At 61.3% G+C, this 45,264-nt stretch carries 33 protein-coding genes and 1 other annotated feature; of the genes, 4 read left to right on the top strand and 29 right to left on the bottom strand.

Annotation, left to right across the window (positions count from 1 at the left end; translation table 11 throughout):
• Positions 1–190: 190 nt before the first annotated feature.
• The 16 genes from KJQ12_RS02740 to KJQ12_RS02665 form a co-directional block, all read right to left on the bottom strand.
• Positions 191–1,294 (bottom strand): ABC transporter permease, encoded by a 1,104-nt coding sequence (locus KJQ12_RS02740; protein ID WP_213483383.1) that lies wholly within the window; start codon positions 1,292–1,294, stop codon positions 191–193.
• Positions 1,294–2,220, bottom strand: coding sequence for an ABC transporter ATP-binding protein (locus KJQ12_RS02735; protein WP_213483382.1), 927 nt, complete (start codon positions 2,218–2,220; stop codon positions 1,294–1,296). Before KJQ12_RS02735 ends, KJQ12_RS02740 begins: the two co-directional genes overlap by 1 nt.
• 146 nt (positions 2,221–2,366) lie before the next feature.
• Complete coding sequence (locus KJQ12_RS02730) at positions 2,367–3,470, bottom strand: SGNH/GDSL hydrolase family protein (RefSeq protein WP_213483381.1); 1,104 nt, start codon at positions 3,468–3,470, stop codon at positions 2,367–2,369.
• 25 nt (positions 3,471–3,495) lie between these two features.
• Positions 3,496–4,554, bottom strand: a complete 1,059-nt coding sequence (locus tag KJQ12_RS02725; protein WP_213483380.1) for a glycosyl hydrolase — start codon at positions 4,552–4,554, stop codon at positions 3,496–3,498.
• A gap of 96 nt (positions 4,555–4,650) precedes the next feature.
• The gene (locus tag KJQ12_RS02720; protein ID WP_213483379.1) at positions 4,651–5,646 is read right to left on the bottom strand and encodes a carbohydrate ABC transporter permease; all 996 of its coding nucleotides are present in this window, start codon (positions 5,644–5,646) and stop codon (positions 4,651–4,653) included.
• A gap of 23 nt (positions 5,647–5,669) precedes the next feature.
• Positions 5,670–6,569 (bottom strand): carbohydrate ABC transporter permease, encoded by a 900-nt coding sequence (locus KJQ12_RS02715; protein WP_425315952.1) that lies wholly within the window; start codon positions 6,567–6,569, stop codon positions 5,670–5,672.
• Positions 6,569–9,145: a DUF5696 domain-containing protein gene (locus KJQ12_RS02710; RefSeq protein WP_213483377.1), complete on the bottom strand. Its 2,577-nt coding sequence runs from the start codon at positions 9,143–9,145 to the stop codon at positions 6,569–6,571. Before KJQ12_RS02710 ends, KJQ12_RS02715 begins: the two co-directional genes overlap by 1 nt.
• Before the next feature lie 15 nt (positions 9,146–9,160).
• A complete protein-coding gene (locus tag KJQ12_RS02705; RefSeq protein WP_213483376.1) occupies positions 9,161–9,778 on the bottom strand; it encodes a Yip1 family protein in 618 nt (205 codons plus the stop codon).
• Positions 9,768–11,228: an NHL repeat-containing protein gene (locus KJQ12_RS02700; RefSeq protein WP_213483375.1), complete on the bottom strand. Its 1,461-nt coding sequence runs from the start codon at positions 11,226–11,228 to the stop codon at positions 9,768–9,770. The genes KJQ12_RS02705 and KJQ12_RS02700 overlap by 11 nt, the downstream gene beginning before the upstream one ends.
• Positions 11,229–11,243: 15 nt before the next feature.
• On the bottom strand, positions 11,244–12,113 hold the full coding sequence (locus tag KJQ12_RS02695; protein ID WP_213483374.1) for a carbohydrate ABC transporter permease: 870 nt from the start codon (positions 12,111–12,113) through the stop codon (positions 11,244–11,246).
• A 4-nt stretch (positions 12,114–12,117) separates the two neighbouring features.
• The gene (locus KJQ12_RS02690) at positions 12,118–12,990 is read right to left on the bottom strand and encodes a carbohydrate ABC transporter permease (protein WP_244860384.1); all 873 of its coding nucleotides are present in this window, start codon (positions 12,988–12,990) and stop codon (positions 12,118–12,120) included.
• 105 nt (positions 12,991–13,095) lie between these two features.
• Positions 13,096–16,032, bottom strand: coding sequence for an extracellular solute-binding protein (locus tag KJQ12_RS02685; RefSeq protein WP_213483372.1), 2,937 nt, complete (start codon positions 16,030–16,032; stop codon positions 13,096–13,098).
• 156 nt (positions 16,033–16,188) lie between these two features.
• Positions 16,189–17,577 (bottom strand): ABC transporter substrate-binding protein, encoded by a 1,389-nt coding sequence (locus KJQ12_RS02680; RefSeq protein WP_213483371.1) that lies wholly within the window; start codon positions 17,575–17,577, stop codon positions 16,189–16,191.
• 402 nt (positions 17,578–17,979) lie between these two features.
• Complete coding sequence (locus tag KJQ12_RS02675; protein ID WP_213483370.1) at positions 17,980–19,020, bottom strand: LacI family DNA-binding transcriptional regulator; 1,041 nt, start codon at positions 19,018–19,020, stop codon at positions 17,980–17,982.
• A 356-nt stretch (positions 19,021–19,376) separates the two neighbouring features.
• Entirely contained in the window at positions 19,377–20,348 is a 972-nt protein-coding gene (locus KJQ12_RS02670; protein WP_213483369.1) for a LacI family DNA-binding transcriptional regulator, read from the bottom strand.
• A gap of 35 nt (positions 20,349–20,383) precedes the next feature.
• On the bottom strand, positions 20,384–23,698 hold the full coding sequence (locus tag KJQ12_RS02665; RefSeq protein ID WP_213483368.1) for a GH36-type glycosyl hydrolase domain-containing protein: 3,315 nt from the start codon (positions 23,696–23,698) through the stop codon (positions 20,384–20,386).
• A gap of 354 nt (positions 23,699–24,052) precedes the next feature.
• On the opposite strand from KJQ12_RS02665, the gene KJQ12_RS02660 reads away from it, so the two are divergent.
• The 3 genes from KJQ12_RS02660 (at position 24,053) to KJQ12_RS02650 (ending at position 27,126) form a co-directional block, all read left to right on the top strand.
• Positions 24,053–25,324, top strand: a complete 1,272-nt coding sequence (locus KJQ12_RS02660; RefSeq protein WP_213483367.1) for a sugar ABC transporter substrate-binding protein — start codon at positions 24,053–24,055, stop codon at positions 25,322–25,324.
• A 79-nt stretch (positions 25,325–25,403) separates the two neighbouring features.
• Positions 25,404–26,285, top strand: coding sequence for a carbohydrate ABC transporter permease (locus KJQ12_RS02655; protein WP_213483366.1), 882 nt, complete (start codon positions 25,404–25,406; stop codon positions 26,283–26,285).
• A gap of 10 nt (positions 26,286–26,295) precedes the next feature.
• Positions 26,296–27,126, top strand: a complete 831-nt coding sequence (locus KJQ12_RS02650; RefSeq protein WP_425315951.1) for a carbohydrate ABC transporter permease — start codon at positions 26,296–26,298, stop codon at positions 27,124–27,126.
• A 107-nt stretch (positions 27,127–27,233) separates the two neighbouring features.
• Here KJQ12_RS02650 and pyrE read toward each other — a convergent pair whose 3' ends face one another.
• From pyrE to lspA, 10 genes are all read right to left on the bottom strand, one after another.
• A complete protein-coding gene (pyrE, locus tag KJQ12_RS02645) occupies positions 27,234–27,896 on the bottom strand; it encodes an orotate phosphoribosyltransferase (protein ID WP_280529243.1) in 663 nt (220 codons plus the stop codon).
• Positions 27,893–28,621: an orotidine-5'-phosphate decarboxylase gene (pyrF, locus tag KJQ12_RS02640; protein ID WP_280529242.1), complete on the bottom strand. Its 729-nt coding sequence runs from the start codon at positions 28,619–28,621 to the stop codon at positions 27,893–27,895. The genes pyrE and pyrF overlap by 4 nt, the downstream gene beginning before the upstream one ends.
• A 25-nt stretch (positions 28,622–28,646) precedes the next feature.
• A complete protein-coding gene (carB, locus tag KJQ12_RS02635) occupies positions 28,647–31,868 on the bottom strand; it encodes a carbamoyl-phosphate synthase large subunit (RefSeq protein ID WP_213483364.1) in 3,222 nt (1,073 codons plus the stop codon).
• The gene (locus tag KJQ12_RS02630; RefSeq protein WP_213483363.1) at positions 31,855–33,000 is read right to left on the bottom strand and encodes a carbamoyl phosphate synthase small subunit; all 1,146 of its coding nucleotides are present in this window, start codon (positions 32,998–33,000) and stop codon (positions 31,855–31,857) included. Before KJQ12_RS02630 ends, carB begins: the two co-directional genes overlap by 14 nt.
• Positions 33,001–33,048: 48 nt before the next feature.
• Positions 33,049–34,332: a dihydroorotase gene (locus tag KJQ12_RS02625; RefSeq protein ID WP_213483362.1), complete on the bottom strand. Its 1,284-nt coding sequence runs from the start codon at positions 34,330–34,332 to the stop codon at positions 33,049–33,051.
• A 94-nt stretch (positions 34,333–34,426) separates the two neighbouring features.
• Positions 34,427–35,332: an aspartate carbamoyltransferase catalytic subunit gene (locus KJQ12_RS02620; RefSeq protein ID WP_213483361.1), complete on the bottom strand. Its 906-nt coding sequence runs from the start codon at positions 35,330–35,332 to the stop codon at positions 34,427–34,429.
• On the bottom strand, positions 35,329–35,886 hold the full coding sequence (pyrR, locus tag KJQ12_RS02615; RefSeq protein ID WP_041853887.1) for a bifunctional pyr operon transcriptional regulator/uracil phosphoribosyltransferase PyrR: 558 nt from the start codon (positions 35,884–35,886) through the stop codon (positions 35,329–35,331). Before pyrR ends, KJQ12_RS02620 begins: the two co-directional genes overlap by 4 nt.
• Before the next feature lie 295 nt (positions 35,887–36,181).
• Entirely contained in the window at positions 36,182–37,417 is a 1,236-nt protein-coding gene (locus KJQ12_RS02610) for an LL-diaminopimelate aminotransferase (RefSeq protein WP_213483360.1), read from the bottom strand.
• A gap of 152 nt (positions 37,418–37,569) precedes the next feature.
• On the bottom strand, positions 37,570–38,523 hold the full coding sequence (locus KJQ12_RS02605; RefSeq protein WP_213483359.1) for an RluA family pseudouridine synthase: 954 nt from the start codon (positions 38,521–38,523) through the stop codon (positions 37,570–37,572).
• Positions 38,480–39,025 carry a signal peptidase II gene (gene lspA, locus KJQ12_RS02600; protein ID WP_244860383.1) on the bottom strand — a complete coding sequence of 182 codons (546 nt, stop codon included), beginning with the start codon at positions 39,023–39,025 and terminating at the stop codon, positions 38,480–38,482. The genes KJQ12_RS02605 and lspA overlap by 44 nt, the downstream gene beginning before the upstream one ends.
• 230 nt (positions 39,026–39,255) lie before the next feature.
• Here lspA and KJQ12_RS02595 point away from each other — a divergent pair, with 230 nt between their 5' ends.
• Complete coding sequence (locus tag KJQ12_RS02595; RefSeq protein WP_213483357.1) at positions 39,256–39,999, top strand: TraR/DksA C4-type zinc finger protein; 744 nt, start codon at positions 39,256–39,258, stop codon at positions 39,997–39,999.
• Positions 40,000–40,010: 11 nt separating this feature from the next.
• Here KJQ12_RS02595 and KJQ12_RS02590 read toward each other — a convergent pair whose 3' ends face one another.
• From KJQ12_RS02590 to ileS, 3 genes are all read right to left on the bottom strand, one after another.
• Complete coding sequence (locus tag KJQ12_RS02590; RefSeq protein WP_213483356.1) at positions 40,011–41,075, bottom strand: hypothetical protein; 1,065 nt, start codon at positions 41,073–41,075, stop codon at positions 40,011–40,013.
• 65 nt (positions 41,076–41,140) lie between these two features.
• On the bottom strand, positions 41,141–41,425 hold the full coding sequence (locus tag KJQ12_RS19495) for a DUF5665 domain-containing protein (RefSeq protein WP_086010552.1): 285 nt from the start codon (positions 41,423–41,425) through the stop codon (positions 41,141–41,143).
• A gap of 285 nt (positions 41,426–41,710) precedes the next feature.
• Positions 41,711–44,806 (bottom strand): isoleucine--tRNA ligase, encoded by a 3,096-nt coding sequence (ileS, locus tag KJQ12_RS02580; protein WP_213483355.1) that lies wholly within the window; start codon positions 44,804–44,806, stop codon positions 41,711–41,713.
• Positions 44,807–44,857: 51 nt separating this feature from the next.
• Positions 44,858–45,132: a binding site (T-box leader), on the bottom strand.
• Positions 45,133–45,264 lie beyond the last annotated feature (132 nt).

Raw genomic sequence — 45,264 nt, 5'->3', positions numbered from 1 at the left:
CTAAGCCCGCTCCACAATTGGTTTTACATTGATTTTCTAGGTGCGAAAGTTGAGTTAATCAAAAGAATTGTTCGCGTCATTTTCCGTTTCACCTTTTCCGTTTTGTGACAAAAAAAACCGTCTCCTGTTTATACGCACCAGGAGACGGCTGGTTGTGTTTTACGACACGAGTCGGCGTATCTCTTTCTTTTTACAAAGAAGCCGATCGGCGGCGGAACAGCAGGGTGGCCAGGATGAACGACACACCCCCCCACGCGGCAAGTACGGCAAGATTCAGCCACATGTCCGCGTTCATCCCGCTGCCGTAGATCATGCCGCCGCGGATGCCGTCCACGAAGTACGTCAGCGGCATCACATGCGACACCGGCTTGAGATAGCCCGGCAGCACATTGACATCAATGAAGATGCCGCTCAGGAACATCATGATGAAGCTGACGAGATTCGAGATGCCCATGTAACTTTCAAGCGTCTTGCTGGCGGCAGAAATCAGGTAGCCGAGCCCGGAGAAAGCGAGCGTCCCGACGATGAAAATGAGCAGGAACGTCAGCGGCGAGAAGTCAACGTTTGCCCGGAAAGCCACTACGCCGATGAGCGTCAGCAGGATAACCTGCACGATGCTGAGCGCGAATCTGGCGCCCACATTGGCAACCCCGAACAGACGCATGTTCACGGGCGTCATCTTGAGCCGTTTCAGCAATCCTTTGCGGCGGATTTCGACGAGCCCCACCATGCCGAACAGTCCCGATTGCGCAATGGACAGCGCGATCACGCCTGAGAGCAGAAAATCCGAAACTTTCAGGCGGTTGTTGCTTGCCGATACATATTCCGTCTTCAGATCGAACGCGGGAGCAGTGCCGGTTGCGGCCTGATTGGCTGCTGCCGTGAGCTGCCCCGCAATGCTGCCCAGCGCCTGGGACGTCGAGCTGGTTTGCCCTTCGGCGTTGAGCAGCAGCCCGAAATCACCGGTTTCGCTGCTGTCAGGCAGGACGAAGACGGCGTCGAGGCGCTTGTCTTTCAGCCGCTTCTCCGCTTCCTGAAGATCGAGGTCCTGCTCGATCTTCAGCACGCCGGTCGCTTCCGCCGATTGAACGAACGCTTCCGCCGCCGCGCCGGATTTGTCTCCGACGATTGCAACTTTGGCAGAGAAGTCGCTGTTGCCGCCGAATATGATCATGAAGATGACAAGCAGCAGGACGGGAAACATGATCGACCAGAACCAGACTTGCCGCTCACGAAACGTCTCTTTGATCTGCGCGTCGAACAACATGCGAAGCTGCTTCATGTTCTTCGCCATCAGTCTCTCCACTCCTTGCCGGTGAAGGCGATGAATACGTCCTCGAGGCTCATCTCGCGAATCGAAATCTGCTCGACGGTCTGCCCGCTCTCCGACGCGAAGCCGAGCAGATGGTACAGCGTCGCTTCCGGCTTCCCGGACCGGATCCGGAGTTGCGCGCCCTTGCGCTCGACCCGCGTCACGTTCGGCTCCGTCCGGGCGGCGCCTTCCGCAGCGGCGGCCGCGGCTTCGTCCGCAAGCTTCAAATGGATTTCGCGTTCCTGCGTCAGCCTGCCGATGAGTGCCTTGGGCGTATCCATCGCGATGATACGGCCCTGGTCGATGATGCACACCCGGTCGCTGAGCTGCTCGGCTTCCTCCATATAATGGGTCGTGAGCACCGTCGTCTTGCCGATCGCCCGCAGCTTGAGCACGATGTCCCAGATGTTGCGGCGCGCCTGCGGATCAAGGCCCGTGGTCGGCTCATCGAGAAAAATGATTTCCGGATCGTTGATCAGACCGATTCCGATCGCAAGGCGCTGCTTCTGGCCGCCCGACAGCGTCTTGACCATTTTCCGCCGATGATCCGTCAGATTGATCAGCTCCATGATCTCCGGCACCGGCCGGTGCCGGTCGTAGAACGAAGCGAACAGCGCCAGATTCTCTTCGACGGTCAGCAGATCGAACAGCGCGCTGGATTGCGGCTGAACGCCGATCCGCATTTTGATGTTCTCCGCATCCTTGTCCCACGTCATGCCGAGCACCGAGATCGCGCCGCTGTCGGGACGCTGCAGCCCTTCGATCATCTCGAGCGTCGTCGTCTTGCCGGCGCCGTTCGGGCCGATGATCGTGAACACTTCGCCTCTGTTCGCGGCGAAACTGACTTCCTGAACCGCTCGCACGCTGCCGAAAGACTTCGACACCCGCGATACCTCCAACACATGCATAGAGCGTCCCCTCCTGACGCGCAATTCACAGCCGCGTTCGTCTGCCGCTGCACGACCCCACTATACCTCCGCCCCGGCAGCTTCCGCCACGGTCCGGAAACGGAAAACCGGCTCGGTCTGAAGACCGAGCCGGTGAACCGCTGCAATTATCGGATCGCGGCGGCGAGCGCCAGCCGGAAATTCGTCCCCGTGCAATCCGGGCGGCTGCCGTGAATCACTTCCAATTCAAGACGGTGCGGACCGGGCGGGAGCGACTCCGTCAGCACGGAGAGCCTGAACCAGCCGTCCGGCCCGACCCAGTCCGGCCGTTCGCGCGTTTCCGCCCGCCATTCGCCGCCGTCGATCCGCCATCGGAACTCGGCGGACGTCTTGCCGAAATCGAAGGCGAGCGCAACGCCGCGCCCTTCGAAATCGAGCTCGAACCCGGCGCCGACGGCGGCCGTCTCCAGCACCTGATCGATCCATGCGTGATACAGCCAGCGCCGGATCGTCCACGGCCCGCGGGTCCGGATCGCTTCAAGCGGCAGCAGCTCGGCGTTCCCCCAGTGGTCCGGGTGCAGCGGCTGCGCCAGCGCCTTCGCCCGCGCCGCATCCCACGCCGCGTCGCCGGGCTGCCGCTCCAGCTCATCCTCGAGATAGCGGATGACCGCTTCCGCGTAAGCGTAGCTGCCGCGGCTTGTCGGATGGAGGCCGTCCGGCAGCCATTCCTCCCAGCGCATCAAGCCGCGGCGCACCTGACGAAGCGCGTGCAGCCCGACCCAGACCGATCCGGCGCCGTAGTAATCCGCAAGCTGCTCGAACTCCGCGATCGACGCCGGCATCCGGCCGTCCATCATCGCCTCGTACATGTCGTGGCAGAACGTATAGACGAAGACGAGATCCCGGCCGCCGCCTTCCAGCAGCTTGCGGATGAGCCCTTCCCGCGTCCGCATCCGCCGGTCGGTCGGCGTGTCGTTGTCGTTGACGGCAAATTCGATGAATACGATGTCGCAGCCGCGGTCGATCAGATCGCGTTGCGCCCTGAGCACCGCAAGATCGCTTCCCGTCGCGCCGATGGCCGCATTCTCGATGACGAACCGCGCGAACGGATAGCGGTCGACGAGCCAGGCGGCGACCGGTTCGGGCCAATTGTGCCGCGGCCGGCCGTCGGTGATGGAGCCGCCGACAAATCCGATCACGGCCCGTCCGCCTTCGATCGCCGCTTTCAGCCGCTTCAACCCGGCGCGATGCTTGATCACTTCGAGTGTCATGCGCTGTCCTCCTTCAGCCGTTGGCTTACGCTTTTTTCCCGATCTCCCGTTCCTCCGGCAGCGGGTAGCGCGTCAGATCCGGCAGCTCGTCCCGCGTCACCGTGAACGGGTGATCGTAAAATTTGTTCAACATCCATCGTTCGGTGTACTGTTCGCCGACATCCCACGTCCCGTCTTCCCGCTTCTCGCAGACGAACGAACCGTACCAGGTGCAGTTCCACGCCCACGGCGCGCCGTCGGCGATCATCCGGTCCGGATCGGGCAGCGGTCCGTTCTCCGTCAGCGCAATGATTTTATTCTTCGACGTATAGCCCAGCACCTGCCTGAAGCGGTCGATGTGCGAGACGTACGTCCGTTCCGGCGGATAAATATCTTCGCCGATGATGTCCACGAAGGCGTCGCCCGGATACCAGTCCCTGTGCTGGCCGTTCCATACCCAGATCAGATTGTCAAGCACATGCTTCCGCGTCAGCCGATCGAACAGGATGCGCCACAGCTTGATGTACGGTTCCGGCCCCTTCGCTCCCCACCAGAACCAGCCGCCGGAAGCCTCGTGAAGCGGCCGCCAAAGGACGGGGATGCCCTCGTCCCGCAATTGCTTGAGCCGGACGGCGATCGCATCGATGTCGCGCATGAGGAGGCCGAAGGCCTCGCACGTGTCGTCGCGCAGCGCCGCCTCGATGTCGAAGGTCGTCGCTTCCGTATAGAACCCGCGGTGCCAGCCCCGGTCCGGCGGCTCGTCGATCAGACCGGCCGGTGCGTTCCAATGCCAGCAGAACGTCACGATGCCGCCCTGCCTCCACCAGTCGATCGCGCGTTCGGTATCCATGCCGACCGTTCCGCGCTCCACGCGGGACGGCGAATCGTTCATGAAATCGAACCCGCCCACGGCCGGATATTTGCCCGTCGCGCGGAAAATGACGTCCACCTCCGGCGTCTCGTCAATGCCGTATTGCTGTCCCGTCAGCATCCGCCGGCCGTACAGATCGCACAGATACGCCATCAGGCGTCTGGCGTTCTCCGACGCACGGGGACTGACCAGCTTCGGTTCGACGTTCAGCCGGCCTTGCAGATGCATATTCATCCTGCGGTTCCTCCTTGACATTCTCAAAAAAAGCGCTCCGGGCGCGGCTTCATCCGCGCCCGGAACCGACAGTCCGCAGCGGCGTCCTCCGGCCGGTCAGCCGACGACGCCGGTGCGCTCGACGCTCTCCACGAAGTAGCGCTGCACGAACAAATACATGATGATGAGCGGCGCGATCGCCATCAGGATGCCGGTATCCACGATCATCGCCACATGGTTCGGATCCGCCCTCGCCTCCGTTCCGACCAGACCGAGCAGCTCCGGCAGGAACTTGCCCACGTTTGCCGGCAGGGCCGCGACCGCGTTCGCCATCAGATCGCTGTTGGACATGAACAACGAAGCGTAGAACGTATCGTTGTACTGCCAGACGAAAGCGAACAGCAGCACGGTGATGATCGGCGGAATCGCGTTCGGAAGCATGATCGTCAGAAACGTGCGGATGCCGCCCGCTCCGTCGATCAGCGCCGCTTCCTCGATCTCCTTCGGCAGCCCGCGGAAAAACTGCCGGAATATATAAATGTAGAGACCCGATTTCAGGCCGACGCCCAGGGCCGATGTGATGAGGGAAGGCCAATAGGTGTTCAGCAGATTGACGCCTTCCTTGCCGGTGAACAGCGTGACGAGATTCAGCACGTCGAAATTCCGGAAATGCAGATACATCGGCACCATGAGCGTGCTCGACGGGATCAGGATCGTCAGCACGACGAGCATGAACAGCAGATGGCTTCCCGGAAATTTGAACCGCGCGAACCCGTAGCCGGCCAGCGCGCAGGAAGCCGTCGACATCAGCGTCGTCGAGATGACGAACAGCAGCGTATTCCGGAGAAGCGGCCAGTAATCGAGAATGTCCATCGCATATTTCACGTTCTCCAGCGTGAAATGGACGGGGACCAGGTAGATCGTCGGATTGTAGATGTCTTCCGGGCTTTTGAACGCCACCGAGATCTGGTGCAGGATCGGCCGCACGATGATGAAGCCGATGCCGATGATGAGGACGAGCCGGAAAATCGACCAGAGCCACGACATCGACCTGTTCCTGGCCCGCTGGTACCTGAGCACGATCGCCTCGTTCTCCAGCAGTTTCGCAGCCATGTGCGCTTGCCCCCTTTCGTCCGTCAGTTGTGGTAGAACACTCTTCGCGAGATCAGGTAGCCGATGATGATGAGCAGCAGGCTGACGGCGATCGTATAGAGCCATGCCATGGCCGCGCTTAGCCCGAAATTCTGCGCCTGGAACGCCGTCTGATAGATCCGCTCCGTCACCGGACTGTCGCCGAACGAGTCGATGATCGTATAGATGACGTTCGTCAGAACAAGCGGGCTGACCATCGGAAACGTGATCTTCCAGAACGATTCATAGGCCGTCGCGCCGTCAATCTTCGCCACTTCGTACATCGAAGCCGGCACCGATTGCAATGCGGCAAGGAAGATCAGGATCTGCACGCCGGAGCTGCTGATGATCTCATAAATCCGGGTGATCGCTTCCGCGATATACTCGACGAACCAGAGCGGAATGCCGGCGTTGCCCAGCATCCGGATGACGATCATCGGATCGAATCCCATCTGCTGCTGGGCCAGCTCCTGCGCCGCCTCGGAGCTGCCGGTCAGCTGGATCAGGCCGGATTGCTGCGCCGCTTCGACGGCACCGGACGCCAGAATGACCGGCAGGAAGAAGACAGCCCTGGCAACCGACCGGCCCCGAAACTTCTGATTGAGCAGCGCCGCCGTGAACAGGCTGAAGAAGAGGATCATCGGCACGTCATACACCATCTCCAGCACGGACTGCGTCAGCACCCGGTTGAAGTCGGGGTCGACCGCGAGCGCCGCCCTGAAGTTCTCGATGCCGATGAATTCGAGCGTGAACCCGTTCGGCGCCACTTTCAGCTCGCTGAAGCTGAAGCGGATCGACTCGAGAAGCGGCGTCAGGAACAGGAATACGAATCCGATCAGCCACGGCAGGATGAAGAAGATCCCGAGGAGCGATCGCTTCTGCGTGAGTGTCAGTCTTCTCTTGATCACCTGGAATCACCGCCCACCGTGAAATTTTGCGCCTCGATCCTGACGCCGTTCACCGTCACCGGTTTGTCGGTATAGTTGACGAAGATGGACGTGCCGTCCGAGTAGCGGACTTCGACGACGCCGTCCCGGTGGCGGATATGCTCCTCGATCGTTTCCGTCCGGAGGCCCGCCAGCGCGTCATTCAGCCTGGCATACAGATCGGCCGCCTCGTCGATCCAATCGGTGTATTGCGTCGAGAACATGTAGTCGTAACGCGTGAATTTCAGTTCCGATGACGATTCATGCGACCACAGGAAATGCGGCGCGGCGCCGTACTCGGCCAGACGGAGCAGGTGTTGCCGCGTATCCTGCTCATCGTGCAGGTTGATCGGCGAGCCGCCGTACTCGATGGAGCCGTGCAGGACCATCTGATAGAACGGCACCGTTTCGTCCACGATGTTGAAATGGCTCGTCTCCATCGGCACGTTCACGATCTGATCCGCATAGGGCAGCGCGTACGCGTTGCCGCCGGTGATCAGCACGTCACCGTATCGCCCGCTCAGCTTCGCGAGCTGCTCGGCGGCGATGTTCTTGGCGTTCTCGCGGAAGACGACCCGTCTTACCCGATAGTCCGCGTGAACGAGATCGCCGAGATCCCGCAGCGATACCGCGTCGATGCCGTACTTGTCGTATCCTTTCATAAACTTGTCGACGAAGTGCGGCAGCTTGGCCGGCGACAGCAGCCAGTAGGTACCGAGATTGGCGTTCATCCTGTTCAGGGCGCGGTCGTAAGGATAGCGCCACGCCTGTTCCCGTGTCACGAAGCGCGCCGCGTCCGACGCAGGCTTGAACGTGAAGTTGTCGCGCAGCACATGCTGCAGGGCAGCGTCCGGATAGAGCCCGCCGCCCATCGATTCAAGGCGCTCCGCGAGCTGCCGCAGGCTCTTCTTGCTGCCGAGCTTGCCCACCATGTTCACCTTGGACGGCAGCGTATGGCTTAACCCCCCGTTGAACCAGCCGAGATACCGCATCCGCACGTTGCGGATGCCGCGGGCTTCCAGCGCGTCCGCAATCTCGCCGGCTTCCTCGACCGTCGTCATCGCCACGATCCCTTTGTACGGCACGCCGAGGAACGATTTCCGCTTGTCGACGGCGCCGAGCACGTCGACGTAGAACGGCAGATCGCCTTCCGCTTCCAGCGGCTTCAGCTTGCCGGCCGCCCGTAGGCGCTCGCGGTACAGCTTCGCCATGCCGGAGTAGGTGGCATCATTGCCGGACAGGAAGCTGAACCGGATCTGCAGATCCCCGGTATAGCGGTCGTCCGTCAGAAGCTGGATCTCCTCCACGCCCCGCGATCCTTTGTACAGCTCGAGCTCGTCTTCGCCGCGGAGCATGAAACTCGCGTAGATGTTGTTGTAGCTGTTCTGCCGGCCGCCGATATCCGCCGTGATGCTCGCGTTCGCTTCGCCGAGCTCGATCTCCGCAAGCCACGCGTGGTCCCCGGATTTGAGGCCGAACACCGGCAGCCGCACGGATTCCGCGATCTGCTTTCGTCTGCCGGTGTTGTCGTTCAGATCGTCGCCGTACACGCGCTGGCTGTACACCTCGGCGTTCTTCTTGCCGTTGTTCAGATAGATCAGGCCGCCCGATCCGTCCGGCACGAACATGTAACCCTGCGCTTCCGGGCCGGCCGCGCCGAAAAATTCGAGCAGCTCGATGTTTCGGATCTTGTAGCCTTCCGCTTCTTCGATCCGGCCGGCCGGCACACAGACGACCAGCGAGTCGCCCTCGAGCCGGTATTCGATGACGACCGTGAAGCTCGGCTTCTCGGCCAAGCCGCCACCGATGCCGTTCTCCTCATTGTCGAACGCGAGATCTTCCCCGGTATATCCCGCCTGCTCGAACGCGGCCAGCACGCGGGCGAGGACGAGCGGACGCTCGACGTATGTGTCGAGCCGCTCCAGCACTTCGGGGTCGGACTTCGTCGGGGCGTACGCCCGTCGGAGCGCCGCCTTCGCCTGATCGTCCACTTTGCTCAAGATCTTCTCTTCGAACCGGGCCTTGCTGATTTTCTTCGGCAGCGCATCAATGCCGGCTTCGGCGTTGCCGAGGACGTAGGTGATTCGGATCCCGTTCTCGATGCTCTCCGTCTTGAACTGCCCGTTCGCGACGCTCATCGCGTAGCTCGTGAACGTGCCGAGCGTCCCGATGTCATCCCGGTAGTTCACCGTCACCTGCGAGGCGAGCGCTTCTTTCTCATAGGGCGAAGCGATCGGATCGCTGTCCAGGTCCTCCGGGCTGCTCCGCCACACTTTGCCGCTTCGTTTGTCCAGCACGGCGATCGCGGTCGTCTCTTCATCGTAATAGAGCGCCAGGGCATCCGTCTCCGCGACCGGCTTCATGCCGGGAACGGCATTCCGGCTGTCCGGCAGGAAGCTTAATTCGGATGCCTGCAGCCACTCCGCGGAGGCCTCCGTGTAACGGGCGACGTCAACCGCCGGAGCGCCTTTCGTTGCAAGGCAATACGTCGCGGCTGCGATGCCGGCGGCCAGGACGAAGGCCGGCACCGCGTACCACTTCTTGCGTCTGTTCACTGGTGCGGCCCCCTTCTAGCGGAATATGAGTTCGCGATAGACGTCATAGACGAACCAATACATATCCATGCTGATGGTCAGCGCCAGCGCGCCGAGGAAGACGATGATCCCCATCGCGATGACGGTCAGGAAGAGCGTGAAGACCGCCTTGGCCGCCGTGTACTGGTGAATCGTCATGTTGCCGACGAACAGCAGATAGAGGAACCAGAGGGCGGCGAAGCTGTTCAGCATCCAGTAAAATGCCGTCTCCTCGCTGGTCATGAACCGGCTGATGAACGTCAGCGGCAGATTGACGAGAATCATCGGCAGCAGCGCATACCCCGTGGCGACGACGATCTCCCTGAACTTCCCTTCGCCTTCCATGAGCGTCGTCACCGACCAGTTGGCGACGCAGAACAGGAAGAACGGCAGCACGGTGAACATCAGATCGTCCAGCGTGTTCAGATACCGGGGATCGTTGAAATTGACGAGAAAACCGGCGAACTGATTCATGAGCGACGTGGACACGACCATCAGCAGCAGGATCGTCATCGCAACGCGAAGCTTGCCCTTGTTCTCGAATTTCAGATCCCAGAACCCGTCATACGGGTGCACGATGAGATGAAGCGGAAACTTGATCCAGTCATGCTTCATGGCCCGCACTCCTTCCAGGCCGGACTCTCCTGATGATGCGGAAGGCGGCGAACGCGGCGATCAGGATGACGGCCGTCGTCATGAACGTGCCGAAATGCTCCTGCATCACTTCCCTGCGATACCGCTTGAAGGCGATGGAGTAATATTTGCGCGACATGCCCAGCTTGAAATATTCCATCGCTTCCTTGTTCTTCTTGGCCATCAGCAGCGACTTGCCGATGCCGAGATAAGCGATGTCGTAGTTCGAGTTGAGGCGCAGCACTTCTTCCCACCGTTCGACCGCGGCCGCCGTGTTGCCGCTGTAGTGGAGCGCGGTTGCTTCATGCACCAGCTTGCCGAACCGGGTCGGCTTGAAAATGACGATGTTGTTCTTGCCCCGGTCGAGCACGAGCAATTTGTCCTTCTGCCATTCCACCGCGACCGGCGTGTTGAACACGCCGAGCTGGGTGCCCCTGCCGCCGAACGCGTAGAGCAGCTCGCCCTCGTCGTTGTAGGTGAACACCCGCGCCCGGTTCGAGTCCAGCACGACATACATGCCGTCGCCGATCACCTTGATGTCGGTCAGTTTGGACGGCCCCGATTCCCGGCCGTAGGTCCGATAGCGGATATCGCCGACGTTCGGGTAATGGCCGAACCGCTTGATGACGTCCTGCCCGAGCGGGTTGAGACGCTTGATCGTCTCCGTCGAGCCGACGTCGATGTTCGTCGCATAGACGAATCCCTTGCGGTCGATATCCAGGCTGGAAAACTCCGTCGGGATGAACAGCACCATCTGCGCTTTCTGGGCATCCGTCGCCAGCCAGCGCCACAGCCGGTCGGCCGCGCTGGGCTGCACCTTGATCGTGCCGACGTAGCCGAGAAATTCGCCTTTCTCATCGAACTGCATGATGCCTTCGTACACGCCGCGCGCGATGACGAAAATCCGGTCCGCCCGGTCGGCCGTCACCTTGAGCGGCGCGAACTCGAAATTTTCCGCCAGCACTTCGGACTCGGGATTCTCGACGATCTTGACAAGCTTGCCGCCTTCCGTCAGCACGACGACGCGCCGTTTGTCCGTGTCCGCGACGTAGATCTCGCCGTCTTCCGCGACGAAGATGCCGTTCGGATTGCCGAAGGTGTCCGGCGTTCCGTTGTTGTCGAATCCGTCGATGATGCGGATGACGTTCCAGTTGTCATCCAGCACGATGATGCGGTTGTTGCCGCTGTCCAGAATATAGACGATGCCGTCCCGGGTCACATAGATGTCGTTCGGCTGCTTGAAATCGCCGACGCCCAGCCCCGGGCCGTCCACGGTCCGCTCCGGCAGGAACGGCGCGGGCAGCGCCACGGCATCGCTGTAATAGTTGTAGGTGTACGCCTCGTACGGCGCCGCCGCCTGGGCGGCGGGCGCGGCGGTCAAGACACACAGGGAAATGATCGCCGCAAGCAAAAGCGCTTTCTTCCTTTTCACGCGTCGATCCCCCCTTCAGTCCTTCATGCCGGACGTCGCCATCGTCTCGATGATGCGGCTCTGCGAGAAAATGAAAATCGTGATCGGCACACTCATCAGAATGAGCGCGACCGCGGCCCCCACGCCCGCACGCGCGATGCCGCCCTGAATGATCTGGTTCGACGCGAAGTGAAGCGTTTTGAGCTGTTCGCTGTAGATGAAGCCGTTGCCGTCCGTCCCCCACAGAATCTGGAAGACGAGGATGATGAGCGTGAGCCACGCCGGCTTGACGTTCGGCATGACGATCGACCAGAAGATGCGGTATTCGCTGGCGCCGTCAATTTTGGCCGCCTCCAGCAGCGCGTCCGGAATCTGCTCCATGAACTGCTTCATCAGATAGAGCCCGAGCGAGTAAGCGAACGCGGGCAGGATGACCGCCCAGTACGTGTCGACGAAGCCGAGCCACGACATGATCATGTAGTTCGGAATCGACGTGACCGCCGGCGAGAACATGAGCGACAGCACGACGATCTGGAACAGCACGTTCCGTCCCGGGAATTTGTGCTTGGCCAGCGGATAGGCGGCCGCGGACGCGAAGAGCACATGCCCGAGCACGCCCATGCCCGTGATGAACACGGTGTTGAAAATGTAGCGCGTGAACGGCACCCACGAGTTGCCGAGCAGTTCGACCAGGTCGATGAAATTGTCCAGCGTGGGGTTGCGCACGAACAGCCGCGGCGGGAACAGGAAAATTTCGTCCAGCGGCTTGAACGCCGCGTTGATCGCATAGATCAGCGGCAGCACCATGAACGCGCCGAACACCGCCAGAAACAGGAACAGCGCGAAGCTTCCCAGGAAGGACCGGTTGACGCGTCTTCTGCGCCGCAAAGTCAGAATCATGTTCATGCGTTTATTGTCCCACCTTCCTGAGGAGTCGTTGGACGATCAGGTTGGTGCCGACCATCAGGATGAACAGGACGGTTGCAATCGCGGAGGCGAAGCCCATCTCGAACCGGATCGTGCCGAAGTCGATGAGGTGCGTGACGATCGTCTCGGCCGCGTAGTTGACGCTCGGAAAGCCGGCCAGATTGATCGACACGTCGGCGACGGCCAGCGACGTCGTGAGCTGGATGACGGCGCCGAACATGAGCTGCGGGCGCATGGACGGCAGCGTGATGTACCACAGCTCCTGCCAGCGGTTCTTGACGCCGTCGACGGCTCCCGCCTCGTACAGCGTCTTGTCGACCGTCTGCAGGCCGGCGATGAACGCCAGGAAGCCGGTGCCGAGACTGAGCCACAGCTGGACGAGAATGATGATGGCCAGAATATATTTCTCGGTTTTGAGCCACAGAATCGGCTCCAGAATGATCCCCATCTTGATCAGAAACCCGTTCGCGATGCCGTACCGGTCGCCGGAGAAGATCATCTGCCAGATGAAATAGACGTTCCCGGAGATCGACGGGGCGTAGAAGACGAGCGTCATGAACGCCCTGAGCTTCGGTCCGAGCTCGTTGATGATCCAGGCGAAGATGAAGCAGGCCATATAGCTGACCGGACCGGTGATGGCGGCGAACAGCAATGTATTTTTGACCGCGATCAGAAACACTTCGTCCTCGAGGAACAGCCGCGCGTAGTTCTGCCAGCCGATGAACCGCGGAAATTCCAGCATGTTGAAATACGTGAAGCTGATGAGCAGCGACATCAAGACCGGCAGCACGGTGAACGTAAAGAACAGCAGCATGTAGGGCGCCATCAGGAGGTACGAGTGCTTGTGCAGCTTCATTTCCCGCTTCCGAACAGCCCACCACGTGCGCAGGCGCGGCTGCCTGCCGGTGCCTGCCGGCGCGGTCTGCTCGACGGTAATATTCGACACGGTCAGTCCCTCCTCTTATTCCGGCAGGCCGAATTCCTTGCGCTTCGCGCGGATCTCGTCATGGATGTACTCCACATATTCGATGATCGTCTCCCGCGGCTCGTTGTTGCCGTTGACGACGACCCGGTAGAACGCGTTGATCAGATGGCGTCCGGTGAAATATCCGCCGGGCACTTCCGGGATGCCTTGCACCCACTGGAACTGCTCCTTCAGGTTGGCGTAATCCTGCACCGGCCAGGGCAGGCTGTCGAGCGCCTCGATGTTGGCCGTCGGATAACGCGCCGCAGCGCCCATCAGGCCTTCCATTTCGCGGCCGAACTTCGTCTGCGTCTCGGCGGACGTCCACCATTTCATGAACTCCCAGGCCGCTTCCTTGTCCTGCGCGTTCTTCAGCATGATCGTGCCGACGCCCGTGCTCGTCACGTCATGGCGGACCGTTCCGTCCTCCCGCACCGTGCCCGGAACCGGCGCGAAACCCCACATGCCGCGGATCTCCGGCGCAAAGACGGTGAGCTGGTTGTAGATCGTATAATCCCATATGCCGATCGGCATCTCGCCGGTCCGGAACCGGTTCGCGAAATCGAATTCGCGCTCCAGCTTGTAGTCGGTGTAGAACTCGGTCCACATCTTGAACGTCTCGACGGCGACCGGCGAATCGAGCCCCGACGCCCGCCCGCCGTCGCGGTAGAATGCTCCGCCGTTCTGCATGAGCAGCGCCGCGAACAGCGGGTTCGGCGGCAGGTTCTCGCCGGGATAGGACGGCGTGATGACGAGCGGCAGCCCGAACTGCATGTTGTTCTTGTTCAGGACGGCCAGCAGGGCGGCAACGTCTTCCCAGGTCTCGGGCACTTTCAGACCGAGTTCCTTCAGGATGTCTTTCCGGTAGAACAGCATCGGGAACGTCTGCGTCTCCGGAAGCGCATACACGCCGCCTTCATAGGTGTACGGCACGAGCGCGCTTGGCCGGAATCGCTGCGCCACTTCCCCGAAGTCCGGGAACCGGGTCAGGTCGACCGTTGCATTGCGCATCGCGTAGTTGACCGGAATGTCATTGCTGATCTGCATGGCGACATCCGGCCCCTGACCCGCCAATGTAGCCGGCAGCAGGTTCTGCATCTGCACGAGCTGCAGGTTGACGTTGATGCCCGTCTGCGGCGTGAACGTTTCGTCAATCATCTGCTTCAGCGTGTTCGCCTGGTCGCGGCCGCTGCCGATCCAGACCGTAATCTTGCGCTGGGCGTTTTCGTCGACGACATTGCCGATCGTGTTGTAATCGATGACGAAAGAGTACGCGAATGTCAAAATTTCGTGCTTGACTTCGCTGAACCATCCGCTTCCCGCTTTCGGAAACTTGACATCGGGCGAAGCGACATAAAGCTCGTCGATTTCGAGCGGCATCTCCCGCGCTGTCAGCAGCCAGGTGCCGAGACCGCCGGTGTTCTGCTTGAACGCGACCAGGCGCCGCGGGATCGTGTCCGGGTCGTCGATCATTTCTTCGAGCTGGTGGTACATCGTCTTCAGCATCGCCTCGGAGTTGCCGCTGCCGCCGGACAGCCGGCGCAGCTCGTCGCTGATCCGCTTCAGCCGGTCATGCTCGAATTGGAATGTCTCCAGCAGGTTCGGAATCTGGATGTGGACCCGGTAGTCGCGGAATTGGTCCGGCGACGAACCGGTAATCATCAGGATTTTCCGATACATGCTGTTCAGATTGAACAGACTTTCTTCGACTTCGCGGATGAGCGAAGCGAACTCGCCGAGCGTAATTTCAAGGCGGATCGTGTTCTTTCCCTTGTTCAGCCTGACAAGATACGGTTCTTTCCCGTCGCCGACGACGTCGACCCTGTAACCGCTCTTATATTTGAACGCGATGCGGTCGGCTTCCCGGAACGGGATCTCGCCGTTCACATACAGCCGGCGCGTCGAATAGATGCCGCGGACGAAATTTTGCTGCGACTTGAACGCAAGTTTATACAGGCCGGTCTCGGGCACTTCGACTTCCCATTCGATCCATTGTCCGGGCACGCGCCAGTTGTAGCCGCCGATCGTGTTGATGCGCACCTTCGACGGGCTGTACGGCGTGACCGCGGAGGTCGAACGCTCGGTCTGCGGGTAGAGCGTCGGCGAGGATTTGGCGGTTGCATCCTCACCCTGGACGGTGAGCAGGATGCCCGACGTTTCCTCGAGTCCTTCCGCGCGATACTGTTCGACGACCTCGGCATAGGGAGCCGGCGGCTTGTACTGGAACAGTATCAGACGGCGGATCACCATCGGCTCGCGCGACGAGACAAGCGAGATCGTATGGCGGCCGGCCGGAAAATAGAACTGGAACGGCTGCTCGTGGTAGCCTTCATAATCCTTGAACAGCATTTCGCGCCATTCGGGCTTCTCGACCTGCTGCGGACGCAGATCGTTGCCGCGGTTGTCGCGCTTCACTTCGTCGTGCTGATTGTCCCAGATCCGGTCGAATTGCAAATACGCGGCTTCCTGGAACGGCACTTCGCCGTCAATCAGCAGCATCCGCTCGATGCTGGAACTTTTCCCCTCGATCGGGTAATACAAAATCGAAATATGATAAAGTCCGCTCTCCGGAATGTCGACGGTCCAGTCCACCTGTCCCTGCTCGCCGGTCAGCAGCGAAGCGCCGTCCTGGCCTTCGAACCGGTCAAGCACTTCGAAGCCGTCGCCGTGTACCGCCTGATATTGCGCGGCTTCAATCACGATCTCCCGTTCCGGAAGTGCAGCGCTTTCATGCCGGGCCAAATAATCTTTGTATTCGATTCGACCGTCGACGAGATCGTACAGATCGTTGACATCGGATGTCGCGACGGTCGATAAGGCGCCGTCTGAGGCGTTCCCGGCCAGAATGCGCGGACCGGGCGGCAGCAGTCCGAACGCCGTCACGGCGCACAAGGCGGATATAGCGATGTTTCTCAGCCGTGGTATCCCCTTCAAGGTCAGCCCTCCCAATTCAGTCAAACGGCCGGCGCGCCGCTCAGACGGCCGCATCCTTGCCATCCCTTCCGCGAGACGCCATTCAATAACAAGAAGAGGTGCACCATGTTGCGCGGTACACCCCTTCCCCCGTCGTTTACCGGCAAACGCCGGCCGTCATCTTACCTTCTCAAGCGCAGCTTCCGCGTCCGGTCTGTACTTCTCGATGGTGGCGGATACCGATTGGTTCTGCATGATGATTTCATCCATGATGGCGTAGAACGGGAAGTCCGGGATGCCTTCTTCGAGCGAAAGACGACCCGTGCCGTTGATGTGTTGCAGCGCCATGTCGATATCCTCCTGCGTCTTGAAGCGGGACTCCAGCCAGTCTTGACCGAGATATTCGGCCGTCGACTCGAAGTCGAAGCTTTTCTCGAAGATCGAGTAGACGATTTGCGGATCCTTGACGCCCTTGAGAATGAACCAGGCGTTCTGGGCCGTATTCGCATACGTGGTCTTGCCGTCGGATTGCGGGCCGGCCGGATTCGGCACGACGCCGACTTCAAAGGTCAGGTCGCCCATGTTCCAGTCATAGTTGATGGACATGAGGACGTCTCCGTCTTTGAATGTGTTCGTTTCATTCCAGTCCATCTTGTTGCCCGTCTTGACCTTGACGACGTTCTCGACGTTGTACAGGCGATTGACGAATTCCAGCGCTTCGATCATCTTCGGATCCGTCATGCCGAGCGTCAGGTCTTCATTGACGAACAGCGCGCCGTTCGCCGCGCCGAAGTGGCGGGCTGCGTCAGCGGCCCAGCCGGCATAGCCGAACGTGTCGAGCGTGCCGTCGTTATCCGTGTCGCGCGTTGCGTCCTTCGCGAGCTGCAGGAACGCTTCCCAGTTCCACTCACCGGCATTGTAAAGTTCTTGCGGGTCTTTCACGCCGAGCCGCTTCACGAGGTCGCGGTTGTAGTACATGCCGACAATCGAAACGCCCGGTTCGCCGAACGCGTACTCAACGCCGCCGATCGGCGTCAGTTTCCTCATCAGACGCTGCTCGTTGTTGATGTCATCCGTTGCGGCGGTGAATTCGCTGAGCGGGAGCACCAGGCCTTGCTTGACGACCGGGATGGCCCGCTTGACTTCCATGATCGCGATGTCGGCGAACGGCTCGCCCGCGAGCGTGGACGTCGTCAATTTGTCCATGTATTCTTCAAACGGGATGTTGATCCATTCGAACGTGAAGTTGAATTTCTGTTCCAATTCGGCGATCTTGTCGAGACGTGCCTGCTCGTCGACCGTGTTGCCCGCCGGTTTCGGGTCCCACCATGCGGCTACGCGGATCGTGCGGCCGCCGAGGTCGATCGGCTCCGGTTCATCCGCCGGCTGCTCCGAGCTGCCGTTGTTTGCGCTGCCGCCGTTGTTGGAGCCGCTGTTTTCGGCCTCCGTGCCGCTGTTTGCGCTGCCGCCGCTTTCGTTGCTGCTTTTGTTGCCCCCGCCGCCGCACGCTGCCAAAACCAGCATAACCGCAACAAGCAACAACGAAAGCACTTTCATTTTCTTCATCGCCAAACCTCCCAATTCAAGATCGTGTTGCTCTGCAAGTGCCGATTTTACGGAACTTGAGCCTCCGACCGTCACCGTCCAACCCCCCTGGGAAACGTTTGCAACAAAACATTTAAAATACGGTTGCACATCACCACCGCAACCCGCATCCAAATCGATTGCAAAACAATCATACCATTTCAGGTATATTCAGTCAACATTTATTTGGTTTGTTGCGCTACTATTTTTATGTTTTTGTTATGTTTTGTTATGTTCTGTATGCTTGTTTGTTATTCAAACAACTTCAGGCGGTCTCTCCGATGCCACGCTGCCGCATGGCCGTTTCGGAAAAACCGCCTGATTGCAACTGTCAAAACAATATGAACACCTCATGCCGTCCCGCCGGAACGGCCTTCCGCCCCGTCAAGAATCCGACGATTGGCTTCCGGTATAGGCATGGGATTCGCGGATGATGACATCGCCGTACAGCAGCTTCCGCTCGACGGCCGAATCCCGGTTCAGAATGCGCCACAGCATCTGGTCGACGGCGCGCATGCCGAGCAGTTCCTTGTTGACGTTCACCGTTGCGTAAATCGGATGGGTCGTGTTCGTGTTGTCGAAGCCCGTTACCGCGCAGTCGCGCGGCACGTCGAAGCCGCGCTTGCGCAGTTCATCGATCATGAACTCGGCGATCGTGTCGTTGATGCAGACGAATACTTCCGGCAGTTCGTCAAGCGGCAGCTCGGGAATCAGCTTGTACAGCCTCTCGCTTGCATCGGGACCGATCAGCGCGGGATCCTGCTTGTGTTCGATGCCGTAGCTTTCCAGCGTCGCCCGGAACGCCAGCCAGCGCTCGAAGTAGCTCTGCGCATCGTTGATCGTGCCGACGAACTGGAAGCGCCGGTACCCTTTGCCGATCAGCTTGGTCGTCAGATCCTTCATGCTGTTGTAGTTGTCCGTGAAAACGGTGTCGCAGTGGAACGCCGGATCGGCGTGATCGACCATGACGACCGGAATATTCAGACGGCTGATTTCCAGCAGAATCGGCGTCGAGATCGTGCCGATCGTAATGATGCCCCGGATCGCTTCCGGCTTGACCAGCGAGAAAATGTTGTCCCGCGACGGTTCGGTAAGCGTCAGGATGTCGATGCCCTTCTGGTTGAGCCGGGACGAAATGCCTTCGAACACCGGCCCCCAGTAGACCGACTCCTTGTTCTGGTACCGGATGTTCGGAAACAGAATGACAATCGTCCCCGTCCATTTGCGGTCGACTTCATCGTGCAATTCCCCGGAGAAGCGCTTGGGTTCATTGTGCTTGAAGTAACCGAGCTCTCCCGCCGCCTTCAAAATCATCTCCCGGGTCGCCGCACTGACGCCGCTTTTGCCCGTAAGCGCCCGTGATACCGCAAATTTCGAAACACCGGCGAGATCGGCAATCTCCTGGATCGTCACTCTCCGTTTCATCTTCCCTCATCCATTCCCCGAGTTTTCGTGTCGAAAATCTGGATTGCTCCTATCATTATACCAATTTTCGTCTCAATGTTCCCTATATCCCGCATCCGCGCAGCGCCCGCACCCGGTTAGCCCTTGCCGGACACCCGCGCGACGCCGCGGTCTCCGTTTCGTGAAAACCGCCTCTCCCGTCGTCAGCCGTTTCCTCCATGCATGCGCTTACATCATTATCATAACAAATTGCTTGTCTTAAGCAAATCGAAAATCAATATCATTCAAAATTTTGTTATGATAACGTTATGTTGTTTGCGTTAATGTGATGCCGGGCACGCCCTCTCTTCACGCAAAAAATGGCAGCCTCCGAATCTTCATCGATTCGAAAGACTGCCCACGGATTCTCCCGGAATCAGTTTGACGTATATCCTTTCATGCTCCACGCTTTTGCCGCTCAGCATTTTCAGCAGCTGTTCGGACGCCAGGGCGCCCCATTTCCGCTTCGAATAATCGATGGTCGCAAGCCGCGGGCTGATGTATTCCGCCAGCTCGATGTTGTCAAATCCGATGATGTGGATGTGGCGGCCGATCACCAGATCCGTTTTGCGAAAATACATATACAACCCTACGGCCATCTCGTCATTGAGGCAAAACACCGCCGTCGGTTCCTCATACTCTTGAAAAATCCGTTCCGCCGCCAGCTCGCCGGACTCCTTCGTGAACCGCCCTTCGACTTCCTTCACGTCCAGCTCATGCCGCTCGGCGAACTGCCGGACGGCCTTCAGCCGCTGATTCGAGTCGTAAGACGCCTTCGGTCCGGTGACGACATAGATCCGGCGATGGCCGTTCTCCCACAGATACTCCATCGCCAGCGTCGCCCCCGCCTTGTTGTCCAGAAAGACGTGATTGATGTTCGGGTGATCGAGTTCCCGGTCCAGTACGACGATCTTTTTTCCCATTTCCGCATATTTCAGCAGCTCTTTGTCCGAGAACGTCGCGTCGAGCACGATTGCGCCGTCGATTGTCCGCTCCGGCAGAAACCGGTGGGACCGCTTGCCGCTGCAGACGATCAGGTCGTACCCCTTCTGGTTGAGAACCTCTTTCACGCCTTGCAGCAAATCGCCGTAGAAGGCGCCGCCGAAATCGGTCAGATAGAGCCCGATCACCTTCGTCTCCCGCGTTTTGAGCGTCCTGGCGGCCGCATTGGGCACATATTTCAGCTCTTCGGCGACCGCCAGAATTTTCTGCCGGGTCTCCTCCGTCACCTTCGGGCTGCCGTTGAGCGCGTAGGATACGGTGGAGATGGAGACTCCCGCTTTTTTGGCTATGTCTTTTATGCTCACCAAGGCTTTTGCACTCCTTGTTCATCCGCCTCCGTGAATCAGATGAAAATCTCGACCCTGTTCCTTTCATTCGATCGGGCTTTGGCAAATTCCTCCTTGGCGATGCGAAGGCCGCCTTCACGGTACATCCCGGCGATCGGCAGCGCGGGCACTTCGCGGCCGTTGACGACCACCCGGCGGCTGCCCGAATTCAGATGGTAGACGAACCGGACCGGCGTCTCCATCCAGACGAAATCAAACTCAAGTCCGTCCAGATGGCCGGGCAGCACCGGATCGATCACCAGATCGCCCATCACCTGCCGGATGCCCAGGCAGTTCGCAATCAGCTGATTGAGATAGATGCCGGGGCCGCTGGAGTAGATCCGCCATCCGCCCTTCACCGCCGCCCGGCCGGTGCGCAGCTCCTCGAACCGCCGCTCGGCTTCGTAGCGGGTGTTGAACTTTCCGTCGGAGCTGCTGAAGTACACGTTGCTTTGCCGAAGTTCCGCATTCGGCACGGCGCTTTGCAGGCCGACCGGATTGATCTTCAGCAGGCCGCTCCACGCTTCCTCCGCATACCCCAGCTTCGCCATGGCCTCGACGAACCGGATGTGCGCATGCACATACTGCAGCCCGATTTCCCGGCCGAAGTTCGCCGCCTGCTCGGCTCTTTTGAAATGTTTGCTGTTGCCGCCCTCATAATTCGCCGGGCGGTCCATCAGCCGCACGCCGTCCGGGTGGTACAGCTTTTCTTTGATGATCCCGTAATGGGACTCCGCCTGCTCGCGGGTGAAGAGCTCCGAAATGATGCTTTGCTGCATCGGCAGCAGGCGGTACCGGATGCCGGTTTTCCGGTCTGTCGGATGCAGCATCAGCTCCGCTTCATCCGGCCGCTCCATGTAGATGAAGCCGGGCACGACGTCCGTCCGCATGATCACGCGATGGAAATCTTCGCGGATGCCGTCCGCCAGGGCGGCGAGCTCCTCCGCCCATTCCCGCTCGTCTTCCGGCAGCCCCTCGGACAATTGGCGGATCGCTTGGTAGGTGAGCGCCACCGTCCAGCTGCTGACCATGTACCGTTTGAGCTGCTGGTTCGCCGGCTGCAGCGTGTCGTCCCAGTCGCCGTCGCCGTAAGAGGACAGGCGCGTCCCGTGCAGGAAATGGCGGTGCAGGTGGTCGACCGCTTTGCGGACATGGTCCCGGATCGAAACGTTCCCTTCGGTGAACGCGAACGTTCCCCGCACCGTGTACGGAACCCGTTCGTCCAGAATCGACGCGTCGCCCGTCGCGAGCAGGTAGTCGCCGAGCACCTTCAGCGGCCAGACGATGATGTCGCCGTGGCTTTCTTCCTGCTGGATCGGCGCATACCGGTCGAACATGAACCATTGCGGCCAGTTGCCGTCTTCGTACTGATGGGAGAAGACGATTTTCAAAATGTCCCGCACCACGCCGAAATGCTGCGTGACGGTGAAATATTCCGCCGGCCCCTGGCACACGTCCCGGGTTCCCCAGGCAGCGCCGCCGTACTGCTCAAGCCCGTGCGGCACCGAGAAGTGGACCAGCATGTTGTGCGTGTACCACCAGGCGACCGCATTCATCTTCTGCAGCTCCGACGTTTCTTCGCCTCGCAGCGCGAGGCGGAACCCGCGCATGACGGACGACAGGAACGCCCGATACCGCTCCGCCTCCCGTTCCAGGCTGCGCTGCGTCTCCGGCAGCCGGCCGCCGTGCAGCAGCCCTTGCATCGTCAGCGTCCAGCCGTCGGATTCCCCGATGGTCAGCGCGATCAGCGACGCGCTGTCCGCCGCGGCGTCGGACACGTCCATCTCCGCTCCGTCCAGGCGCAGCCGGAAGGCCAGATCCGGATAATACTTCGAGCTCAGCGCCTGCGGGTCGGCACGGAAGGTCAGACGGCTGCCGTCCCGCTCCATCCGGAACGGAAGGTCGTATTCGTGATCGTTCATGACGACCTGATGCGTCACCAGGAAGCGGTATTTCTTTCCTTGCCGCGACTCTACCCGCAGCACCGCTTCCGGCGCGTCGGCCGCCGTGAAATTCTCCACGACGATCGTGTCCGTCCCGAGCTTGTACGTCCAGCGGGCGTAATTGAAGCCCATCTCGAACATCGACGGCAGCGTGAGCATGCGCCAGACGCCGTCCATCTCCACGAAGATCCGCTGCCCCGAGACCTTCGGCACATTCAGCGCGTTGCGCGTATTCGAGAGAAACTTGTGGAACGTCGTGTTGCCGACCGTCATCTGCGAATTGAACACGCCGTACATGTACGACGTCGTCGACAGCACCTGCTCCGTGACCCGGTCATTGCCGCCGCTCATCAGAATGATGCCGTGGGGCCGCTCAACCTTCAGTTCCTTCTCCCTCAGCACGACATGTTCATATTGGTCCGTGAAGAACGAGAGCAGCTGCCCGTTCTCCCGCTCCTCCTGCAAGCGCCGCGGGAACAAGGCGGCGATCTCTTCCTCCGTCATCGGCAGCGGCTGCAGCGGATCACCGAACGGAAACAGCGGCGGAACCTGCACAGCCGGCGCGTACATTTCTTCTCTGGCTTCATACCGCCGCCACGCCGCTTCCACCAAATCGCCGTATTCCGGCGCCGCGACCCGCTCCGGATGATCTTCCCGGAACAGGCCGTAGAACACGATGCGCGCTTCGCCGTCCAGTTTCACCCGCTCCGACTGCAGCGCCGTGTACGCAAATTCATACTGATAAATTTCATTCGCCAGACTGTCGCGCCCCAGCGCTTCCGGTTCATTCGTCGCCTTGTAGGTCAGGCCGAAAAATTGGAAGCCGTCCGTCGAATATCCGCGGCAGCCCGTAAGGCTTCCCTGCTGCACATACGGAAGCTTTCCGCCCTGGGGCTGATTTTGCCGGGAGCAGACGATGTATCCCCTCCGCTCGTCCCGGAACACCTGATGATCGATGTATTGGGACATGTAAGCCTCGTTGCTGCGGACGGCGCCCTTCGCCGCCAGCCCGAGATCCTGCCCGTAAATGACATCGATCTCTTCGCCCCGGCCTTGCACCCGAATATCCCAGAACCAGACGCCCGCTTCATCCGCGGCGAAGACGACCCGGTAAGCGACCTTGCCGAACGCCATCCCGTCGAAAGCGATGCCCCGCCCGCTCACGCTGACCCGGCTGTCCGACCGGACGCCGATGAGCGGCTGATACGCGATGCCTTCGGGACGATGAAGGCGAAGATACAGATTGTTCAGCGACCCGTCCACCGGCGAAGACAACAATTGGTTGATCATGATGTCCCGACAGGAGATCTCGTGAAGATCTCCGCCGTTCCAGAACGTGAAGCGGACATCGCCGGCGTGCACCGAATGTTTGGCGTGTGCTAGCTTCATGAGTGCGTCTCTCCTTGCGCATGATTGTGAAGTCTGGCGATGTAATTCGACCAAATAGGTGAAACGTTTCGTATTTCCGTCGTTTTTTCACCCATTATAAGGTAACGTCAGGATTTTTCTTAATTTTTTTCGAAACGTTTCACCGGCCATTATACTTGAACTTTTTAAAAAAATAAAGTATTGAATGCGATTTCACTGTGCGCTATAATGTGTCTCGAAACGTTTCGACGGATTCGTTTCATTTCGGGTTTGAACATTCTAAAGGGGGGAGCCGGAGACACGACAACCTTGGGGACGAAAAAGTTTCCGACTTTACGCGAGTTACACCTTTCGGAATTGGGGAGGATATGGAACATGAGAAAAAATGCATTCTTTGCCGGTCTGCTCGCTTTGATCTTGGTTCTGGCCGGCTGCGGCGGGTCCGGCGGCAACGACGGCAACGACGGCAAGTCGTCAGGAAACGGCGGGTCTTCCGGAGAGAAAGTGAAGATCAGCGTCTGGGCCATGGGCGATGAAGCGAAGTCGCTTCCGACCATCGCCGAAGAATTCATGAAGGAACATCCGAACATCGTCGTTGACGTTCAGGCGCTGCCCTGGTCGAATGCCCACGACAAACTGCTGACGGCTGTCGCTTCGAAGGGCGGTCCGGACGTCGTCCAGATGGGCACCACCTGGATGGCGGAGTTTGCGAACGCCGGCGCGCTCAAAGATTTGACGCCTTACATCGATCAATACCCGGAATTCGCTCCGGATCAATTCTATGAAGGCGCCGTAGGCACGACGAAGTTCGGCGACAAGATTTACGGCATTCCGTGGTACACGGAGACCCGCTTCCTCTACTACCGCTCGGATCTGCTCGCCGAAGCCGGCTATCCGGAAGCGCCGAAAACGTGGGATGAGCTCCGCGACGCCGCGAAGAAGCTGGCCGACCGCGGCAAAGACAAATACGGCCTGAGCATCGACATGAACGAGCAGTCCCTGACCTTCATGTTCGCGCGGCAAAACGGTTCCGCCCTGCTCGGCGAAGACGGCAAGCCGCTGTTCAACCAGCCGGAATTCAAGGAAGCCGTCGAATATTTGAAAGGCTTCTTCGATGACGGCTCCGCTCCGCTGGACCTCGGCCTCGATACGGTTCAAGCGTTTGCGGGCGAAGGCATCGTGCCGATGTTCATCAGCGGTCCGTGGATGATCAACGCGATTCAGTCGCAGGCGCCGGATCTGGAAGGCAAATGGGCGGTCGCCCCGCTTCCGGCGAAGGAGAACAACCTGTCCGTCCTCGGCGGGTCGAACCTGGCGGTCTTCGAATACACGAAACATCCGGAAGAAGCGCTGGCGTTCATCCAGTACATGAGCAAGAAGGAAACGCAAATGAAGTGGAACGAGCTCACCAAGTCGCTGCCGGCCAACATTGCGGCATGGGACGCTCCGCTGCTCAAGGAAGATCCGAAATATCAGGCGATCCAGGAGCAGCTCCGCCATTCGGAGCATATGCCGATGATCGTCCAATGGGAGAAAATCGCGCAAACGTACCTGGATTCGTTCGAGCGGATCGTCCGCGCCAATGCCGACATCCAGGCGGAGCTGGATGCGTTCAACGCGAAAGCCGAGCAAATCTTGAGCGAATAAGCGTGGACCGCGGCCTGCCGGCAACCGCATACAGCCGGCAGGCTTTCTCTTACACGTTCGGCAAAGGAAGTGCTCACGCATGAAAATGTTCACGACGAGAAGCGCACCTTACTTCTTCATTGCTCCGGCTTTGATTCTGCTCTTTCTGTTCTCGCTGCTGCCGATCCTGATCGCGCTCCTTATCAGCTTCACCGACATGGATCTGGCGGGACTCGCGGATTATGCCAATATCCATTTTGTCGGACTGGCCAACTACACGAAAATTCTGCGGGACGGCTCATTTCTGAAAGCGATCGGCAACACGCTCTTTTACGTCGTGTTCGGCGTACCGTTCGTCATTCTGTTCTCCCTGGCGATCGCGCTGCTCATCAACTTCGGCAAATCCCGCGTGTTCGATATTTTCCGCGCCGCGTTCTACATGCCGTCTGTCACGAACGTGGTGGCGGTGGCCGTTGTGTGGAGCTATTTGTACAACCCGTCGCTGGGCTTGTTCAACACCGTGTTGAACTTCTTCGGCCTGCCCGATGTCCGCTGGCTGCAAGATCCGGTGACGGCCAAAATCTCGCTGATCATTCTTGCGCTGTGGCGGGCCATCGGCCTGAATATGCTGATCTTCCTCGCCGCGATCAAGGGCATTCCGAAATCGTACTACGAAGCGGCCCAGCTCGACGGCGCCGGGACGTGGAAGCAAATCCGGCACATCACCGTGCCGCTGCTCCGGTTTGCGATTTTCTTTGTCTCGGTCACGACGCTGATCGGCTGGCTGCAGTTCTTCGAGGAACCGTTCGTCATGACCGACGGCGGCCCGCTGGAAGGCACGATGTCCGTCGCGCTGTTCGTCTACAAGAACGGCTTCCAATTCAGTGAATTCGGATATGCGGCTGCCGGTTCCTTCATCCTGTTCTTCGCCATCATCACGCTGACGCTGCTGCAGTTCAGGCTGCAGCGCAAGGAAGACTGAAATCGGGGGGATGGGTGCCATGACGATAAAACAGAAATCGATGCAATGGCTCGCAGGCATTTTGCTGACCGTCGGAGGGTTTCTGATGGTGCTGCCGTTCCTGTGGATGATCCTCTCCGCCTTCAAGCCGGAACCGGAATTTGCCCGCTTCCCCCCGACGCTGTGGCCGGAGACGTTCACCCTGGAGCACTATTTCGAACTGTTCGAGCGAATGAACTTCGGCGTTTATCTGCGGAACACGCTCATCATCGTGTTCTTCTCCTTCCTCGGGATGCTGCTCAACGCGATGGCCGGGTACGGGTTCGCGAAGTACAAATTCAAAGGCAGGGAGCCGCTGTTTTACCTCGTGCTCGCCACGCTGATGATTCCGGGCCAGGTGACGATGATCCCGGTCTACCTCATCCTGAACAAAATGGGGCTGACGAATACGATGACCGGCATCGTGCTCCCGTCGCTCGTCGGCGCGTTCGCGATCTTCCTGTTCCGGCAGTTCATGTCGACGATTCCCGACGAATTGCTGGAAGCGACGCGGCTGGACGGAGCGGGCGAGTTCCGCATCTTCCTGCAGATCGTGCTTCCGATCTCCGTCTCGGTGCTTGCCGTACAGGGCATTCTGACGTTCATTGCCGGATGGAACAGCTTCCTCTGGCCGCTCATCATCGCCAACGACGCGAAATATTACACGCTTTCCGTCGGCCTGCAGCTGCTGAAAGGGCAGTACAGCAGCAACTACGGCTTGCAGATGGCCGGATCCGCCGTCATGGTCGTGCCGATCATCATCGTCTTCCTGCTGTTCCAACGGTACATCATGGACAACTACACCATCTCGGGCATAAAATAAGGCATTCTATCAGCGATTCTCCCCGACACGGCCGCCGCCCTCCCGATTGCGAAAAAAAACCCAGCGCCTGAAGCGCCGGGCTTTTTGCGTTTATGCCGCTTTATGCGTTATGCGAAACGTCTGCTGTAGCCTTCCGGATCGTTCTTCCAGCCGCGGAGCAGCGCGGCGTCTTCCTCCGTGATGCTTCCCGCTTCCAGCGCCGCTTCCAGCAGCACGCTGTAGGACGACAGCGTCTGAAGCGGAATGCCCTGTTCGGCGAACGCGGCTTCCGCCTGCGGGAACTCGTACGTGAATATCGCGATCGTGCCGAGCACCTCGCAACCGGCGTCGCGCACGGCCACGGCCGCCCGCAGCGAGCTGCCGCCGGTCGACACGAGGTCTTCGATCAGCACGACTTTCTGGCCGGGCCGGAATGCGCCCTCGATCTGATTCGTCTTGCCGTGGCCTTTGGCCTTGTCCCGCACGTAGAGCATCGGCAGTCCGAGCCGCTCCGCCGTCCATGCGGCGTGCGGAATGCCGCCCGTCGCGATGCCGGCGACCGCTTCGCATACGGGATACCGTTCCCGGATGATCGAGGCGAATCCGTCCGCGATCAGGCCGCGCACCTCGGGATAGGACATCGTCAGCCGGTTGTCGCAATAGATCGGCGACTTCAGGCCCGACGACCAGGTAAACGGATCGTTCGGGCGAAGCTCAACCGCGTGGATCGCCAGCAGCCGGCGGGCGATTTCACGGGACAGCTCCGCGCCGTTGGCCGTTTGTCGGGTCATCCGTGCGTCAACTCCTTCACAATGGATTCGAACGCTTCCCGCGGATCGGGCGCCGCCGTGATCGGCCGGCCGATGACGAGGAAGTCCGCTCCCGCGTCCAGCGCTTCCCGCGGCGTCATGATCCGCTCCTGGTCATCGGCCGAAGCGGATGCCGGCCGGATGCCGGGCGTGACGGCGAGAAACCCGCCGCCGCACGCCGCTTTCACCGCGCGCACTTCCCGGGCGGACGCGACGACGCCGTCCAGCCCGGCCCGCCGCGCCAGCCGCGCGTAGCGGACGACCGCTTCTTCCGCCGTGCCCGGAATGCCGATCTCGTCGTTCAGCACCGCCTGGCTCGTGCTCGTCAGCTGCGTCACCGCGATGACCCGCGGCCGCAGCCGGCCGCCCGAGGCGGCTTCGGCGCCTTCCAGCGCCGCTTCCATCATCCGGACGCCGCCCGCCGCGTGAACGTTGAACAGGTCGACGCCGAGCCGCGTCACGCTGGCCGCGCCGCCCTTCACCGTATTCGGGATATCGTGCATCTTCACGTCGAGGAAGACGCGGTACCCCCGGTCTTTCAGTCCGGCGACGAACGCCGGGCCGGCCGCGTAGAACAGCTCCATGCCGACCTTCAGCCAGCACGGAATGCCTTCAAGCGCCCGGATCAGCGATTCCGCGGCGGCTTCATCCGGGCGGTCCAGCGCCACCATGATGCGCCCTGCCGCTTCTTCCCGCGTCAATGTCAAGCGTACCGCCTCCCGTTCGGACGTGTTACTGCTGCTGAAGCACCGGCATCGGCCGGGATGCGAAGCTGAGAGCCTGCAGCATTTCCAGCAGCGCCCGCACCGTGTCGAGCGACGTCAAGCAGACGACGCCGTTCTCGACCGCTTCACGCCGGATGCGGAAGCCGTCGCGTTCGGGCGTGCGGCCTTTCGTCAGCGTGTTCACGACGAACTGCGCCTTGCCGCTGCGGATCAGGTCAAGGATGTTCGGCGACCCTTCGCTCAGCTTGTTCACCCGCGTCACGTACAGGCCGGCGCGCTCCAGCGCATCGGCGGTGCCGCCCGTCGCGATGATGCTGTAGCCGAGATCGTAGAATCCGCGCAGAATTTGCGTCGCTTCTTCCTTGTCCTTGTCGGCGACCGTCGCGATGATCGAACCGGTCGGCGGAATGCGCATGCCCGCGCCGATCAGCCCTTTGTACAGCGCCTTCGCATACAGCTCGTCGCGGCCCATCACTTCGCCCGTCGATTTCATCTCCGGCGTGAGCGTCGGGTCGACGCGCCGCAGCTTGGCGAAGGAGAACACCGGCACCTTCACCGAGACGTGCTTGTCTTCGGGCCAGAGCCCTTCCTTGTAGCCGAGATCGGCGAGCTTCTTGCCGAGGATCGCCTGCGTCGCCAGGTTCGCCATCGGCACGTTCGTCACCTTGCTGAGGAAAGGCACCGTCCGCGACGAGCGCGGGTTGACTTCGATGACGTAGACCTGATCCTGGTGAATGACGAACTGGATGTTGATCGTGCCGACCACCCGCAGTTCCTTCGCGATGCGGATCGTGATGTCGACGATCTGGCGCTTGACCTCTTCCGACAGCGACTGGGGCGGGTAGACCGCGATCGAGTCGCCCGAGTGGACGCCGGCCCGCTCGACGTGCTCCATGATGCCGGGGATGAGCACCGTCTCGCCGTCGCTGATCGCGTCGACTTCCGCTTCCTTGCCCTGCATGTACCGGTCGATCAGCACCGGATGCTCCGGATTGATCTTGACGGCCTGCTCCATGTAGCCGAGCAGTTCTTCGTCGGAATAGACGATTTCCATCGCCCGGCCGCCGAGCACGTAGGACGGACGGACGAGCACCGGATAGCCGAGGCTGCGCGCCGTCTCGACCGCTTCCTCGACCGACGTGACCGTGCTGCCCTTCGGCTGGGCGATGCCCAGCTTGCGAAGCAGCGCTTCGAATTTCTTGCGGTCTTCCGCCTGGTCGATGCTCTCGAGATCCGAACCGAGGATGCGCACGCCGGCCTTGGCCAGCGGCGCGGCCAGATTGATTGCCGTCTGTCCGCCGAACTGGACGATGACGCCGACCGGCTGCTCCTGCTCGATGACGTTCATGACGTCCTCGAAGAACAGCGGCTCGAAGTAGAGCCGGTCGGACGTCGAGAAGTCGGTCGACACCGTCTCCGGATTGTTATTGATGATGACCGCTTCATACCCGGCCTTGCGGATCGCCCAGACTGCGTGGACGGTCGAATAGTCGAACTCGATGCCTTGTCCGATCCGGATCGGGCCGGAGCCGAGCACGACGACCTTCGGCTTGTCCGTCTGCACCGACTCGTTCTCGGTCTCGTAGGTCGAGTAGTAGTACGGCGTCGTCGCTTCGAATTCGGCCGCGCAGGTGTCGACCATTTTGTACACCGGCTTGATGCCGAGCTCAAGCCTGAACGCCCGGACCGACGCCTCGTCGGCGTGCGGGTCGGACGGGTTCGCCTCGCGCCGGAGCTCCGCGATCGACCGGTCGGCGAAACCGAGCCGCTTCGCTTCGTACAGCGTCTCCTTCGTCAGTGCCGGTTCGGACTTGATCCGCTGTTCGAACGCGACGATGCCTTCGATCTTGTCCAGGAACCACCAGTCGATCTTCGTCAGGTCCTGGATGTCCTGCAGCTTCCAGCCGCGGCGGAACGCCTCGGCCACGAGGAAGATGCGCTCGTCGTCCGGCGTGATGAGCCGCTGGCGCAGCGTCTCGTCATCGACCTGTTCGATGCCTTTCAGATGGAAACGGTGCGCGCCGATCTCGAGCGAGCGGATCGCCTTGTGCATCGATTCCTCGAAGGTGCGGCCGATCGCCATCACTTCGCCGGTCGCCTTCATCTGCGTGCCGAGCTTCCGGTTGGCGGTGGTGAACTTGTCGAACGGCCAGCGCGGAATCTTCGTCACGATATAGTCGATCGTCGGCTCGAACATCGCGTAGGTCTGGCCCGTCACCGGGTTGATGATCTCGTCGAGCGTGTAGCCGACCGCGATCTTCGCCGCCATCTTGGCGATCGGATAACCGGTCGCCTTCGACGCGAGCGCCGACGAGCGGCTGACCCGCGGGTTGACCTCGATGACGTAATATTGGTAGCTGTACGGATCAAGCGCGAACTGCACGTTGCAGCCGCCTTCGATCTTGAGCGCGCGGATGATGCTGAGCGCCGCCGAACGCAGCATCTGGTACTCGCGGTCGGACAGCGTCTGGCTCGGCGCCACGACGATGCTGTCGCCGGTATGGACGCCGACCGGGTCGACGTTCTCCATGTTGCAGACGACGATGCAGTTGTCGTTCGAGTCGCGCATGACCTCGTATTCGATCTCTTTCATGCCGGCGATGCTCTTCTCGATGAGGCACTGGCCGATCGGGCTGTAGCGGATGCCCGCCGCGACAATTTCACGCAGCTCTTCCTCGTTCGCGCAGATGCCGCCGCCGGTGCCGCCGAGCGTGTAGGCCGGCCGGACGATGATCGGATAGCCGATGCTGTTCGCGAATTCGATCGCTTCCTCGACGCTCGTCACGATCGTGCTCTCGGGAACCGGCTGGTTCAATTCGCGCATCAGTTCGCGGAACAGGTCGCGGTCCTCCGCCTTCTCGATCGACTCGAGCTGCGTGCCGAGGAGCTTCACGCCTTCGCGCTCCAGCACGCCCGCGCGCGCCAGCTCGACCGCCATATTGAGCCCGGTCTGCCCGCCGAGCGTCGGCAGGAGGCCGTCCGGGCGTTCCCGGCGGATCACCTGCGTGACGAAATCGAGCGTGATCGGTTCGATGTACACTTTGTCGGCCATGTTCGTGTCCGTCATGATCGTGGCCGGGTTGCTGTTGATCAGGACGACTTCATAGCCCTCTTCCCTGAGCGCCTGGCAAGCCTGCGTGCCGGCGTAGTCGAATTCCGCCGCCTGGCCGATAACGATCGGACCGGAGCCGATGACGAGAATTTTTTTCAGATCGTTATTTCTGGGCATGCAGCAGTTCTCCTTTCAGCGTCTCCGCCAGATGGATCTGACGCGGCTTGCGCGGGTTCAGGCGCTTGTGCTCGCGGATCATGGCGAGGAAGTCGTCGAACAGGTAGCTCGAATCGAACGGTCCCGGCGACGCCTCCGGATGGTACTGGACGGAGAAAGCCGGATATTTCGTATGGCGGAGGCCTTCAATCGTCTTGTCATTGTTGTTGATGTGCGTAATTTCGAGGCCGGTGCCGGCGATGGTGTCTTCACGCACGGTGTAGCCGTGGTTTTGCGACGTGATGTAGCAGCGGCCGTTTACAAGATCCTTTACCGGATGGTTGCCGCCGCGGTGGCCGAACTTCAGCTTCTCCGTGTCGGCGCCGCAGGCGAGCGCCAGCAGCTGATGGCCGAGGCAGATGCCGAAGATCGGATATTCGCCGAGCAGCTCGCGAATCGTATTTACCGCAACGCCGACATCCTTCGGGTCGCCCGGTCCGTTCGAGAGTTGGATGCCGTCCGGATTGAGACGGCGGATCTGTTCGGCCGTCGTGTCGTACGGCACGACCATGACGTCGCAGCCGCGCCGGGTCAGCTCGCGCAGGATGCCGCTCTTCGCGCCGAAGTCCATCAGCACGATCCGTTCTCCGCCGCCCGGCACATTGATGAAGCTCTTCGTCGACGTGCGCGCCACCTGATCGCGCATGATCGGCGTCGCCTGAAGGCGCTCCATCAGTTCTTCGACAGGCTCGCTGCCGGTGGTAATGATCCCCTTCATCGTGCCGTGATGACGGATGATGCGGGTCAGCATCCGGGTGTCGACTTCGGAGATGCCCGGAATGCCCGCTTCCTTCAGCAAGACGTCGAGCGGAGTCTCGGCGCGCCAGTTGCTCGGAACCGGCTCATGCCGGCGCACGACGAAGCCGTGGACGTAGGGGATGATGCTTTCGAAGTCGTTGCGCGTGACGCCGTAATTGCCGATGAGCGGATAGGTCATCGTCACGATCTGCCCGCAATAGGACGGATCGGACAAAACTTCCTGATAACCGGTGATGCCGGTATTGAACACCACTTCGCCGATGACGGCCCCTTCCGCCCCGAACGAGCGGCCGGTGAACAGCGTGCCGTCCTCCAACAACAATCTTGCCTGCATCCGTATCACTCCCTGAATGACGTATATGTAATCCGTTCGCCTGAGCCGTCAGTCCGCCTGCCAGACCGTGCGGCCGGCGACGATCGTGCGGACCGGCCAGCCCTGAAGGCGCCAGCCGGCAAACGGCGTATTGCGGCTCTTCGACTTGAAACTGGCCGGATCAACCGTCTGCTCGCTGCTCAAGTCAATCAGCGTCAGATCGGCGGGCGCGCCGGCTTCCAGCCGGCCGGCCTTCAGGCCGAATACCCGGGCCGGATCGCTCGTCATCCGGCGCAGCAGGAAGCCGAGGCTCCATCTGCCGGTCTTGACGAACTTCGTGTAGAGCAGCGGGAACGCCGTCTCGAATCCGACGATGCCGAACGGCGCGAGATCGACGCCTTTCGCTTTCTCCTCTTCGGCGTGCGGCGCGTGGTCGGTGACGATCATGTCGATCGTGCCGTCCTCCAGCGCCTCGATGACCGCCTGCACGTCGCGGGGCGTCCGAAGCGGCGGGTTCATTTTCCAGTTCGGATCCATGCCGGGAATGTCTTCATCCGACAGCACCAGATGGTGCGGGCACACTTCCGCGGTCACGCGGACCCCGATCGATTTCGCCAGCCGGATGAGCCGCACCGACTGCTCCGTGCTGACGTGGCAGACGTGGTAGTGTGCGCCGGTCGCTTCCGCCAGCAGCACGTCCCGTCCGACGTGAATCGCCTCAGACTCGTTCGGGATGCCTTTCAGGCCGTGCCTGCGGCTGAATTCGCCCTCGGTCACCCAGGCGCCCTGCACGAGCGAGTCATCCTCGCAGTGCGCGATGATCGGCAGGTCCAGCTCGCGGGCGCGCAGCATCGCTTCCTTCATCATCTGCGCGTTCTGCACGCCGACGCCGTCGTCCGAGAACCCGATCGCGCCCGCCTCCTTCAGCGCGGCGAAGTCGGTCAGCTCGCGGCCGAGCTCATTCTTCGTGATCGCGGCAATCGGCAGCACGTTGACGACGCCTTCGCGGGCCGCCTTGTCCAGGATGTACCGCACCGTCTCCGGCGTGTCCGTGACGGGCCGGGTGTTCGGCATGCAGGCGATCGTCGTGAACCCGCCGCGCGCGGCCGAACGCGTGCCGCTGGCGATATCCTCCTTGTGCGTGAAGCCCGGGTCGCGCAGATGGACGTGCATGTCGATAAAGCCGGCCGACACAAGCAGGCCGGAAGCGTCAATCGTCTCGGCGCCGGCCGTGTCCGGCTTGCCGCCCCGCTCGATCGCGGCGATCGCGCCGTCCTCGACGCGGAGGTGGGCCGTCACGAGATCGCCGGCTTCATCGTCCCAGATTTTGCCGTTCACAATCCATAACGTCATGGCTCAAGATCGCTCTCCCTTCGCTTGTGCGCCCGGCCTTCGCGCCGGACGCGCGGCCGGATTCTCCGCGCCGCCTGCTTCTTGGACTTCCGTTCTATCCGCGCAGCGCCCGCTCGATGACGGCCATCCGGATCGGCACGCCGTTCGCCATCTGCTGGAAAATGCGCGACTGCGGATGCTCGACCAGTTCGTCGTCGATCTCGACGCCGCGGTTGACCGGCGCCGGGTGCATGATGATCGCGTGCCCCTTGATTCTTGCGGCGCGCTCGACCGTAAGGCCGTAGTGCTCCCGGTAATCTTCCGCCGACTTGATCATGCCGGACTCGTGCCGCTCGAGCTGAACGCGCAGCATCATGATGACGTCCGCGCCGAGCGCCTCGTCCATCGTCACGTACGGCGCGTCAAGCTCCGGCGCCTCGAGGTTCGGCGGCGCGCAGAAGCATACTTCCGCGCCGAATTTCCGCAGCGCCCACAGATTGGAGCGCGCGACCCGGCTGTGCAGAATGTCGCCGATGATCGCGACGCGAAGGCCTCTCAGCGAGCCGAAATGTTTCCGCATCGTGTACAGATCGAGCAGCGCCTGGGTCGGGTGCTCGTTGTTGCCGTCGCCGGCGTTGATCAGCGGCACGCTTACGCGGGAGGCGATCTCCGGCAGCACGCCGATCGGCTTCAGACGGATAATTCCGGCGTCGATGCCGATCGACTCAAGCGTGCGAACCGTATCGTAGATCGACTCGCCCTTGTTCACGCTCGAGACGGCGGCCGAGAAGTTGAGCACCTGCGCGCCGAGCCGTTTCGCCGCCATTTCGAACGAAAACCGCGTGCGCGTGCTGTTCTCGAAAAACATGTTCGCCACAATCGCGTCGGGCACGGCGTTATGGATCTTCTTCCCGCTGGACTCCCAATGCTGCGCCCGGTCGAGAATCGATTCGATCTCCTCCGCGGACAGATCTTTCACGCCGAGCAGACTGCGCTGCCTCAGTTTCGCTGCCGTCGTCATCGCGTGCGCCTCCCTGATCCGTAAATGGCCACCATATCCGAGCCGTCCACTTCCTTGAGCGATACGCCGATCGATTCGGAGCGCGCCGTCGGCACGTTCTTGCCGACATAGTCCGGGCGGATCGGCAGTTCGCGGTGGCCGCGGTCGACCAGCACCGCAAGCTGGATCGAACGCGGACGTCCGACATCCATGATCGCGTCCATCGCCGCCCGGATCGTCCGGCCCGTGAACAGCACGTCATCGAACAGGATGACGTGCTTGTCCCGGATCTCCGCCGGGTCGATGCCGGCGCAGGCCGGCGCTTCGGCCTGTCCCGCGCCGTCCCGGTCGTCGCGGTACGACGTGATGTCGAGATCGAACGCGAGCACCGGCTTGCCTTCGATCTCGGCTACCCGCTCCGCCACCCGCCGCGCCAGATAGACGCCGCGGGTGCGAATGCCGGCGAACACGCAGCCGTCTATGCCTTTGTTTTTCTCCAGAATTTCATGCGCGATGCGCGTGAGCGCCCGCCGGATGCCGGTCTCATCCATGATGACGTGTCGAATGTCGTCCAATGCCGTCACCTCCGCCTGATTGAACCCACAAAAAAACTCCTTGCGAAAAGCCGCAAGGAGTCAGGCCGCACCACACCACGACCCTCGGCGCGCGCACGGGTAGCGCCGCCGTCAGGCCTGTGCCTGTCCGATATGCCGTTACCTTGTCAGCCTCACGGGACTGAATTAAAGGTTCAACCATTCATTAGCAGCATTATGACACTTTGGTCCGCGGAAGTCAATAGCCGGATCCGACAAAAAGCGGGAAGGCATGACCGCACGTGTTCCCGTGGACCGCTGCTTTCCCGCTCGCCCGTCACCAGCCGAGCCTCGTGATCCGCTCGACCGCGCGCTCTGTATTTTCCCGGCTGCCGAAGGCCGTCAGCCGGAAGTAACCCTGTCCGGCCTGTCCGAAACCGACGCCCGGCGTGCCGACGATGTGCGCTTCCCGGAGCAATTTGTCGAAGAATGCCCACGAGTCGATGCCTTCCGGCGTCTTCAGCCAGATATACGGCGCGTTGACGCCGCCGTAAGCTTCGATGCCGACCGATTTCAGCCCTTCCAGAATCAACTTCGCGTTCGCCATGTAGTAGTCGACCAGCGCGGCGATCTGCGCCTTCCCTTCCGGCGTATAGAGCGCGGCCGCCCCGCGCTGCGTCACGTAGGAGACACCGTTGAACTTAGTCGTATGCCGCCGGTTCCAGAGGTCGGCGATGGCGACGTCGTTCCCGTCCGCATCCTTCGCCTTGAGATCACGCGGCACCACCGTGTACGCGCAGCGCACGCCGGTGAACCCGGCCGTCTTCGAGAAGCTGCGGAACTCGACCGCCACTTCCCGCGCGCCTTCGATCTCATAAATGCTGTGCGGCACGCCTTCTTCCCGGATGTACGCTTCATACGCCGAATCGTACAGGATGACGCTGCCGTTTTGCTTCGCGTAATCGACCCACTGCTTCAGCTCGTCCCGCGTCAGCGTCATGCCGGTGGGGTTGTTCGGATAACAGAGGTAGATCAGGTCGACCTTCCGTTCGGGCAGCGCCGGTTTGAATCCGTTCTCCCGGCCGCAGGTCAAGTACACGATGCCCTGATATCGGTTCGTCTCCCTGTCGTAAGCGCCTGCCCGGCCCGCCATGACGTTCGTGTCCACGTAGACCGGATAGACCGGGTCCTGCACCGCGACGACGGCGTCCTGGCTGAAAATCTCCTGAATGTTGCCCACGTCGCACTTCGACCCGTCGCTGACGAACACTTCTTCCGGGCGGATGTCGATGCCGCGCGCCTGATAATCGTGGCGGGCGATCGCCTCCCGCAGGAAATCGTAGCCCTGCTCGGGACCGTAGCCGCGGAACGTGTCCGCCTTCGCAAGATCGTCGACCGCGGCGTGCATCGCGGCGGCCGCCGCTTCGGGCAGCGGACGCGTCACGTCGCCGATGCCGAGGCTGATGATGTCCGCGTTCGGATGCTCCTTCAGGAATGCCGCGCGCCTGCGGGCAATTTCCGAGAACAGATAGCTGCCTTGCAGATCTTTGTAATGGGGGTTGATCCTGGCCATGGGCTCATCACCTTTCAAGCGGGCCGCATCCTAACGCGCATACTGCGCGCGGCCCCGGCTTATGCTGTCTATCAGCATAACGCCCAGAGGCGAGGATCGTAATGGAATAATCCCTCTAAAATTTGCACTCATGCGGCAATGCGCCGAACCGCCTACCTGTTTCTCAGCATATCCAGAATGCGCTGAAAATCATCGGGAATCGGCGATTCGAAGCGCAGCGTCTCACCCGTTCGGGGATGGACGAAACCGAGCACGGCGGCGTGCAGCGCCTGCCCGTCCAGCGGCACGGTTTTCGCCCGGCCGTAGACGGGATCGCCGGCCAGCGGATGGCCGATGTACTTCATGTGAACGCGGATCTGGTGCGTGCGTCCCGTCTCGAGCCGCAGCCGGACCAGCGTGTAATCGCCGAACCGCTCGACCGCCGTGAAATGCGTCACGGACGGCTTGCCGCCGGCCGTCACGGCGAACTTCTTGCGATCGTGCGGGTCGCGGCCGATCGGCGCGTCGATCGTTCCCTGATCGTGCGGCAGATTGCCGTGCACGAGCGCGATATACGCCCGCTCGACCGTGTGCGCCTTGAGCTGCTCCGACAGCGACACGTGCGCCAGATCGTTCTTCGCGGCCATCAGCAGGCCGGATGTGTCCTTGTCAATTCGGTGGACGATGCCGGGCCGCAGCCTTCCGTTGATGCCGGAGAGATCCCGGCAATGATGGAGCAGCGCGTTGACCAGCGTCCCCGACGTATGGCCGTGCGCGGGATGGACGACCATGCCGCGCGGCTTGTCGACGACGATGACGTCGCCGTCTTCATAGACGACTTGGAGCGGGATCGGCTCCGGCCGGATGTTCGCATCCTCGGGCTCCGGCGGCGTCACGGCGACGACATCGCCCGGCTCCAGCCGGTAATTCGGCTTCACAGCTGCGCCGTTCACCGTGACGGCGCCCGCGCGGATCCAATCCTGGACCTGCGTGCGCGACACGCCTTCCTCCGCGGATTCGGCGACGAATTTGTCAATCCGCTCGCCCGCCTCCGCTTCCGTCGCGACCCATTCCTGGGTCCATTCATCTTGCGGGTTCGTCGGCTTCCGTTCCGCTTGTGATGTCATGGGTCTTTCCGTTTTCGTCTCCTTCCAGGGTGCCTGTTGCCTTGTCCCGCTCCCTGCGGACATCCAGCACCGCGTCGAGCAGAATGAGTCCGACGCCGATCACGATGCCCATGTCCGCGACATTGAAGATGGGGAACGTGTAGCTGCCGAAATTGAACTGCAGAAAATCGATCACATGGCCGTACAGCACCCGGTCGATGAAATTGCCGAGCGCCCCGCCGAGCACCATTGCGAACGCCGTCAGCAAGAGCGGTCTGCCGGTTCGCCAGTTGCGCTCGATATACCAGACGATGCCGATGGCGACAATGCTCGTGATCACGATGAACAACGTCCGGGCGCCCGGCAGCATGCTGAAGGCCGCCCCGTCGTTCAACACGTGCGTAACGAGGAAAAATTGCCCGATGACGCTGATCTGCTCATGCAAGGCCACATTCGCATCAATCATCTGCTTCGTCAGTTGATCCAGCAGAAATACGACTGCCGCAACGGCATAATAGCGCAAATGCTTCAACTTTCGCGTCCCTCCGCCCCAAAGATCGAAAATGCTTCCCCGGCAAGCCCCGTAATGCGCGTGTCCCAATCATTGTATCACAACTGCGCCGGCCAGCTCCACATCCTGTTCAGGAAGAAAAAACCTGCGCTGTTACGCGTTACAATCCTCCGTTCATAGTAAAAACGGTCCGCCGCGCACAAGCTACGACCGACTGCTACGCGATGAAGGGAGCTGACCGCATGAAGGCGTTGGACGGCAGCCGTTTGACGGCGCTGAGACAGAAGCTTGAAGCGGAAGCCGGTGAGCTGGAAGAGCGGCTGAGGGAAAGCGGCAGCCGCGGCCTCGAAGAGGAAGCGCGCGGCAATACCGGCGAATTGTCCATGATCGACAACCATCCGGCCGACATCGCATCCGAGACGTTCGAACGGGGCAAAGATCTCGCGCTGCTCGAGAACGACGAGCTGAGACTGCAGCGGATCCGTGCGGCCTTGCGGGCGATGGACGACGGCACCTACGGCGTCTGCCGGACATGCGGCGAGCCGATTCCGCCGGAACGCCTCGAAGCCGTGCCGGAGACGCTGTATTGCGTCCGCCACACGCCGCAGCGGATCGAGTCGGAACGACGCCCGGTCGAGGAAGAACGCATGGAGCGCCCGTTCGGGCGGACCAGCCTTGACGGAGAAAACTCGTGGACCGGCTTCGACGGCGAGGACGCCTGGCAGATCGTCGAATCGTACGGCACGTCGGATTCTCCGGCGCTTGCGGAGGACCCGGAGGCGGATTACGAGAAGTTCACGATCGAAGCGGAAGAGCGGGAAGGATTCGTCGAGCCGATCGAATGTTTTTTGGCCACCGACATTACGGGCCGGCATGTCACGGTGGTCCGAGGGCGCTCGTATGAGGAATATCTGGAGCGGGGCGAAGGCGAGCCGCTGCTGGAACCGGAACCGGTGGTCGACATCCGGTTGGACGAGAAGGGTTGAGCCGAGTTTGTCTAAGCGCCGTGATTTTGCCTTTCCTCCTTGACGCATGACGGGGAAGGCGGCCCGGTCGCGCCGGTTCGGCCGGTGCCGCCGGCTGCACCGTTCTCCGCAGTCCGGGTCCGCCTGGCCATGGCCGCCGCCAACGCAATGGCCATCAGCGCAAACAGCACATTCCCGAACCATGCGATCCGGTCTTCGGGCCAGAGCATCCAGGTCACGAAGAACCCCAGCCAGGCGTAGGTGAGCAGCGTGCCGGACACAAGCGCCAGCCGATGGCGGATGCTCCACCAGCGGCTGCGCGCCGAGCGCCGCACAACAAACCAGGCCGCGGCGAGCAGTAACACGCCGCCGATCAAACCCGCCCAGCTCTTCTCCGGACGGGCGACGAACGCGCTGGAGACCAGAAAAGCGCCGATTCCGACCAGCCAGGGCCGCACGCCGCTGCGGGAGGCGCCGGTTCCGGCCGATGCCGAAGCCGGTTCCTGAACCCCCCGTCCGACAGCGAACGCCGCGGCGATCAGCAATCCCGCGGCTGCGGCCGCACCGGCGAGCTGCCATGGCTCCGCCAGGAACTTGTATTCCGCATAAATGAACGAGAACACCGTGGCGCAACCGATCCCGTACAGAACGGCGGCCGCCGCGAGCCCCTTCCTTCCGAGCCAAGGCACGGCGCTTCTGCCCGGCGTCATCAGCTCGATCACCGCGATCGGAATGGTGATGCTCCACACCGCATGCCCGACGATGTAGCCGAGCGCACTGTTGATCCTTTCGGCAAGACCGGAACCGCTTCCCTCATCCAGAAAAGCGGGATTGAACATGGACTGGTCCAGCAATCCCGCTTCGATGACCCCGTATGCGGCTCCCAGCAACACGATGGCCGGATAGCTTCTCCCGAACCGCCTCGCGATCTCCCGGATCAGCAGCGCACCGCCGCCATACAACGGCAACAGCAGCACCAAGGCCGCGGGCAGATGCTGGATCGGGCTGCTCCCCAGCAGAAACTCCCCCACCCACGGCGACAGAAAGATCAGGCCGATCGCCGGCGCCGCCCGGCGAAAACGACCGCCGCCCGCCATGCTTCCCCACCGCTCTTTCTATCGATTGCTTTGTTTCACCATCGTAGTCATGTTGCCAACAATTGTCAATATGTTCTCCCCTCCAGCTGCCGCTGCACGATGCGCACGATATCCGCGATGTAGTCCCCGATGATCGGCAGATTGAGCTTGCCGAGCATTTGCAGCACATATAGAATCGTTGCGGCGAAGAACGTGAAGCCGATCGCGATGCCGATGCCCCGCGCCGTCCCGGCGACCAGATTGCGCCAGATAAGCGACAGCGGACGGTTGAGCAAATCGACGTATTCCGAGATCTTCGCCCGCTCCAGCCTGACCGACAGCCGGTCCAACTCCCGGGCCAACAGCTCCATCCGATGTTCCCGGTCACCGGGTTTCGCCCGCCCGGACTGTCCGTCGGCCTGTTCGATCCGTTTATCCGACCGCGGCAACCGATCCGCCGCTTGCCCGGACCGTTCATCCTCCCGCCCGGACCGATCTTCCGTCCGTTCGTCCATGCCGTCCGCCCCTTTCCGGAGCCGCCGCAGAGCCGTGGCAGCCGCATCTTCCCGCGAAACGAAAAACGAGCCCCGGCCCGTCCCGCAGGGGACGAGCCGCAGTGGCCCGTTTTCCTCGCTTGTCTGTTTTCCAGTATGTCCTCAGACGTCAATCCGGATTCCGATCGCAAAATCGCCCGCCTGCACCTTCTCCATGCCGTCCGCGGGACCAAACGCGACCTCCCGGAGCAGCACGTTCGCCTTGAGCAGCTCATCGAACGTCTGCAGCGCGGCCTGCAGCTCCTGCGGCACGTCAAGCTGCAGCCGGACTCGCGCCTCGATCGGCAGATCAAGCTTCTTGCGCGTATCCTGCACGGCGCGGATCACTTCCCGCACCCAGCCTTCCTGCTCCAGCTCGGGCGTGATGTCCGTATTGAGCGCGACCGTCACGCCGTCGCCCGACGCCGCCTTGAAGCCCGTCTTGGCACGCTTCTCGACGAGCAGCTCGTCGAGCGCGATCCGCAGCGTCTCGCCTTCCGGAGACGTCCAGTCGAGCCCGCCGTCCTCCAGCACCGCGCGCCGCGCGTCCTCCGCGGGGAGCGACTTCAGGTGCGCCTGGATCGGCGCGACATGGCGGCCGTACTTCTTGCCCGCGACCTTCAGGTTCAGCTTCAGGTCGAACTCGACGAATCCGCTGTCGCTCGTCTCCACGACGATCCGCTTCACGTTGATCTCGTCCTTGATGATCGCCTCATATTCTTCCAGCGGGAACGGCCGGCTGAGCGACACGATCAACTCGGAGAGCGGCTGGCGCGTCTTGATGCCCGATTCGTTGCGCACGCTGCGCGCCAGCTCGACGATCCTGCGCGTCGTCTCCATATCGCGCTCGAGCGCTTCGTCGATCAGCGACTCGTCGGCCTGCGGGTAGTCCGCCAGATGGACGCTCTCGCCGCCGCCCAGGTTGACGTACACGTCTTCCGCGACGAACGGCGTGAACGGCGCGATGAGCCGCGCAAGATCAAGCAGCACTTTGTGCAGCGTCTGATAAGCTTCGATTTTGTCGTCCGTCAGCCCGCTGCCCCAGAACCGGTCGCGCGAGCGGCGGATGTACCAGTTGCTCATCTCGTCGACGAACGTCTCGATGCGCTTCGCCGGGTTCAGGAAATCGTACGCTTCAAGCCCCTTGCGCACATCCCGGATCAGGCTGTTCAGCCGCGAGATGATCCAGCGGTCCAACTTGCTCGCCGGCTTCCGGTACGGGTGCGCTTCCGGCCGGAACCCGTCGATCGACGCGTACAGGGCGTAGAAGGCGTGCGCGTTGACGATCGTATCGACCACCTTCGACTTCGCCTCGGCGACGATGCCGCGCGAGAACCGCTTGCTGTTCCACGGCGCGCTGTCCGCGAGCAGCGCCCAGCGGAACGCGTCCGTGCCGTAAGCTTCGATAATCTCCCACGGGTCGATGACGTTGCCCTTCGACTTCGACATTTTCTGGCCGTTCTCGTCAAGCACGTGGCCCGTCGAAATTACCCGCTTGTACGGCGCCTTGCCGGTATACAGCGTCGACACCGCGAGCAGGCTGAAGAACCAGCCGCGCGTCTGGTCGATCCCTTCGACGATCATGTCGGCCGGATACTGGTCCTCGAACTTCGCGCGATCGCCGAACGGATAATGGTACTGGGCGAACGGCATCGAGCCGCTGTCGAACCAGACGTCGATCACTTCGGGCGTGCGCGTCATGACGCCGCCCTCGCAGTGCGGGCAGCGCAGTTTTACTTCATCCACGTACGGTTTGTGAAGCTCCAGATCTTCCGGCACCGGTCCGGCGGCCCGCTCGCGCAGATCCGCGATGCTGTCCGGCGCGTATTCGCCCCGGCAGCTGCCGCACACCCAGACGTTGAGCGGCGTGCCCCAATAGCGGTTCCGGCTGATGTTCCAGTCGACAAGGTCTTCGAGGAAATTCCCGAACCGGCCGTCGCGCAGATGGCCCGGATACCACTCGATCCCGCGATTGTTCGCGATCAGCTGGTCCTTCACCGCCGTCGTCCGGATGAACCAGCTTTCCGTCGCGTAGTAGAGCAGCGGCGTCTTGCACCGCCAGCAGAACGGATAGCTGTGCTCGTAGCGCTCCTTCGCGAACAGCAGGCCGCGATCGCTGAGCATCCGCACGATGTCGACGTCGCAATCCTTCACGAACCGGCCGGCGAAGTCGGTCACCGCGTCGATGTAGCGTCCCGCGGGGTCGACGACGCCGAGCATGTCGATGTTGTTCGCCTGGGCCGCCTTGTAGTCGTCCTCGCCGTGCGCCGGCGCAATGTGCACGATGCCCGTGCCGCTCGTATCGCTGACGAAATCCGCCGCGATCACGACATGTGCGTTCTTGACCGGCACATAGCGGAACGGCGGCTCATACGCGAGGCCGGCCAGCTCCGAGCCTTTCACCTTCGAGACGATCTCGTAGTCTTCCTTCAGGACCGACTCGGCGAGCGCCTCGGCGACGATGTACGTCTCGCCGTCCTTGCGGACGCGGACATAGGTCATCTCCGGATTGACGGCCAGCGCCGTGTTGGCCGGCAGCGTCCACGGCGTCGTCGTCCAGGCGAGGATCGACGCGTCCTCCGACTTCAGCCGGAATTTGACCGTGGCGGACAGGTCCTTCACATCCTCGTAGCCTTGCGCCACTTCGTGCGAGCTGAGCGTCGTCTGGCAGCTCGGGCAATAGGGGCTCACGCGGTGACCGCGGTAGAGCAGCCCTTTCTTGTGGATCGTCGACAGGATGTGCCAGACGCTTTCGATGTAACGGTTGTCGAGCGTGATGTACGGATCGTCCAGATCGATCCAGTAGGCGATCGCCTCGGTCATCTCGCGCCATTGCCGCTCGTACTCGAACACGCTGTCCTTGCACTTCTTCACGAACGCCTCGACGCCGTAGCGCTCGATCTCATGCTTGCCGGAGATGCCGAGCTGCTTCTCGACGCCGAGCTCGACCGGCAGGCCGTGGGTGTCCCAGCCCGCCTTGCGCACGACGCGGTAGCCGGACATCGTCTTGTAGCGGCCGATGAAGTCTTTGATTACCCGACCGAGCACGTGACCGATGTGCGGCATGCCGTTCGCCGTCGGCGGTCCTTCATAGAACACGTAGTTGGGCTTTCCGGCGCGGTTTTCGATCGACCGCTTGAACGTGTTTTCCTTCCTCCACTTTTCGAGAATGCGCTGTTCGCGGGTCCTGGCCCGCTCTTTCACGTCTACGCGTTGCATGGTCAACCACTCCCGTCACTCAGGTCATCAAAAAGCAAAAAAGCCCGTCCCGAAAGGGACGAGCTTCGCTCGCGTTACCACCCTCATTCCGCCGGCGCCGTACGCTTCAACAAGCGCATGGCCCCTGGCGGCACCTCGCCGCAGACCGCGGTCTGCGCATCCGGATAACGGCGGATTTCCGTCGCGGCTTACTGCCTGGCTCCAAGGTTCGGCCGCGCTTCTCGGAGATGATTTTCGGCTGCGGATCGAACACCGGCTTTCAGCGTGGACACCGGCTCTCTGGGGAACGACCGCTGCAGCTTACTCGTTCTCGTCAGCGAATTTCAGGTCGGCATTCAGTTTGTACCTATCCTATAGTTATACGCTTGCGCCCCGCGATTGTCAACCGGAAAGCACCCTCATTGTCGTTGTTCTGTGATAATGTCACGGTATAACTGTTCTGAGATAATGTCACTATG

It is taken from the genome of Thermobacillus xylanilyticus (genome assembly GCF_907165215.1).
Lineage (GTDB): Bacteria > Bacillota > Bacilli > Paenibacillales > Paenibacillaceae > Thermobacillus > Thermobacillus xylanilyticus.
Note: the sequence above shows the minus strand (reverse complement) of the source record. Positions and strands in the feature narration are given on the sequence as shown.

Coding starts and splice junctions, on each gene's coding strand:
- KJQ12_RS02655 (WP_213483366.1), top strand. CDS start 25,404: ATGAAAATGTTCACGACGAGAAGCGCACCTTACTTCTTCATTGCTCCG.
- KJQ12_RS02740 (WP_213483383.1), bottom strand. CDS start 1,294: ATGGCGAAGAACATGAAGCAGCTTCGCATGTTGTTCGACGCGCAGATC.
- KJQ12_RS02680 (WP_213483371.1), bottom strand. CDS start 17,577: ATGAAGAAAATGAAAGTGCTTTCGTTGTTGCTTGTTGCGGTTATGCTG.
- KJQ12_RS02730 (WP_213483381.1), bottom strand. CDS start 3,470: ATGACACTCGAAGTGATCAAGCATCGCGCCGGGTTGAAGCGGCTGAAA.
- KJQ12_RS02705 (WP_213483376.1), bottom strand. CDS start 9,778: ATGAAGCATGACTGGATCAAGTTTCCGCTTCATCTCATCGTGCACCCG.
- KJQ12_RS02725 (WP_213483380.1), bottom strand. CDS start 4,554: ATGAATATGCATCTGCAAGGCCGGCTGAACGTCGAACCGAAGCTGGTC.
- carB (WP_213483364.1), bottom strand. CDS start 31,868: ATGCCCAGAAATAACGATCTGAAAAAAATTCTCGTCATCGGCTCCGGT.
- ileS (WP_213483355.1), bottom strand. CDS start 44,806: ATGCAACGCGTAGACGTGAAAGAGCGGGCCAGGACCCGCGAACAGCGC.
- KJQ12_RS02595 (WP_213483357.1), top strand. CDS start 39,256: ATGAAGGCGTTGGACGGCAGCCGTTTGACGGCGCTGAGACAGAAGCTT.
- pyrE (WP_280529243.1), bottom strand. CDS start 27,896: ATGACCCGACAAACGGCCAACGGCGCGGAGCTGTCCCGTGAAATCGCC.
- KJQ12_RS02695 (WP_213483374.1), bottom strand. CDS start 12,113: ATGAACATGATTCTGACTTTGCGGCGCAGAAGACGCGTCAACCGGTCC.
- KJQ12_RS02590 (WP_213483356.1), bottom strand. CDS start 41,075: ATGGCGGGCGGCGGTCGTTTTCGCCGGGCGGCGCCGGCGATCGGCCTG.
- KJQ12_RS02720 (WP_213483379.1), bottom strand. CDS start 5,646: ATGGCTGCGAAACTGCTGGAGAACGAGGCGATCGTGCTCAGGTACCAG.
- KJQ12_RS02605 (WP_213483359.1), bottom strand. CDS start 38,523: ATGACATCACAAGCGGAACGGAAGCCGACGAACCCGCAAGATGAATGG.
- KJQ12_RS02610 (WP_213483360.1), bottom strand. CDS start 37,417: ATGGCCAGGATCAACCCCCATTACAAAGATCTGCAAGGCAGCTATCTG.
- KJQ12_RS02625 (WP_213483362.1), bottom strand. CDS start 34,332: ATGACGTTATGGATTGTGAACGGCAAAATCTGGGACGATGAAGCCGGC.
- KJQ12_RS02660 (WP_213483367.1), top strand. CDS start 24,053: ATGAGAAAAAATGCATTCTTTGCCGGTCTGCTCGCTTTGATCTTGGTT.
- KJQ12_RS02630 (WP_213483363.1), bottom strand. CDS start 33,000: ATGCAGGCAAGATTGTTGTTGGAGGACGGCACGCTGTTCACCGGCCGC.
- KJQ12_RS02650 (WP_425315951.1), top strand. CDS start 26,296: ATGGGTGCCATGACGATAAAACAGAAATCGATGCAATGGCTCGCAGGC.
- KJQ12_RS02665 (WP_213483368.1), bottom strand. CDS start 23,698: ATGAAGCTAGCACACGCCAAACATTCGGTGCACGCCGGCGATGTCCGC.
- KJQ12_RS02735 (WP_213483382.1), bottom strand. CDS start 2,220: ATGCATGTGTTGGAGGTATCGCGGGTGTCGAAGTCTTTCGGCAGCGTG.
- KJQ12_RS02690 (WP_244860384.1), bottom strand. CDS start 12,990: ATGAAGCTGCACAAGCACTCGTACCTCCTGATGGCGCCCTACATGCTG.
- KJQ12_RS19495 (WP_086010552.1), bottom strand. CDS start 41,425: ATGGAGCTGTTGGCCCGGGAGTTGGACCGGCTGTCGGTCAGGCTGGAG.
- KJQ12_RS02620 (WP_213483361.1), bottom strand. CDS start 35,332: ATGACGACGGCAGCGAAACTGAGGCAGCGCAGTCTGCTCGGCGTGAAA.
- KJQ12_RS02675 (WP_213483370.1), bottom strand. CDS start 19,020: ATGAAACGGAGAGTGACGATCCAGGAGATTGCCGATCTCGCCGGTGTT.